Source organism: Neobacillus citreus (assembly GCF_018343545.2).
Classification (GTDB): domain Bacteria; phylum Bacillota; class Bacilli; order Bacillales; family Cytobacillaceae; genus Neobacillus; species Neobacillus citreus.
Genome location: NZ_JAGYPE020000013.1, coordinates 57,672 through 101,394, shown reverse-complemented (window position 1 = coordinate 101,394; position 43,723 = coordinate 57,672). Strand labels below are relative to the sequence as shown.

Genomic DNA, 43,723 nt, shown 5'->3' with positions numbered 1-43,723 from the left:
GGCCTTAGCTCAGCTGGGAGAGCGCCTGCTTTGCACGCAGGAGGTCAGCGGTTCGATCCCGCTAGGCTCCACCATTTAATTTAAATATGTAATTTGGCGGTGTAGCTCAGCTGGCTAGAGCGTACGGTTCATACCCGTAAGGTCGGGGGTTCGATCCCCTCCGCCGCTACCAAGATTATTAGGACCTTTAGCTCAGCTGGTTAGAGCAGACGGCTCATAACCGTCCGGTCGTAGGTTCGAGTCCTACAAGGTCCACCATTAGTATCTTATTTTATGGAGGAATACCCAAGTTTGGCTGAAGGGATCGGTCTTGAAAACCGACAGGCGGGTTAAACCGCGCGGGGGTTCGAATCCCTCTTCCTCCGCCATAAATACATTTTATACTTTTTATTATCGCGGGGTGGAGCAACGAGCGTTGCTTCGATGAATAATCTGCGAGTTGTATCAATCGAGCTGCTGCTTGAATAAGCTTTCTGAGATTGATACAGTCCTACGTTTGCTTTTAGCTTGACGTAAACTTAATACTTCTTATTATCGCGGGGTGGAGCAGTCCGGTAGCTCGTCGGGCTCATAACCCGAAGGTCGCAGGTTCAAATCCTGCCCCCGCAATTCGGTCTGGTAGTTCAGTTGGTTAGAATGCCTGCCTGTCACGCAGGAGGTCGCGGGTTCGAGTCCCGTCCAGACCGCCATTTATCTTTGGCTTAATAGAAAATGATTTAATAATGGCTCAGTAGCTCAGTCGGTAGAGCAAAGGACTGAAAATCCTTGTGTCGGCGGTTCGATTCCGTCCTGAGCCACCTTTATTTTTAAAAACATCACGGCGGTTGTGGCGAAGTGGTTAACGCATCGGATTGTGGTTCCGACATTCGTGGGTTCGATTCCCATCAGCCGCCCCAATATAATGCGGGTGTAGTTTAGTGGTAAAACCACAGCCTTCCAAGCTGTTGTTGTGGGTTCGATTCCCATCACCCGCTCCATTATGGGCCTATAGCTCAGCTGGTTAGAGCGCACGCCTGATAAGCGTGAGGTCGATGGTTCGAGTCCATTTAGGCCCACCATAGTATTATTCCGCAGTAGCTCAGTGGTAGAGCTATCGGCTGTTAACCGATCGGTCGTAGGTTCGAGTCCTACCTGCGGAGCCATATAGAGAAGTACCCAAGTGGCTCAAGGGGCTCCCCTGCTAAGGGAGTAGGTCGCGTAAGCGGCGCGAGGGTTCGAATCCCTTCTTCTCTGCCATTTGGCCCCTTGGTCAAGCGGTTAAGACACCGCCCTTTCACGGCGGTAACACGGGTTCGAATCCCGTAGGGGTCATACGAAAAAGCTGATGACATATAGTCATCAGCTTTTTTGTTGTTTTTGAACATGCAAATCATTATATTAATATAACCTCTTTGCTATCTCTACAATGCAATAAAGTATTGAAATCGCTTGCAAGACTTCGATTTTCCGCAAATAAAGTTATCTATTTTTTTCAAAAATTGAATAACTTTTCAAACTACTTTAACAAAAAAATCACAAAAAAACTTAATAGATTCCTGTCGAAACACGAGAGATTTTTTGCCGTATCCTGGTGACAGCTGTCAAAAAACATCTAATAGTGGAGCCATTCCCCGCTTGCTGTCAGAAAAGATAAAAAAGTTTTACAAGGAATATTTGTTATTTGCACTTATAATTGGTTTTTGAAATACATAATTTCAGGTGAGGATGAGAAGAGCCATGGCAGTGAATACATTTTTTCCGACTGATTACCAGCTTCACTTATTTCACGAGGGAAATCTTTTTCAAAGTCATCAGCTTTTTGGCGCTCATATCTTTAAGGATTCCGCAAAGACTTATACACGATTTTGCGTTTGGGCTCCGAATGCCCTCAAAGTAAGGCTTGTGGGGGATTTTAATCACTGGAATGGTGATGGATATGAATTACAAAAAGTAAATGGTGAGGGTGTATGGATTATTGTCATCAAGCAAAATCTAGATGGCTGCAACTATAAATATGAAATCACCACAAAATCAAAGAAACGATTATTAAAAGCAGATCCCTATGCTTTTTACTCAGAATTAAGACCAAATACAGCCTCTGTTGTTTATTCGCTTGAGGGCTATAAATGGCAGGACACTCAATGGATGAACCGCAAAGCACAATCGAACTTCCTGGCGGAACCAGCCGTCATTTATGAGGTTCATGCGGGCTCATGGAAGACCAAGGATAATGGTGACTTTTTAACCTATCGAGAACTGGCGGAAGAACTTGTCCCTTATGTATTGGAGCTTGGCTTTACGCATATTGAGCTGCTGCCGCTGGTTGAACATCCACTTGACGCTTCTTGGGGGTACCAAGGGACTGGGTATTTCTCCGTAACATCGCGGTACGGGACTCCAGATGATTTCCGCTATTTCGTCGAACAGTGCCATCAGCATGGCATAGGGGTCATCCTTGACTGGGTACCCGGGCATTTCTGCAAGGACGCTCATGGGTTATACAATTTTGACGGTACACATCTTTATTCCTATTCCCATCTAAATGATAGGGAAAACCACATCTGGGGCACAGCCAATTTTGACCTTGGAAAAGGAGAGGTGCAAAGTTTCCTCATTTCAAACGCCCTATTTTGGATGGAAAATTATCATATCGATGGCTTCAGAATGGATGCTGTTGCCAATATCATTTATTGGCCGAATGCCTCAAATAGACAAAGTGAAAACCCCTTCGGTATTGCTTTCTTAAAAAAACTTAATCAAGCAATAAACAACTATAATCCATATTTTTTAATGATAGGGGAAGACTCCACCGATTTTTCGAAGGTAACGACCCCAGTCCGTTATGGCGGTCTTGGATTTGATTACAAATGGAATATGGGTTGGATGAATGACATGCTTGAATACATGGAAACGCCGCCGTTTGCAAGGTCACAGGCCCATTCAAAGGTCACTTTTTCACTTTTATATGCGTTTTCAGAAAACTTTATGCTCCCGTTTTCACATGATGAGGTTGTCCACGGGAAAAAATCTTTATTGGATAAGATGCCCGGTGATTATTGGGAAAAATTTGCCCAGCTAAGGCTTTTACTGGGCTATATGTTTGCCCATCCCGGGAAGAAGCTGCTATTTATGGGATTTGAACTGGGGCAGTTCGCGGAATGGAAAGATAAAGAACAGCTAGATTGGCATCTTTTGGACTACGAGCTGCACCGAAAACTGAATGCCTATGTGAAAGTCTTAACGAAAGTTTACAAACGCACCAAAGCCCTCTATGAACTCGATCATCTGTGGGATGGATTTGAATGGATGGATGTTAATAATAACGAGCAGTCGATGTTTTCCTTTATTCGAAAAGGGAAGAAGGAAGAGGATGCGATAATCATCATTTGCAATTTTACGGGCATTAGCTATCAGGATTATCAGATAGGTGTGCCAAACTCTGGTGAATACCGGGAAATTCTTAATAATGACGACTTAGAATTTGGTGGTGCCGGCCATATTAATAAGCACACCATTCCGGCTTCAGAAGAGCCTTTCCACGGAAGACCGTATTCTATCAAGCTCACAATTGCCCCGTATGGGTTTCAGATGATAAGACAAGTGAAAAAACGGAAGGAGAGAAAAGGCAATGGAAAAGAAAAGGTGCGTAGCCATGCTGCTGGCAGGAGGGAAAGGGAGCAGGCTTAATGCTCTTACAAAGGACCTTGCAAAACCGGCTGTGCCATTCGGAGGGAAGTATCGGATCATCGATTTTACCTTAAGCAATTGTGCAAATTCCGGAATTGATACTGTCGGCGTCTTAACGCAATATCAGCCGCTCTTGTTAAATTCATATATTGGAATAGGCAGTGCATGGGATCTTGACAGTAAAAATGGCGGGGTTACCGTTTTACCCCCTTACAGTGAATCCTCAGAAGTGAAGTGGTACACCGGTACGGCAAGCGCCATCTATCAAAACCTTAATTACTTAAAGCAGTACCAGCCGGACTACGTTTTAATCCTTTCTGGTGACCATATTTATAAAATGAATTACGAATCCATGCTTGAATACCATATTGAAAAACGAGCAGATGTAACGATCTCCCTGATCGAGGTACCTTGGGCGGAAGCCAGCCGGTTTGGGATTATGAATACAAACGATGAACTGAGAATCCTGGAATTTGAGGAAAAGCCAAGTGAGCCTAAAAATAATCTTGCATCGATGGGCATATATATTTTTAGTTGGAATATATTGAAAGAATATTTGGAAATGGATGCACGCAATCCGGACTCCAGTCACGACTTTGGGAAAGATGTCATTCCAAGGCTTCTTGAAGAAAATAAAAAATTATATGCCTATCCGTTCAAAGGCTATTGGAAGGACGTTGGCACTGTAAGAAGTCTTTGGGAGGCCAATATGGATTTATTGGACGAAGATTGCGAATTAGATTTATTTGACCATGACTGGAGAATTTATTCTGTTAATCCTAATCGTCCTCCGCAATATATTTCCCCGGATGCCAGAGTAATGGAATCACTCATTAATGAAGGATGTACAATTGAAGGGGAAATTGAGAAATCAGTACTCTTCCAGGGCGTAACAGTAGGGAAGGATTCCACTGTTAAGGAGTCTGTGATCATGCCGGATGCAACAATTGGCAGCAATTGTTTTATTGAAAAAGCGATTGTGCCTTGTAACGTGAAAATACCGGACGGAACGGTCATTCGTTCCTTCGATGATGAAATCATCCTAGTCACAGAGGAAATGTTAAAAGCGTTGTACTCTGCCTATTAAAAATAGAATGAAAGCCCAGTCGGACTGGGTGCTACAGATATTAGGTGATAAGAAACTGGAGGGGACTTTGGCGTGAAAAGAAAGCTTTTAGGTATTATTGATGCAACTACCTATCATGAGGATTTGGATGACCTATTAACACATCGTTCTTTGGCGGCGCTGCCTTATGCAGGCCGTTATCGTATTATTGACTTTGTCCTTTCAAATATGGTGAATTCCGGCATTCGCAGTGTCGCGATTTTTCCAAAAATGCAGTACCGTTCCTTGATGGACCACTTAGGGTCAGGGAAGAATTGGGATCTAAATCGGAAAAGGGATGGCCTTTTCTTTTTTCCTTCTCCAGTCGTAGGCAGCAATCCTAAAGGGATAGGTTCCTTTGATCTTTTCGCGGCAAATATGGATTATTTTTATCGCAGCACTCAGGAATATGCGATTATCTCAAATTGTTACACCATTTTAAATATGAATTTTAAACCCATGCTAGAATGGCATATGCATGCAAACTGCGATATTACCGAAATCCATCATCAGGATGGAAGATCATTAGAAATGTATTTAATCAAAACCTCTCTGTTGATGAAGCTGATTGAAACTAGATTTGAGACTGGGTACAGTTGTATGAAGGATGTCGTCAGCGATATTCATAATGATTACACTGTTTGCCAATATGATTATGATGGATATGCCGTCAAGATAGATTCAATTGAGAATTATTACTCGACCAGCATGAATTTGCTAAAGCCTAACGTTTGGAAAAATCTTTTTAATAATGACCAGCCTATTTTGACAAAGGTTAAGGATGAGCCGCCTGCTAAGTATTTAAAAGAATCATCCGTAAAAAATTCAATGATTGCAAACGGCTGTTTAATTAGCGGCACTGTTGAAAACAGTATTGTCTCGCGCGGAGTAAAAATCGGAAAAGGTACAGTTATTAAGAACTGTGTCATCATGCAAAAATGCCAAATTGAGGACAATTGTTACTTGGATTCGGTTATTTTGGATAAAGATGTCCGGGTTGAATCAGGGACACATTTAACTGGCACAGCGGGGGCACCGTTTGTAATAAGAAAAGGTACAAAGCAAGGAGCGTTGATGAATTCGTGAAAGTATTATTTGCAGTGTCAGAGTGTGGACCATTCGCAAAGTCGGGAGGCCTTGCTGATGTAGCCGGATCTCTGCCAAAAGAATTAAAAAGTCTAGGTACGGATGTAAGGGTCATTCTTCCCAAATATGGAACCATTTCGGACGAATATAAAAAAAGAATGAAGAAGATAAAGGAATTTTCCGTTTCTGTCGGCTGGAGAAAGCAGTATTGCGGGATTGAGGAACTAGTCCATCAAGGTGTTACGTTTTATTTTGTTGATAACGAATATTATTTTAAACGTGAAGGATTTTACGGTTATTACGATGATGGAGAAAGATTTGCCTTTTTTAACCGTGCGGTGCTAGAGGTCATAGAAGAGTTGAACTTTTATCCCGACGTACTGCATTGCCATGATTGGCATACGGCCATGATTCCTTACCTGCTTCGAAAAGAATATTACAAGAAGACAGGTTATGGTCAGATAAAAACTGTATTTACCATTCATAATCTGCAATTTCAAGGAGTTTTTTCAAAAGAGGTCTTGAGAGACCTGTTCAATCTCGATGAACAATCCTTCCATTCTGGACATTTAGAGTTTTTCGGAAATGTCAATTTCATGAAGGGTGCGCTTGTTGCAGCGGACACCATCACAACCGTGAGTCCAACCTATCGAAATGAAATTCAAACAGTGAACTACGGAGAAAAGCTTGACGGCTTGTTGAAAGCAAGAGGTGAAGATCTTTTGGGAATTTTAAACGGAATTGATGATGACTTTTATAACCCTGAACATGACCCATTTCTTTTGCAAACCTATTCAAGCCAAGACATTAAGAAGAAATCCATTAATAAAAAGGAAATTCAAAAGCAATTTGGTCTAAAGCAAACTGCTGCTGCTCCGTTAATGGTGATGATTTCAAGGTTGACTAGACAAAAGGGGCTTGATCTCATCAAATGTGTCCTTCGGGAGATTTTACAGGAGGATATCCAAGTTATTATCCTTGGAACCGGGGATTATGAATATGAAGAATATTTACGGCAGGCAGCCCGGATTTATCCGGAAAAATTGAAGGTTCATACCGGCTTTGATGAGGGACTTGCGCATCGATTATACGCAGCGGCAGACCTATTCTTGATGCCGTCCCTGTTTGAACCGTGCGGCCTTTCCCAGTTGATAGCCATGAAATATGGAGCCATCCCAATTGTTCGGGAAACGGGCGGTTTAAATGATACGGTGAAGGCATGGAATGAGTTCACAAAGAAGGGAAATGGGTTTTCCTTCCGTAACTTCAATGCTCACGATATGCTTTATACGATTCAGCGGGCAATTAACTTCTATCATGATAAAAAAACATGGGGATCAATTGTAAAACAGGCAATGGAAATGGATTATAGCTGGGCTCAATCCGCTTTCCGCTATAACCAGCTGTATGCTGAACTCACCACAAGGAGTGAAACCCATGTTTTCTAATAAAGAACGGTTTAAGGCAGACTTTTTAAAAAGGCTTGAGATGCTCTGCGGGAAGAGCTTCTCAGAAAGCACTCCAAGGGATCATTACCAAACCCTCGGCAACATGATCAGAGAATTTGTTAGTAATGATTGGATTGCCACCAATGAACGTTACATGGCAGTTAGAGAGAAACAGGTATATTATTTATCGATTGAATATTTGCTAGGCAAGCTGCTACGGCAGAATCTGCTTAATCTGGGCGTGGAGGAAACCGTTGCGGAAGGCCTAAGTGACTTAGGTATTGAATTGGCGGACCTTGAAGAGCTGGAACCGGATGCAGGCTTAGGAAACGGCGGCTTAGGCAGACTAGCCGCCTGCTTTTTGGACTCACTTGCTTCCACTGATCTGCCGGGACATGGCCATGGAATCCGCTATAAACATGGGTTATTTGAACAGAAGATAGTCGACGGCTATCAGGTTGAACTGCCGGAGCAATGGCTAAGAAGCGGCAATGTTTGGGAAATACGCAAGGCCGATTTGGCGGTTAGTATCCCGTTTTGGGGGAAAGTTGAAACCCGGCAGGAAAATGGCAGGCTTGTTTTTCAACATATAAACACGGAAGTAGTTACTGCTGTTCCATACGATATGCCTGTTGTCGGCTTTCAGACAAAGACAGTTAATACCTTAAGGCTTTGGAGTTCAGAGCCCGCTCAGTTTCCAGTTCATAAAGATATTTTACAATATAAGCGGAGGACAGAAGCCATTTCCGAATTCCTTTATCCGGACGATACCCATGATGAAGGCAAGACGTTAAGGCTAAAGCAGCAATACTTTTTAGTGTCGGCAAGCCTCCAGTCAATTTTAAGGTCCTATAAAAAACAGCATGGCAGCCTTGAAGAGCTGAATCATCATGTTTGTATTCATATTAATGATACCCATCCTGTTCTAGCCATTCCAGAACTGATGAGGATTCTGATGGATGAGGAAGGCTTTTCTTGGGAACAAGCATGGGAGATTACTACTAATACAATCTCTTATACCAATCATACCACCTTATCAGAAGCCTTGGAGAAATGGCCGATTCATATCTTCCAGCCGCTCCTGCCAAGAATTTATATGATTGTTGAGGAAATAAATGAAAGATTCTGCAAGGAACGTTGGGAAGAGACCCCAGGCGATTGGGAGCGAATTGCGGGACTAGCGATAATAGCGGATGGCTATGTCAAAATGGCCCATTTAGCGATTGTTGGCAGCTTTAGTGTAAACGGTGTGGCAAGATTACATACCGAAATCTTAAAGGAACGTGAGATGCGGCCCTTCTTTCAGCTTTTCCCTGAGAAATTCAACAATAAGACGAACGGCATTGCCCACCGCCGCTGGCTGTTAAAAGCAAACCCCAAATTGTCCTCGCTCCTAAGCGAAACAATCGGGGATGGGTGGACTCACTCTGCACATGAGCTGATGCAGTTCCTTAAATATCAAGACAATCACTCGATTTTAGGGAAATTAGCGGCAATCAAGCAGGAGAATAAGCAAAATATGGCTGAGGTGATTTATAAGCACAACGGTATTTCCGTCAATCCTGATGCCATCTTTGATGTCCAGGTGAAGAGGCTGCACGCTTATAAAAGACAGCTTCTAAATGTCCTGCATATCATGCACCTATATAATCGAATTTTGGAAGATTCCAGTTTTTCCATGGTACCGAGGGTATTTATTTTTGGAGCAAAAGCATCTCCTGGATATTATTACGCGAAGAAGATTATTAAATTAATCAATACAGTAGCTGAGAAAGTTAACCATGACCCAAAAGTCGGCGATAAGATGAAGGTTGTGTTTTTGGAGAACTACCGCGTTTCATTGGCGGAGAAAATATTTCCTGCTGCAGATATAAGCGAGCAGATTTCAACGGCCAGCAAGGAAGCATCAGGTACGGGGAATATGAAGTTTATGATTAATGGGGCATTGACGTTAGGGACTTTGGACGGGGCAAATGTAGAAATTCATGAAAGGGTGGGGGACGATAATATTTTTATCTTCGGTCTAACGGCCGAGGAGGTCCTTCATTATTATCGGCACGGCGGATATGAATCCGTTGAATATTATCATCATGATAACCGGATTCAGCAGGCTGTCAATCAGCTGGTGAACGGATTTTTCCCGGGCGTCCATAACGAATTTGAACCAATCTTTGACTCGCTGCTTGAAGAAAACGATCAATATTTTGTCTTAAAGGATTTCGCTTCCTATGCAGATACCCAGCGGAGGGTAGGAGAAGCCTATGCGGATTCACTAAAATGGCAGAAAATGTGCCTGACTAACATCGCCCATGCAGGCTACTTCTCGAGCGACCGAACGATAAAAGAATACGCCAAAGATATATGGGGAATCCATCCAGTAAAATAATATTTAAAAAGCTTCTGCTCTCGGCAGAAGCTTTTTTGGCTAGTAAGAAAGTATAAATTCAACTACGCCACTGTCTTCGTCCTTACGGACTCGCCAATCGGCAAGTTTTCATTTAATCTTATTTAAGAAAAAAAGTAACCGGCGAAAATCCCAATAGCCAGTAAGAAGCCGAAGATGGTGTTCGTTTGGGCCGTAGCTTTCATCGCTGGTGCCATTTGAATTGGCACTGTACCCTTAATAAAGCCTTTAACTGATTTAATCGGTTTCGGTGTGCTTATTAATACGAGCGCCGTCCAAATTGGGGCAATATCCGCAATTATCAGCCCCAAAATCCAGACATACGAAAAAGCAAACATCCCGGCCAATAGGAAGATGGCCTTTTCTTTGCCTAGAAGAATGGCCAATGTTTTCCGGCCAAATTCTTTGTCGCCGTCAAGGTCGCGGATGTTATTGGACAAAAGAATTCCGCCGACCAAAATAAAACTTGGCACTGATACAAGAATACTTGTGCTGTCCACTGTCCCTGTTTGGATAAAGAATGAGATTAAAATAATCATCATCCCCATAAAGAAACCGGCAAACAATTCTCCGAAAGGTGTGTAGGCGATTGGCAGCGGCCCGCCTGTATATAAATACCCAATCAACATACATACCAAGCCCACTAAAGCTAACCACCAACTGCTGTTTGCACATATATAAACTCCCAATAATAAAGCAATTCCATAGAGTCCTAATGCCAGCTGCATCACAGTCTTTGGCTTAATTCCGTCCCGGACAATACTTCCGCCAATCCCGACAGAGTCCTCTGTATCGAGTCCTCGTTTAAAATCATAATATTCATTAAACATATTTGTAGCGGCTTGAATTAACAGGCTTGCAATCAGCATGGCGAAGAAAAGACCGAAATGAATTTTCCCGTGCCGAAGTGCCAATGCAGTGCCTAGCAATACAGGAACAAACGCTGCTGTTAAAGTATGGGGGCGGGTCATCTGCCACCAAACCTGGAAGCCGCGGTTTGAGTCAACAACAGGTTTAGAACCTTCCCGTAAATTTGGCTGCATATTTTTTTCTCCTCCCTTTTAAATGCATTATCTATCTGTACAAAACGAATTTATAAAGAATGGTTATTACCCAAACCTAAGTGTAGGAAATATCAAGTGGAGTGTCAATTAAATTTTACTTTCAAAACTAGAAGATAATCCCTTCTCGAGTAATATCCATATTTAGTGGGAAAATGAGTGTATCGAAGCCTTTTGCAACCGATTTTCGGAAATTTGACATATAATAAGGAAATGAAGCAGGAGAAGTAGTGACAACCATTATTGACTTCTTTACAATGGGAGTAGTATCTTTAAAAAGGCTTAAAATGAATGGAGACAGCCCTATTTGGCTGTTTTGGAGGGATTTGCTTGATTACCATTCAGGAAATCGAAACGAAGGAAAGAAGTCTTTTGGCGATGAAGCGCGCAAAAGAACTTGGCCGTCCCATTTTAATGAGTGAAGTTGAAAAAATGAATCATATCGACCCCCTTTTATTCTTTTCTAGTGGGAATGAACACTATTCAGGTGAACGGTTTTTTTGGAAGGATCCAAAGGACGAATTTATTTTCGCGGGACTGGGAATTTCTAAGCAATTTCAAATAGATCAGTCAGATGACCGTTTTGGCCTTATTGAAAGAGAATGGAAGGAATTTTTAAAGGACAGCCTTATTTCTAATCCATTTTCCGAAATTGGAATAGGCCCGCTGATATTTGGAGGATTTTCTTTTGATCCATACAAAGAGAAGACAGTGCTTTGGTCTAAATTTGATGATTCTTTATTTTATCTGCCAAAATATCTTTTGAGTGTTATTAAGGGACAAGTCTTTTTGACAACTAATTTTATCTTTACACCGAACGATGATGAATTGTTATATAAACATATAATCGATGAACGGAATAAACTTTTTCAGTCTCTTCAGAAACACCACCACACAGCTCTGCCTGCCCTTCTGGAAACAAAGGAAATTTCACCTGAGAAGTGGAAAAATACAGTTGATGCAATGGTAAAGGAATTAAACAGAGGCCCGCTTAAAAAAGTAGTTCTTGCCAGGGAACTTCGGTTAAATTTTAATGACATTGTTGCTTCAGAGGCAGTCCTGCAACATTTAAATGAACAACAGCATGAAAGCTTTATCTTTGCTCTTGAATCGAATGGCGATTGTTTTCTTGGAGCATCTCCAGAGAGACTGGTGAAAAAGAATGGCACCGAACTTTTTTCTACCTGCCTTGCTGGTTCCAGCTCCAGGGGACATAACCCGGAGGAGGATCGATTACTGGGAGAAAAATTGCTTTCTGACCAGAAAAACTTGCTTGAGCATCAATATGTTGTGGAAATGATAAAAGAAGCACTAGAGGAATCATGTGAAGAAATCATCCTTCCTGATAAACCTCAGCTAATGAAAATCAGGGACATACAGCATTTGTATACGCCGGTCATCGGAAAATGCAGTGGTGACAGTTCACTATTGCATATGGTCGAAAGATTGCATCCAACCCCTGCTCTTGGCGGACTTCCGAAGAAAGAAGCGGTTGAAAAAATCCGTCAAGTTGAGGAGCTTGACCGCGGCTTTTATGCTGCACCTGTAGGTTGGCTGGATTACGAAGGAAATGGGGAATTTGCAGTAGCCATTCGCTCAGGTCTCTTACAAGGCAAGGAAGCATCCTTATTTGCCGGATGCGGCGTTGTAGCTGATTCTGATTCCGAAAGTGAATATTTAGAGACAAGCTTGAAGTTTAGGCCAATGCTTCGGGCACTTGGGGGAAAATAGTATGAATCATCAAGAATCGTTAACTGCTTATATCGCGGCATTTGTCGGGGAGCTGGTTCTTTCCGGGATTACCGATGTGGTGGTCAGTCCCGGGTCAAGATCCACCCCAATGGCATTGGTTATGGCAGAACATCCGGATTTAAACGTCCATATCCATGTGGATGAGCGCTCTGCCGCCTTTTTTGCATTGGGAATCGCCAAGGCGACAAATCGAACCGTTGCTATTCTTTGCACATCAGGTACCGCTGCTGCCAATTACTTTCCCGCTATTGTCGAAGCGCGTTATTCACGAGTCCCAGTGCTGGTTTTGACAGCAGACCGGCCTCATGAGTTGCGAGAGGTAGGGGCACCGCAGGCGATTGACCAAATTCATTTGTACGGGAAACACGTCAAGTGGTTTGCAGAAATGGCACTGCCTGAGAAAAATGATGAGATGATCCGCTACGCGCGGACAGTCTGCTCCCGTGCTGCCTCATATGCAGCCAGCGCTCCAGCTGGTCCGGTTCATTTGAACTTTCCTTTTAGAGAACCACTTATTCCTAAAATGGATGAGGAACTCTTTGCAGTGAGTGAGCGACCGGAAGGATATGTGCAGGTACATAATGGTGAACTAAACATAAACGAAATGGAGTATCAAGAAATCGCCGAGCGGTTGGCTGGCAAAGCGAAGGGGATCATTGTTTGCGGAAATGTTGCCGATGAACGTTTCGCAATTGCTGTAACAAAGCTCGCTAATCAATTAAAGTATCCAATCTTAGCAGACCCGCTATCACAGCTTAGAAGTGGGCAGCATGCAAATGATCAAATTATTGATACTTACGACACATTCTTACGAAATGAAGATGCGAAATCTTACCTTAAACCGGACGTGATTATCCGAATTGGTTCGATGCCGGTGTCTAAAGCGTTAACCATTTTTATCAAAGGAAATCCGAATGCAGATCAATTTGTGGTCGATGGCGGAGGCGGCTGGCGGGATCCTGCTATCTTGTCGACCGATATGATTTTTTGTAATGAAGCAATTTTTTGTGAAAAACTTTCAGCGTATTCCAAACCTCGGGTGGAGACGGGATATTTAGACGCTTGGAAAAAAGTAAATGACCTTACAAAAGTAAATATGTCTCCAATCCGGGATATTCCAGAATTAAGTGAAGGAAAGCTATTTTATCAGCTTGCTGAGATGCTGCCGGATGGTGCCGCATTATTTGTTGGAAACAGTATGCCAATTCGTGATTTGGACAGCTTTTTCTTAACAAATGGCAAGTCAATTAAGATTATGGCTAACAGGGGTGCGAACGGCATAGACGGGACCGTATCCACAGCCTTGGGTGCGGCGATGTACTCAAAGCCGTTATATTTGGTCCTTGGAGACTTAACCTTTTTCCATGATTTAAATGGACTTTGGGCAGCTATGAAGCATCAAATTAATATAAACATTATCCTTATAAACAATAATGGCGGCGGGATATTCTCCTTCCTTCCGCAATCGGAACATCCGAAGCATTTCGAGCTTCTTTTCGGTACACCATTAAACATTGAATTTGAACATGCCGTCAAAATGTTTAACGGACAATTTACGAGAATTAAGGATTGGGATCATTTCCAAATTGAAATGGAAAAAACAAGAGATGCGGCAGGCATAAATGTCTATGAAATTGTCACAAACAGAGACAAAAATCGAGACGAGCACCGCGAATTTTGGCATGTGGTTTCCCAGGAAATATCAAATTTTGTCAAAGGGGAGCAAAAATGAGGATAGTTACCGGCGGAATCCGCTATCATGTCGAGATATGCGGGAAGGGATTCCCCCTCGTTATGCTTCATGGATTTACGGGGGATTCATCAACGTGGACTACTTTTTGCGAACGACTGGGAAAACACTCGCGGTTGATTATTCCTGATATCATCGGGCATGGAAAAACAGAATCTCCTGAGGCTGCGGGCCGATACCGGATGGAGGAGGCAGCTCAAGATTTAATTTCCATTCTTGATGAACTCCAGATTGAGCAAATTGATTTATTAGGTTATTCAATGGGGGGCAGGCTTGCCCTTTCATTTGCCTGTCTATATCCCAAAAGGGTTCGAAAATTGATTTTGGAAAGCGCTTCGCCTGGTCTTGAATCAGAGGACGAAAGAAAACAGCGCCGTATGAAAGATGCCGAATTAGCCCATTTTATTAAGGATAAAGAAATAAAGGAGTTTGTTGAATACTGGGAGAATGTCCCCTTATTTTCAACCATGAAGAGGCTGCCGGAGAAAGTACAAGGAAAAGTAAGGGAACAGCGTTTAAACAATTCTCCTATTGGTCTTGCCAATAGCTTGCTAGGTATGGGGACGGGTTCTCAGCCCTCTTGGTGGGGGCAATTAAATAAGCTAGCCTGTGAAGTTTTGCTGCTCACCGGTGAGGAAGATTTGAAGTTCTGCAGGATTGCTGAAAAAATGCACAAGGAGCTGAAAAATAGTTCTTTGGTAACGATCGCACAATGCGGTCATACAATTCATGTGGAAGAACCCGAAAAGTTTGGTACAATAGTAAGTGACTTTTTGTCAAATACAAACAAAGGAGGAATTTATAGTGGCAGTTGAATGGATTCCAGTTCGTAAATACGATGAAATTATTTATGAAACGTATAACGGAATAGCCAAAATCACGATTAACCGTCCCCATGTACATAATGCTTTCACACCAAAAACAGTGATGGAATTAATCGATGCTTTTGCCTATGCCCGTGATGATTCCGAAGTCGGCGTCATTGTTTTAACAGGTGCAGGAGACAAGGCATTCTGTTCCGGCGGCGACCAAAGCGTCCGCGGACATGGCGGCTATGTTGGTGAGGACCAAATTCCCCGCCTAAACGTACTTGATCTGCAGCGTCTGATTCGTGTTATTCCAAAACCGGTTGTGGCAATGGTTAAAGGCTATGCAATCGGCGGAGGTCATGTTCTGCATGTAGTCTGTGATTTAACGATTGCAGCTGACAATGCTGTTTTTGGACAAACAGGTCCTAAGGTAGGCAGCTTTGATGCCGGCTACGGTTCAGGTTATCTTGCCCGTATTATCGGTCATAAAAAGGCACGTGAAATCTGGTATTTATGCCGCCAATACAATGCTCAAGAGGCGCTCGATATGGGCTTAGTCAATACCGTTGTTCCGCTTGAACAGGTAGAAGAAGAAACAATCAAATGGTGCGAGGAAATGCTTGAAAAGAGCCCAACCGCACTTCGTTTCATCAAAGCTGCCATGAATGCAGATACCGATGGATTGGCTGGACTTCAGCAATTTGCTGGTGACGCAACGCTGTTGTATTATACAACCGACGAAGCGAAAGAAGGACGCGATGCCTTTAAGGAAAAGCGCAAGCCAGACTTCGGCCAATTCCCTCGTTTCCCTTGATGAAAAAACGTTACAACAGCTTGATGGTCTCCATCAGGCTGTTTTTTATAAAGGATGATAAATATGAATAACGAAACAATGACAAATTTTTTGATGAAAAGAGCCTTTCTAACACCGGATCGGACTGCCGTTTATTTTCAGGATAAAGCTTTAACATTTAAAGAGCTTTATAATTATTCACTTAATGTAGCAGGGCAACTTCAAGGGCTTGGCGTTCGAAAGGATGATTTTGTAGGTGTTCTGTTGAAAAATCATCTAGATACTGTCATTATATTTTTTGCTCTTCAACTTTTGGGAGTCAGATCAGTCATTTTAAATAATCGCTTAACACCATCGGAGCTTGTTTGGCAACTAGAGGACTCAACATCCTCTTTATTGATACTAGAGGATTCATTTACTGATATTAAAATGGTCATTAATCAACAGCTTGCATCTCTTGCCACAATTACAAAGAGTGATTTGTTTGCAAAAAAAGAAAATGAATACGCTGATATTCAAGAAGAAATCAACCTATCAGATATCTGCACGATCATGTATACCTCAGGAACCACCGGTCATCCAAAGGGTGTCTTACAAACCTATGGCAACCACTGGTGGAGCGCAACTGGCTCGGCGTTAAATTTAGGCTTCGTAGAAAGTGACTGCTGGCTTTGTTCATTGCCGCTGTTCCATATCAGCGGATTCTCTATTTTAATGCGGAGCGTCATTTATGGAATGCCGATTGTCCTTCATGAAAAATTTGATGTGCAGAAGACGATTGAAGATATTAGTGATAAAAAGGTTACGATTATGTCAGTTGTGGGAACGATGCTTACAAGTATTGTTGATGCTTTGACAGTTAGCGGACTGCCGGAACATTTTCGCTGTTTTCTGTTAGGCGGCGGCCCAGCCCCGCTGCCATTGCTAGAGGCGTGTGTTAAAAAGAATTTGCCTGTGTTCCAAAGTTATGGAATGACGGAAACTTCATCGCAAATTGTTACCCTTTCTCCGGAATATAGCCTAAGCAAGCTTGGTTCGGCAGGAAAACCGTTATTTCCATCCCAGCTTAGAATTGAACTGGATGACCACACGGCGGCATCGCCCCAACATGCAGGAGAAATTGTAGTGAAGGGACCAAATGTAACCGCAGGATACTTGAACAGGCCGGACGCAACCAAAGAGAAGATCCGTGAAGGATGGCTCCATACAGGTGATATCGGGTACGTTGATGAAGAAGGTTTTTTATATGTATTGGACCGGCGCTCCGATTTAATTATTTCAGGCGGTGAGAATATTTATCCTGCAGAAATTGAATCCGTTTTGCTCTCACACCCGGATGTAGCAGATGTCGGGGTTATTGGAGTGGATGATGCTAAATGGGGACAAGTGCCGATTGCTTTTATAGTGAAAAGGGAAAGTGCGGCATTGCCACAGAAGGAACTCCAACAATTTTGCCAAACACGGCTTGCCAAATATAAAGTGCCGAAACAATTCTATTTCACAGAACAGCTGCCGAGAAATGCAGCAAAGAAACTTCTTAGAAGAAATCTACATGAAATGATAAACGAAAAATAAAAGAACCAGCCATCGACTGGTTCTTTATCTTTTATAGTTCGCTCGCTTCAAATGTTTGACAATCAGTTTCTTTGCTTGTATCAGCCTTTTTCCCAGTGTGGCTGACAACGTAAATTTGGTCTGCACTGCACTTGTTTCCCTTTGCCCAAAATGTACAGTTATTGACCTCGCATAAAACATCCTGTGCCATGTGTATCACTCCTTAACTAATTTGGTAATACAGGTATAGCATTTGATGATTGTGTGATATGCATGTCAGTAAGTAATTGGGTGAAAACGTAAATCATTGGCCGAAAATCCAAATTGTTTCAATTAATTATTTAATGCTGTTTCCAATGTTTTTAAGTTTTTATTCATTAATGAAAAATAGGTTTCCTTATTTTTGATGTCGTCCTTTGTCAAAATCGCCAAGTTATGAATTGGCAGCGCACGTGCGCCAATTTCTTTTTGAACGACCTTGCCAAGCTTAGATTTGACATTTTGTTCAAACAGCATATAGTGAAGGCCTTCATGGTCAGCCATGGAAATGATTTTCTCTAATTCTTTTTGGCTTGGTTCGTTGGTTGTGGATAGTCCAGAAATGCTGATCTGTTCTATTCCATAGCGAGTTTCCCAATAGCTGAAGGCCGCATGGGTGACAATGATTTTTTTATGCTTTGCCTGCGAAATCGTATTGGCGAAATTTGCGTCTAACTCGTCAAGCTCGTCAGCAAGCTTTTGGTAGTTTTCATCAAAGTAAGCCTTTCGCTGTGGGAGTTTTTTCGCCAATTGGTCGCGGATTACTGCTGCCATTTCCTTTGAATAAACAGGGTCAAGCCAAACATGAGGATTAACCCCGGCATGATCTTCATGATCTTCCTCTTCAGATGAATGGTGGTCTTTCGGCAGTTTCAGCCCTTCCGCAGCAGGTACCAAGGTAACATTTTCATCTTTTAAGGTACCTTTGGCTTTTTCCACAAATCCCTCAAGGCCAAGGCCGATATAGAAAAATAAGTCTGAATCAGCCAAATTCATCATATCCTTTTGCGAAGGCTCAAAGGTATGTTCATCAGCGCCTGGTGGGTAGATTGTAGCCACCTTTACATATTTTCCGCCAATCCGTTCCGTAAAATATTGCAGTGGAAAAACGGTCGTATATATCGTCAATAGATTTTTCTTTTTTGGAGTTTGTTCGGTATTATGTCCACATGCTGATAAAACCAAGCTTAACGGCAGTAGAAAAGAAAGAAAAAGAATTAGTTTTTTCATAAAAGCTCCTTTTTAAATCGTATTTATTCCGATTTAACAACTAAAAAATTTTAAATATTATGAATCTAATACGTAACAATTCCGATTTACTTATGTATCTTACAAAAAATTTGCCGTTTCTGCAAGTGAAAAAATTGTATATTCGAATGAATTTTATGTATCCTTAAAAAAGAGATACCTAAAGGGGAGTGAATAAATGGATAGTTCATCATTATTAAATGATATTCTTGACTTCAATAAAAAATTTGTGGAAGAGCGCGAGTATGAAAAGTATGAGACAACTAAATATCCGAATAAAAAAGCAGTAATCCTGACTTGTATGGACACAAGACTGCTGGAACTTTTGCCAAAGGCCTTGAATTTAGGGAATGGGGACGTAAAACTGATTAAAAATGCCGGGGGGATTGTGTCTCATCCGTTTGGAAGTATTATGCGTAGCATTTTAATTGCCCTTTATCAGCTTCAGGCAAAAGAGGTTTTTGTGATTGCACATCATGATTGCGGGATGAGTGGATTGAAAGCAGAACCAGTCGTGGCAGAGATGAAGGAACGGGGTGTCAGTCAGGAAACACTTGATACACTAGCCTATTCCGGAGTTGATTTTAATCAATGGCTGCATGGCTTTGATAGTGTAACTGACAGTGTAAAGCATAGTGTCGAGATGATTAAAAAGCATCCGCTTATGCCGGGGGGTGTGCCTGTTCACGGACTCGTTATTGATCCAAGGACAGGAAAGCTCGACTTAGTGGTCGACGGTAATCAGGATTAATGTTTTTTGTGGTCCTGCCATTTTTCAGGAACAGGATCGACTCCGCCTGGATGAAAGGGATGGCATTTCAAGATTCTTTTAATAGCCAAATATCCGCCTTTAATAGCCCCGAAACGCTGAACAGCCTCAAGACCATAATGAGAACAGGTTGGATAAAAGCGGCAGGAAGGCGGTTTTAAAGGCGAGATAGCTATTTGATAAAACCGGATAAGAGCGATGAATAATTTCTTTAGCATATAGAGCTGCTCCTTTAATATAATTTCCTTCAAGATATCACAAATCCAATAAAACGTCTAAATTGGTAATTAATACGTTGCAGAAAAAATACGGAATTTATAGTATGATAGAGAATAGATTTATAGAGGAGATGATTAGGATGCCTTCAGTAGAGAGCTTTGATTTAGATCATAATGCCGTGAAAGCTCCTTATGTCAGACACTGTGGTGTCCATAAGGTAGGTTCTGACGGTGTTGTTAATAAATATGATATCCGCTTCTGCCAGCCAAATAAACAGGCGATGAAGCCGGATGCTATTCATAGTCTTGAGCACATGCTTGCCTACACTATCCGCAAGCATGCAGAGAAGTATGACCACTTTGATATAATTGATATTTCTCCAATGGGCTGCCAAACGGGTTTTTATCTAGTCGTCAGCGGAGAGCCGACAGTGGAGGAAGTCATTGACCTTCTTGAGGATACCATGAAGGATGCTTTGGAACTTACCGAGGTTCCTGCGGGAAATGAAAGGCAGTGCGGTCAGGCAAAGCTGCATACTTTAGAAGGGGCAAAGCGCCTAATGCGCTATTGGCTTGAGCAGGACAAGGAAGAGCTAAAGCAGATATTTGCATAAAAGAAAAAATTCCTATTCAGCAAGAATAGGAATTTTTTTATGCGTTCTTTGGCTCATCATCTTTTTCATTTGCATCGTTTAAATGTTGATTGTTTTCCAACGGGTCAACCGTATGCTTGTAGGTGTATGCTTTTGATGTTGTAATGACTGCTAAGAAAAGAACGACAAAAACAATAATGATTGAAACGATCATCACAATAGACAAAGATTTCTCCCCCTTTTTCCCCTCTATTGTAACATGTTTTTTATTTTTTAGTTGTAAATAAAAAGGAAACTGATGAATTCAGCTTCCTTTTTGCCATTATGTAGAAATCAATGAATATTTCGAGGATAGTAAGTATGAGTCCGCTGTCTGCCGTATTGTTCCTGAGCAAACTTCCCCTTTAAGCTTTCAATGAGGTAAAGCCCCATCAAATCGTATAGTTCCTGCTTATCCATGTCATGAATTAAAGCAATCAAGTCCTCGTGAGACATTTCTTCTAAAAAAGCAAAGGCAAGCATATCAATGTCCTCTTCATCGCCGGTCAGTTTGTTCCGGTACATTTCATACAATTCATCGACAAGTTTCATTTCCAGCACCTCCTATGTGCATTCAAAAATTTTCTTCTTACTTAATCCATTCCCATTCAAAGCTAAAAAAATCCATATTTCCAATTGTTTAAATTAACAGAAAACTCTGTCATTTTTTATTAGGATTATTATAACGTATTCATTTATAAAAAATAAATCGAATTTTGTAATCGAATAAATTTTTTATTTTTGTGGATTACTAAAGATTAAAAGGGGATGAAATTATGAGTGAACAAAAGAAAACCTATTATATAGATATTGGAACAGGTGAGATTTCACAAAGTGCCACTTCGTCAACTTGGAGCTATCAAATTCAAGCTAATGATGAAGAAATTACTCAGCTGCGTGAGTTATTCGATCAAAATTATTCGACAGAGTGGAAAAACTTTTTTCGAGCACATACACCATATGTTCAGTATCATTATGACCGTGAGAATGATGATTATGACAACACCACGCAGCAAATTTACGGAATGATTCATAAGCTTGGTGACGAGGAAGCAAAAAAGCATATTGAAAGCATGAACATCTTACCCAACTCATAAACAATGAAAGGAAAATCCTAGCCTTTAGGATTTTCCTTTTTTCATTTATACTTAAATCAAAAAATAAAGCGGGGAAGAGGTATGATTCAGTTTCTGGATGATCATGGAAATACCGTGGAAATGGCCTTTAAGAAAGATGCCTTTCCAGATGAAGTAAAACATGTTCTTGTCATAAGTCAGTTTGGTGATGAGTGGATTTTAACGAACCATAAAAAAAGAGGACTCGAATTTCCAGGCGGCAAAAGGGAACCAGGCGAAACTTTGGAGGAAGCAGCTAAACGTGAAGCATATGAAGAAGCCGGAATATTTTTTTCAGATCTAATGTATCTGGCTGAGTATAAGGTGTATGAGGAAAATGGTTCATTTGTTAAAGCTGTTTTCTGGGGGAAAGTCAAAAGGATGGAGGAGACTGGCAGCTATCACGAGACATACGGACCTGTCAGGATCATAGGAGACCTCCTTAAGAAGCGGTATGGTAAGGAATACAGCTTTATCATGAAGGATCGAGTTGTAGAGGAATGCCTGAAATTCATTGAGGCATATAAAAACGAAAAAGAATAGAAGAATGCTCTGATGCAATCCCCTATTCTTTGATAAGTTTTTTTTCAAGAAAATCAACAAGCTGATACATAATCGTGGCGAACACGGCAATAACCAATAGCGATAAAAATACAAGGGTAAAATTAAAGACCTGGAAACCGTAAATAATCATATAGCCAAGCCCTTTAGAGGAAACGAGGAATTCCCCTACAATCACGCCAACCCATGAAAGTCCGACATTGACCTTTAAGGTAGAAATGATAGTTGGAAAGCAGGCGGGAATAATGGCCTCCTTAAAGCATTGAAATCTGGTCGCTCCAAAGGTTTGCAGCACCTTTAAATAATTGGGGTCTACTTCTTTAAAGGCTGTGTATACAACGATGGTTGTGATAATGACAGAAATAATTGCACCCATCGCGATGATGGACGGGTACCCCGGGCTCAAAGCAACAATCAGAACGGGCCCAAGCGCCACTTTTGGCATCGCATTTAGGATAACTAGATAGGGGTCAAGGATTTTGGAAACCATCGGTGACCACCACAGGATTGCGGCCAGCAGCACACCTAGAAAGGTTCCCAAGATAAAACCAAATACCGTTTCAGTTAAGGTCACACCCAAATTCGTTAACAGTGAACCATCCTGTAATTTATTCATAAACAGAATCCAAATTTTCGATGGAGAGCTGAAAATGAGCGGGTCAATCCACTGTTTTGCGCTAAAAAGCTCCCAGCTTGAGAAAAAGACCAGGAAAATGATGGCTTGGTAAAACCGTATCCACCTTTTCTCAACCTTTAATGAGCGAATATAATTTTTATGGAGGAGTTCCACCTTATCCGTTTCCTTGTTCAAGAGACTCCAACTCCTTCCATATCGTTTGAAATAAACTTGGATATGCTTCATGATTTCTGGAATTAAATGGGGATAATGTTTTCAGTTCCTCAGGCATTTCAAACGTTTTGTGAATTCTTCCGGGGCGAGATGACAGTAAGTAAACACGGTCACTCATGGCAATGGCTTCCCCGATATCATGTGTGACCAAAATAGCTGTCTTTCCAAACTCATCCAATGTTTGCGAAACAAGATCCTCAAGCTTAAGCTTCGTTTGATAATCGAGTGCGGAAAAAGGCTCATCAAGCATCAAAAGCTTTGGCTCAGTTGCCAGCGTCCTTACAAGGGCAACTCGCTGCCTCATGCCGCCGGACAGTTGTTTTGGCAGTTGCTTTTCAACATCGCCCAAGCCCATTTGCTGGAGCAGGCTTAAGGCAGCTGACTTGTTTTTTTCAGTCAGCTGTTTTGATAATTTAAGGCCTAAAAGGATATTTTCTTCGATTGTTTTCCAAGGAAATAGATAGTCCTGTTGAAGCATGTAGCCAATATCGTTATTTGCGGTGGATACCGGCTTATTTTCCAGCAAAACAGTCCCCTGAGTTGGTTTAATCAAGCTTGAAATAATGGAGAGCAAAGTCGTCTTTCCACAGCCGCTAGGGCCGAGGATGGAGACAAATTCTCCCTCCTCAACCGTAAGCGAAATATCGGAGAGGGCCGTGGTTCTAGAGTCTTTGGTAAAATACGTGTGTTGTATATTTTGAACCTTTAAGAAGCTCATGTGCCGGCCTCCCTTTCGGAGTTATTTTTTCATGACTTGTTCGGCAATCTCTGTATTGACGAGCGTGTCATGTTTTACTTCTTTTGGAAGCTCCCCGGCTTCCTTCATGATGTTTTGCAGATTATTCCATTCTTCTTCATCAAGAATTGGATTAGTGGCAAAGGATCCCTGGCTCTTATAACGATCGACAACAGTTTTCATAATTTCAGGGTTTGTATCAGGGAAGAATGGTTCTACGGCTTTAGCAATTTCCTCAGCACTGTGGGACTGGACCCATTGCTGAGCTTTATAGACTGCTCTTGTGAATTTTTCGATAACGTCCTTGTTATCTTTTATATAGCTCTGTTTAGCCATGAAGGTTGTATACGGAACATGCCCAGATTCCTTTCCAAAGGAGGCAACAATATAACCTTTACCCTCTTTTTCAAAAATGCTGGCAGTTGGTTCAAATAATTGAACAAATTCTCCACTTCCTGAGGCAAAAGCGTTGGCGATGTTTGCGAAGTCAATATTTTGGATTAGGTTTAAATCCTTATGCGGGTCAATTCCATGCTTCTTTAACACGAATTCACCAACCATTTGCGGCATGCCGCCTTTACGCTGGCCAAGGAAGGTCGTACCTTTTAATTGATCCCATGAGAAATTGTCAATTTTCTCTCTTGAAACAAGGAAGGTGCCGTCAGTTTGGGTGAGCTGGGCAAAATTGATGACCGGATCGTTTGCCCCTTGAGCATATACGTAAATGGAAGTTTCCGAGCCGACCAGAGCCACATCGGCGCCGCCCGAGATGAGGGCAGTCATTGTCTTATCACCGCCTGGTGTTGTCGTTAATGTGACATCAAGACCTTCATCCTTAAAGAATCCCTTTGATAAAGCAACATATTGAGGGGCATAGAAGATTGACCTGGTTACTTCAGCAATACGGACCTTTTCCAGTTTCTTCGGTTCTTTCGCGGTATCTTTATTACAAGCAATTAGGGAAAACATAAGTATACTGATGAGGAGAAAGGAGAAACTGATTTTTGACCATTTTTTCATAAAATTAACCTCCTTATCTGGGCTGATTGCCTAGAATATCGTATGAAAAAGAAAAAAATGTGTGAATGCCCAGTTCGGGAATTTTTTTAAAAAGGATTAGATACAAATGATTGAATTTAACGGAAAAATTATTGAGATGAAGCGGTTTCCATCCCCAAATCCAAACGTTGATTTGAAGGAGATTACATACCTTTCCAATGGATTAAGCGTGAAGGGGTTGCTGGCAGAACCCATAAATGAACAAGTACATGACGGATTTCTTTATTTGCGGGGAGGAATCAAAAGCGTCGGCAAAGTTCGGCCGGCACGGATTGCCCAGTTTGCTCAGGAGGGTTTTATTGTTTTTGCCCCCTATTATCGCGGCAATCAGGGCGGTGAAGGGAATGAGGATTTTGCAGGAGAGGACCGTGCGGACGCCTATGCGGCCTACGACCTGCTAAAATCACTTCCTAATGTAAAAAGGATACATATCTTTGGTTTTTCCCGCGGCGGAGTAATGGCGCTTTTGACGGGAATTGAATTCCCAGATGCATCTTCCTTAGTCACCTGGGGCGGTGTTAGTGACATGAGCTTGACCTACTATGAGCGGAAGGATTTACGAAGGATGATGAAACGGGTCATCGGCGGGACACCGGAGAAATTCCCGGACCGATATCAAGAAAGAACACCTTTATTCGAGCTTGAAAGGCTGGCTGCCCCCGTCCTGATTATTCACGGAGTAAACGACCAAAATGTATCTGTCGAACACGCCTATCGTCTTGAAAGAAGGCTGCGAAGTCTGGACAAGCCAGTCGAACGCTGGTATTTTGATCATTTCACACATTATTTTCCGCCGGCAATTAACCGAAAAGTAGTGGAAGATTTGACGAAGTGGATGAAAATGCAAAACAAATAATGGTAATATAAAGATATAAATAGCAGAGGAGCGGATATGTTATGGGTATGCCTCTTGAATTAAATACATTAATCGTCACAAAAGGGAATGAAAAAAGGATTGGAGAAAATCTGTTTGTACTTGTGAAAGAAGGATACAGATTATACCCGATTGAAATCCCTGTGGATGTCAGAAAAACACTGGACACAAACTCAAATGGTACAGCTTTAATAAAAAAAGTTGAATGGGAAAACAGCCGCACAACACTAACATATCAACTAATATCCTTAAACTCAACGAACTAGCAGGTGTTATCACCTGCTTTTTTTCTTTTGGAAAAGTGTAAGATTTGCCAAACAATAGCGTCTTATATAGAGAATAACAAATAGAGAGGGGGGGTAAGGTTGGAAGGGATTCAGCAAATAGAGAAATGGTTTATTCATTATGAGAAGGACGTTACCAATTTTCTTGTTTACTATACCGGAACGACAGATGTTGAGGATTTGGTACAGGAAACTTTTCTCCGTGCACTTCAAGCCTTTTCCCGGTTTAAAAATGAAGCAAGTCCCAAAACCTGGCTTATTTCCATTGCAAGAAATACAGCCATTGATTTATATCGAAAAAAATCAGTATGGCAAAAGCTGAAGGAACGATTAAATCGAGAATCACCTGATCAAAAAGAACTTCAAACAGAAGAGAAAATCTTAAAAAAGCAGGAGTATGCCCGCTTATATGAAGCGATTAACGAATTAAAGCCAAATTATCGGGATGTAATTTTGCTTAAGGGCATTGCCGAGCTTTCTTCACAGGAAACTGGACACATTCTTGGCTGGTCGGAAAATAAAGTGAATGTTACCTTTTTTCGGGCCATGAAAAAACTAAATGAGCAATTAAAGGAGGGTGAATATTTTGAGCAATTTATCGGATAAAGAGCTGCTGGAAATGATGGCGGATTTTCCGAAACATGAGCTTTCTACAAAACAGAGAACGGACATGTTAAAAAGGATTAGTGAAGCAGGCACAATCAAGCCAAGAAAGCCGTTTAACATCCAAAGACTGGGGGCTATGGCAGCATTGTTCATACTTGCTCTTATTGCCCCGATTTTCTATTTTACGAATACAGCCGAGGAAAAGAATCCCGGCAGCGGCAGTTCCGTTATAACCAAAGCCCAAGAGGGTGATTATTTTGCATTAAAGAATGAAGAGGGGAAACCTATTTATGCAGGTAGTAATTTTGGTATCACAAACAAGGTGAGCCTGCTTGCACCTCAGGACTGGATTGCAAAAGATAAAGGCACCGTTGCTAAGATGATGATTTTTTTATGGGGAAACTATGATTATTCGAAATCTCTCAAGGTCGATGCGGTCCACGTTAAAACAGGAGTCAAAGAGCACCTTGCTGAAACTCCTTTATCTGGAGGAATCTACGGTACGGATGCTCACACTGTAACAACCTTCAAACCATTGCCTTTTTCAGGAGTTTGGAATCTTCAATTCACAGTTGGTGATAAGAAGGTTGGTGCATTTTCCATTTATGTAAAGGAGCCGTATATCACAATTGGCAAATCAACATTAATGATTTCTGCGGAGGATCTTTATGCCGGCTTTTATGAACACGAGTTTATTGAAGTCGAGGGAAGCAATCTTCCCGATGAAATAGAATTGGAGATATTTCAATTAGAAACCGCTGAGGAATCGAAATTTACTTTTAAGAAGGTTGCAGACTATACGACAACGGATGGAAAGCATATTACGGAGTATGGCGGCGGGTTTACCATCAAAAAAAGCGGTAAATATCGTTTTACTGTTCTCCAGCAATCGGAGGCAGTCGAAGTAAGGAAACCAGTTGACGGGAAATAGAAAAAAGAGGCTGATTTTGGAGATCAGCCTCTTTTTTCTACTGTTTAAACGATTGGTCCGCCTTTTTCTTCAATCTCGACGGCAACGTTAGCGAATTTCTTAAAGTTCTCACGGAATTGCTCTGCCAATTCTTTTGCCTTTTTTTCATAAGCATTAGGATCTGCCCATGTTTTCATTGGCTGAAGCACTTCATCAGGGACCCCAGCAATATGGAGCGGGATATTTAGGCCAAAGAATGTATCCTCAACGGTTTCTACGTGATTTAGTTCTCCTTCAAGAGCTGCCTGCACCATTGCTCTTGTATATGAGAGTTTCATACGATTGCCGACGCCGTATTCTCCGCCAGTCCAGCCTGTATTAACCAAAAACACATTAACGTTATGCTCAAGTATTTTTTCTCCTAGCATTTCGGCATAGCGTGTAGCCGGCAGCGGCAGGAATGGTGCACCAAAACAGGTTGAGAAGGTTGCCTGCGGTGAAGTAATGCCACGCTCTGTTCCAGCAAGCTTTGATGTAAATCCGCTTAAGAAATGGTACATTGCTTGTTCCCTTGTTAATTTAGCGATTGGCGGAAGAACACCAAATGCATCTGCAGTTAAAAACACAATGGTATTCGGGTGCCCGGCAATGCTAGGCTGGACAATATTATCAATGGCCTCCATTGGATATGCGGCCCGAGTGTTTTCTGTTAATGTTTCATCATCATAATCCGGAATTCTCGATTCCTGGTTAATCACAACATTTTCAAGAACGGTCCCGAAACGGATGGCATCAAAGATTTGCGGTTCTTTTTCACGAGATAGATTAATACATTTTGCATAGCAGCCGCCTTCAATATTAAAGACGCCATTTGATGACCAGCCGTGCTCATCATCGCCGATTAGACGGCGATTAGGGTCAGCGGAAAGAGTTGTTTTTCCAGTTCCGGATAAACCGAAGAATAATGCTACATCCCCTTCAATGCCGACATTCGCTGAACAGTGCATAGAGAAAATATTGTTTTCAGGCAGTAAATAGTTCATGACAGAGAAAATTGATTTTTTCATTTCTCCCGCATATTCAGTTCCTCCAATTAGAACTACGCGGCGTTCAAATGATATAATAATGAAGGTTTCAGAATTCGTACCGTCGACTGCCGGGTCTGCTTTGAAATTAGGGGCAGAAATTACTGTAAATTCAGCTTCATGAGTCAGAAGTTCATCTTCCGAAGGCCGAATGAACAACTGGTGGGCAAAAAGATTATGCCAAGCAAATTCATTTATGACTTGAATCGGCAGTTGTGATTTCTTATCAGCACCAGCAAAGCCTTTAAATACATAAACTTCTTCTTGCTGTTTTAAGTATTCTAATACCTTATTATAAAGATGATCAAAAGTTTCTTGTGAGATTGGCTGATTTAAAGAACCCCAGGCAATTTTATCTTTGGTTGACTCCTCCAAAACAGTGAATTTGTCTTCGGGAGACCGCCCAGTATATTTTCCTGTTGAAACACGAACCGCTCCGGTGGAAGTGAGTGTCCCTTCTTTTCTGCTGAGGATTTTTTCAACTAGCTGCGGTACAGATAATTGGACTTGGACATTACTTTCATTAAGTAATTCCTTTAATTCATTTGGGATATGAACAGAATTCATTTAATGAACCTTCCTTTTTATGGTTTTTTTAATTTGATATATTAATATTGAATAGTATAACACAATTAAAATAATAGTCTATACTAATTGACGAAATTATGCTGTATTTTATACATTATTCTAAAGGTGATTAAAAAGTCATGAAAAAAACAGTTTAAGCATATTTTGTATCATACTCCATTGTATATTTTGGTTAATGTTGCTAAAAAATACATTGACATACTTTAAGAATCTGGGGTATGATTTAATCTTGAACGGATACTCTCTTATCCCGAGCTGGTGGAGGGACAGGCCCTATGAAACCCAGCAACCTGCAACTAGGAAAATGTCTATTTTTAGTCGTTTTTCGGGCAAAGGTGCTCAACCTGATGCAAGGCTTGTCCTTGAACGATAAGAGTGAAAGGCACGCAAAATGTTTGCATTCAACCTTTCCTCATGGAAAGGTTTTTTTGTCTATTTGGCAAACACACGTGCTGTTTGAATCGCTTTACTAATCTTCTAAAGAATTTCGGTTGGGTTTTTTCGGTAGTATTTCATAAAAACCTGATGTTTATTTCATACTATTAGGGATGAGTTCCGTATCAAAATGGAGGTTATTTGGAAAGGGTGTTAACCTTTGAAAAAAGCAGCCTCATTATTTCATTATTATAGGAGGAATTCAGATGTCACTAAAACGCCATTTGTTCACTTCTGAATCAGTAACTGAAGGTCATCCTGATAAGATTTGCGACCAGATTTCTGATTCTATTTTAGACGCTATTCTAGCAAAGGATGCAAATGCCCGCGTAGCTGCTGAAACATCAGTAACGACCGGCTTAGTTCTAGTTGCCGGCGAAATCACTACCTCTACATATGTAGATATCCCAAAAATTGTTCGTGAGACGATCAAAGAAATTGGCTACGTTCGTGCGAAATATGGCTTTGATTCGGAAACATGTGCGGTGTTAACCTCTATTGATGAACAGTCTCCTGACATTGCCATGGGTGTCAATCAAGCACTTGAAGCTCGTGAAGGTCAAATGTCAGATAAAGAAATTGAAGCAATTGGTGCAGGTGACCAAGGCTTAATGTTCGGCTTCGCCTGTAACGAAACGAAAGAGCTGATGCCTCTTCCAATATCTTTAGCCCATAAGCTTGCCCGCAGGTTAACGGAGGTTCGTAAAGAGGATATCCTTCCATACCTTCGTCCGGACGGAAAAACACAAGTAACGGTCGAATACGATGAGAACAACAAACCGGTTCGGATTGATACAATTGTTATTTCCACCCAGCACCATCCGGAAATTGGACTAGAGCAAATCCAGCGCAATGTTAAGGAACATGTCATTAATCCGGTTGTACCAAAAGAATTAATCGATGAAAATACAAAATATTTTATAAACCCAACCGGCCGCTTTGTAATCGGCGGACCGCAGGGGGATGCAGGACTGACTGGCCGCAAAATTATCGTGGATACTTACGGAGGCTATGCCCGTCACGGCGGCGGCGCTTTTTCCGGTAAGGACCCGACAAAGGTTGACCGTTCTGCCGCTTATGCTGCACGTTATGTTGCAAAAAATATTGTCGCAGCAGGTTTAGCTGAAAAATGTGAAGTCCAGCTTGCCTATGCGATTGGTGTAGCAAGACCGGTATCGATTTCTATCGATACTTTTGGCACAGGCAAAGTCAGCGAAGAGGTATTGGTTGACTTAGTAAGTAAAAACTTCGACCTGCGCCCTGCAGGAATCATTAAAATGCTGGATTTACGCCGCCCCATCTATAAGCAAACAGCAGCTTACGGACATTTTGGCCGTACGGATGTTGATCTTCCTTGGGAACGCACTGATAAGGCAGATGCATTACGTGAGCAGGCGGAAGGAAAATAATATGGAGAGGGAGTTGCATTAAGGTGTAACTCCCATTTTTCATTAAACGTCTATTTTCTTGTTCAGTGTTTTAAAAATTGGAATAAAATGTTTAAGTAGGACTATTGAAGTAAAAAATGAGGATACATGATTTTCCTTTTGTTCACAGTGCCATTTTTGAAAAAAAAGTGGTAGTATTAGAGAGTATGTTTTTACAAAAGGATATTTTGAAATAGAGTAGGTGAGGTACATAATGTGCGGTTTTATCGGTTGTGTACATGACAAAACGCAAAATTATCGTGACGAAGAAAAGCAGCTTTTTAAAAATATGAACGATATTATAACCCATCGTGGACCAGATGATGATGGTTATTATTATGATGATCATATTCAATTTGGTTTCCGCCGGTTAAGTATCATTGATATTGAATCCGGGCACCAGCCGCTAACGTATGAAAACGAAAGATACTGGATTATTTTTAACGGTGAAATTTATAACTATGTCGAGCTTCGTGAAGAGTTGCTCAAAGAAGGACTAACTTTTTCCACAAGCTCTGATACAGAGGTTATCATTGCCCTCTACAGCCATCTAAAAGAAAAAGCAGTTGAACGCTTGCGCGGGATGTTTGCTTTTGTTATCTGGGATAAGCAGGAACAAACACTTTATGGGGCACGAGATCCGTTTGGAATTAAACCATTCTTTTATATGGAGGATGGTGACAGAACCTTCTTTGCTTCTGAGAAAAAGAGCATTTTGCTGGCTCTTAAAAATGATGTGCTGGATTATGATTCCTTGCAGCATTATTTAACCTATCAGTTTGTTCCAGAACCTGATACCCTATCTGAAGGAATTAAAAAGCTTGAACCAGGCCATTATTTCACAAAAAAAATCGGCTCGAAGATGGAAATGAACCGCTACTGGAAGGCACATTTTCACCCAGTACTAAAATCGGAAGATGATTTCGTAAAGGAAATCCGTGATATTCTGTTTGATTCGGTTGAAAAGCATATGCGCAGTGATGTTCCGGTTGGTTCCTTCTTATCAGGTGGGATTGACTCTTCCATCATTGCCTCGATTGCAAAGCAATTCCATCCGGCTATTAAAACGTTTTCCGTCGGATTTGAGCACAATGGCTTCAGTGAAATTGATGTCGCCAAGGAAACAGCTGAAAAGCTTGGCGTAGAAAACATCAGTTATATCATTACGCCTGAGGAATATATGAAAGAAGTTCCGAAAATTATTTGGCATATGGATGACCCGCTTGCCGACCCAGCCTGTGTTCCATTATATTTTGTCGCCCGTGAAGCGAGAAAGCATGTTACGGTTGTTCTTTCAGGCGAAGGCGCTGATGAATTGTTTGGCGGCTATAATATTTACCGCGAGCCTGGCGATTTGAAGATTTTTAATAAAATTCCTAGAGTCGGAAAGGTCCTTCTAAAAGGAATTGCCGATATGCTTCCGGAAGGGATGAAAGGAAAGAGCTTTATTGAACGCGGGGTGACACCGATGGAGCAGCGCTACATTGGTAATGCCAAGATGTTCGACGAAGCGGAAAAACGTGAGCTTTTGAGTGTCTATCGTGAAGGCTTGAACTATACCGATATCACCAAGCCTCTTTATGAGGAATCAAGAGGTTATGATCCGGTTGACAGGATGCAATATATCGATATCCATACTTGGATGCGCGGCGATATTTTACTAAAGGCTGATAAAATGACGATGGCTCATTCATTGGAACTGCGCGTGCCGTTCTTAGATAAGGCAGTATTTGAAGTGGCCTCGAAAATCCCAACTAGCTTGAAAACAGCTAACGGCACTACTAAGTACGTTTTGCGGAAGGCCGCCGAAGGGGTCGTTCCTGATCATGTTCTAAACCGGAAGAAGCTTGGCTTCCCTGTTCCTATCCGCCACTGGCTAAAGGCTGAGATGAATGATTGGGCAAAAAATATCATTCGTGAAAGCCAGACAGACCATTTAATCAATAAGACGTACCTGTTAAAGCTTCTTGATGACCATTGTCAGGATAAAGCTGACAACAGCCGAAAGATTTGGACTGTTCTTATGTTTATGGTTTGGCATCAGGTGTATGTTGAAGGAGTATACTCCTTTCAAAGCGAGTATAAAAAAGATATAGTATTAGCGAGCAGATAAATGGAAAAGTAAAGGCACCCATCGTTAAGATTGGGTGCCTTTTTGGCTAATAGGAAAGTATAAATTTTTTCAAATTTATACTTTCCTAACGCATAAATTCAACTACGCCTCTGTCTTCGTCCTATCGGACTTGCCAATCGGCGAGTTATCATTTACAGGGATTTATAAAATTGCCCTTTTTCTGCATATTCTCTTGTGATTCTTTCCATTTCCTTAATATCTTCAGGAGTGATTTCTCTAATAACTTTAGCTGGTCTTCCAAATGCTAATGTATTAGGAGGGATTTTTTTGCCTTGCGGAACAAGACTGCCAGCACCAATAAAGGCACCTTCGCCAATTTCCGCCTGGTCCAAAATAATCGATCCCATTCCAATAAGTGCTCCTTTTCGGATGATGCAGCTATGTAATATGACCTGATGGCCAACGGTCACTTCATCCTCTAAAATAAGTGGGTTATTTGGGCTTTGATGCAGGACGGAATTGTCCTGGATGTTTACTTTGTTACCGATTCTTGTCGGCGCTACATCGCCTCTAATAACGGAATTAAACCAGACGCTGGATTCATCGCCGATTTCAACATCTCCTGTAATGGTTACATAATCTGCAATATAGGCAGTGTCGGAAATAACAGGGTATTTATCTTTAAAAGGGTAAATCATCATGCTCGCTCCTTTTTGAATGATAATTCTATTTTAACGAATCAAGCCAAGGAATGACAAAAAATATCGCAATTAAAAAATTCATTTAGATTCTTATTAGTCTTTCCTATATGGTAAAATACAAAAAATGATAACGTTTTAGGGGGATCAGTTATGTGGAAGTGGGAAGCAGAAGGGGAAGCGAAGGCTGTTATTGTCATGGTTCACGGCGCCATGGAGCACCATCGCCGATACGGATGGCTGATTGAGATGTGGCGCACGTCCGGCTTTCATGTCATTATGGCCGACCTTCCCGGGCAGGGAATGACAACGCGATCGCGCCGCGGACATATCGATTCCTTTGATGAATACATATTTGAAGTAAAAGATTGGGTTCAAGCAGCCTATCGATATGAATTGCCTGTTTTTTTGCTGGGCCATAGTATGGGCGGGTTGATTACTATTCGACTCCTTCAAGAAGAAAGAGTAAACATTGCTGGCGTGATTTTGTCCTCTCCATGTTTAGGCTTAATCAAGCCGCCATCCAAATTGTTAAACTTTCTTTCCTATGCCTTAAATGTGGTTTTTCCGTCCTTTAGAATGAATTCAGGGCTGACAGTACAAATGGCAACGAGGAATGAGGATGTCAGGGAAGCTGATTCGAATGATACTCTTTACGTGACAAAGGTTTCGGTAAGATGGTATCGTGAACTTGCGGATGCCATCAAACAAGCTTTCCTTAACCTTGGAAAAACACGTGATGTCCCTATGCTGGTAATGCAGGGCGGGGATGACAAAATCGTAAACAAGGCTCATGTTAAGGATTGGTTTAATCGTGTTCCACTGTCTGAAAAGAGATTTAAGGAATGGCCAAAATGCTACCACGAAATTTTTAATGAACCCGAACGGGAAGAAGTATTTGAATATGCTAAGGATTTTGTTTACAGCCAGTTAAAAGCCATCGGTTATATCGTTTAGAATGGGGGGACTTTTTCCATGAAGCCAATCACCCTTATGTCGAGGGTTTATCGCAAAATCATTCCGACTGTCCATCAAGAATTGGCGTATTGGAAAAATCGCGCCGAAAAAATTCCTAATCCGGAACTCAGGAAGCAGGCACTTGCCAGCATCGAGCATAAGACATTTCATTGTGAAGGCGGTGCCATAATGGCTTTGACCGCAAATGAGCACTATAAAAAAGCGGTCAAGTTTATCGTCGCCTACCAAACAATTAGCGATTACTTGGACAATCTTTGTGACCGGAGCACATCACTTGATCCAAATGATTTTGCGGCTCTTCATGAATCGATGTCGGATGCCCTTGTATTACATGCGGATCGGAAAAACTATTACCGTCTTCGCGAGGACCAGGATGACGGCGGTTATTTAAATGATTTGTCAGAGACATGCCGCAGTGTTTTAAGGGAATTGAAACATTATGAATTTATAAAAGAATATCTGCTTGAACTTTGCGAATACTATTGTGATTTGCAAATTCACAAGCATGTAAAAAAGGAAGAACGGGTGCCCAGGCTTGAAAATTGGTTTCAACGCCATCAAAACCACTTGCCGAAAATGGAATGGTACGAGTTCTCAGCCTGCTCGGGTTCGACATTAGGAATATTTTGTCTAGTGTCTTACGCGATGCGGGATGATTTTACAGCCAGCGATGCTGAAAATATCCGTAATGGCTATTTCCCTTACATACAAGGCCTGCATATTCTTTTGGATTATTTTATTGACCAAGAGGAGGATATGGCAGGAGGCGACCTAAATTTCTGCTTTTATTACGAAAACCAGGAAACCCTGTTTAATCGCTTAAAGCATTTTGTCGTGGAAGCGGACAGGCATACCGAGTTTCTTCCTCACAAAGGATTTCATCAGCTTATTAATCGCGGCTTGCTTGGCATCTATTTATCCGATTCCAAGGTCCGTAAGCAGAGGGATGTCAGGAAGCTTGCCAAAAAAGTCATCAAAGCAGGCGGCTGGATCAGCTATTTCTTTTATTTTAATGGACTAATGTACCGTTCTTTGCAAAAAGCGATGCCATCATTTGTGACTCGGCTGCTTTTGAAAATGTAATAACAAAAAACCAGGCCCCCGCCTGGTTTTTCCTATTTTTTTTCAATCGCCACAATAAATGGCGGATTGTTTTTTTGATTGATGAATTGATATTGCAGGACATGTGCTAAATTTTGGTCCAGGCTGTGGCAGTATTCCAAAAGGGCATCGCGCTCAATCGCGCCTCCTTCATGACCATGGTATATAACAAGAACGATAATTCCTTCAGGAGCCATCAGTTCAAGCAATTGTTCAATCGCGGTGACTGTTGTCTCAGGCCGAGTGACAATCGTTTTGTCGCTGCCTGGCAAGTAGCCGAGGTTAAAAATAGCACCAGTAATCTTACTGTGATACGCTGCTGGTATAAGCTCGGCAGATTTTTCATGACCGGCGTGAAAAAGAGTGGCCCGTTCTAACAGCCCTTGCTGTTTTAATCGTTGTTGAGCAGCCTGCACTGCTTGTACCTGAACATCAAAACCAAAAACATGGCCGCTTTCTCCAACCAGGTCAGCGAGAAATACAGTATCATGCCCATTCCCTAATGTGGCATCCACCACTATATCACCTTGGCTAACTGCTTTTTGAAGTAGTTTTCTGGCATACGGAAGAATTCTTTCCATTTTCATCGGTCAACAAACTCCTCTTGAAAAAACTTACCTTGCCAGCTTTCCCTTCTTTTTAATTCTGCATCAATACTGTTTAAGACTTCCCACTTATTAACGCTCCACATCGGTCCAACCATTAAATCAATCGGTCCGTCACCGGTAATTCGGTGAACAATCATTTCCGGCGGTAAAATTTCCAATTGGTCGCATACTAAGTTTACATAGTCTTCCTTTGATAAAAACTCAAGCATTCCTTTTTCGTATTGCTTTACCATTGGCGTTCCTTTTAACAGATGCAGAAGGTGGATTTTAATGCCCTGCACATCCAACTTTGCGACCTCTCGCGCAGTTTCCATCATCATGTCATAGGTTTCAAGCGGGAGTCCGTTAATAATATGGGTGCAAATTCTAATACCATGCTTTCTTAATTTGGCCACACCATTGACATAACACTGAAAATCATGGGCCCGATTGATGAGCTCACCGGTTCGTTCATGAACAGTCTGCAAGCCAAGCTCAACCCACAAATAAGTTCTTTCATTTAGTTCGGCCAAGTATTCCACAACATCATCTGGAAGACAGTCAGGCCGTGTTGCAATTGACAAACCTACTACTCCTTCCTGCTTAAGAACCGTTTCGTATTTTTCACGAAGAACCTCGACAGGAGCATGGGTGTTGGTGAATGCTTGGAAGTAGGCCATATATTTGCCGTCCTTCCATTTCGTGTGCATTTTTGTCTTTATATCGTTGAATTGTTTCTCCAAGCTTTCGATCCGGTTTCCGGCAAAATCGCCTGATCCTGCGGCGCTGCAAAACGTACAGCCGCCGTGAGCAACAGTACCGTCACGATTTGGGCAGTCAAAGCCACCGTCTAAGGCTACTTTAAACACCTTGTGACCAAATTGCTGGCGCAGGTGGTAATTCCATGTATGGTAACGCTTATCATCAGTTGCATATGGAAAAGGTTTTGTCTGAAACATTCAGGAAAAACTCCTTTTTAATTAATTGCATAAATTCAATTTTATCATGAAGGAATTCCTTATCCAACAGTATTTATCACTGCCAGGATTTATCAATTCAATCGTGTAATAGGAAAAAGAATGAGGAACAAAATAAGAAATGAAGCTGTGCGCTTCAATTGAATGATTTTAGGTCGGGCCATATCAAGAAGGGGGTTCTTACATGGCTACTCGCGAATCAATGGAAAACTTAACGCAGCAGGTGGAGGATTGTCTTCGCTGCGCCGAGGAGCAGTATAAGCAAAGCAGTCTTCAGGAGCATTACAATGATAATGATTATACGACGGCGCTGCAAAATCTTGAGCAGACGTATCAGGATATCTGTACGATGGCTCATAGCGCTAATGGGCAACAGCGGGAACAGCTGCACAGAATGAGACTGCAGGTTCAGCAGCTGCAAAATAGTTTGATTTTACAAGGGACCCGAGGAGGAGAACAGTTTTGAAAAAACGTTCAAAACAGCAAAACCCTGAACAAAAAACGCGAAACGGAATTAACAATCAGGACATTGAGTTTGGACAAGATGCAGACATCATTAAACAAGCTAAAAAGAAGTATGAACAAACTGGCGGTCAGCCTGTAAAATCGAAATTCCACCAGGAAAATAATTAATCTTCATAAATTTGTCAAAATCTCTCAACGTATTGTTGAGAGGTTTTTTTTCTGGAAAAATAAAAAAACATTATTGTAAAATCAATTTTACCCTAGAAACATCATGAGAATAGAGAGAATTTATGTTCACATTTTAGAAATAACTCTATATTTCAGTGTGATTTCCGTCACGGATGAAGCCAGCTCACAAATGGTTTAAATAGGGTAGGAAAACAATCTTCCATGTAATACCTCTCATTCCCAGTTAGGCAAATCTTTTAGTCTAGCCTCTTATTTCAGTTGTTTTGTGAATCAATTCACATTTTATCCATTATTAAGGAGTTCAAGTTAATGAAAAAAATTATGCTAATCATTGGGATACTTTTCATTATTGTAAGCCCCTCCACTTGCTATGCCGAAGAGGAGCAAAATATTTTTAGTTTAGAGGAATTAACCATTCAGGTCATGCCGGAGTTTGCGTTCCATCCAAATGACAAGGAGAAAGACCATCCACCGTTGTTAATTGGCTATCATGGAACAATAGTTAACGATTCTGACCAGGCTCAAATTGGACAAATTGAAATTCCTCTTCCTATGAATGAAAAAGGCTTCCGAATCGGATATGTTGCAGATTACTCAGCAGATTTAAAGCAGGTGTATGAAATGGAATACAGGATTAACCGTGAAAGAGGAACCATTTCCTGGACCACAAGCCAGGAAATTGGTCCGCATGAACGCTATAAGTTTGTGATTGAATTTTATACCAATAGTTTAAATGTAAATAATGATAAGAAATTTTTATCCTATCGCTTTAAAAGCTTTGTTGATATTGGGCTGGTGAATGTGAATTTTACAAAACCATCTAAAGCAAAAAAGATGAAACTGACCCCAGCGCCAAAGGAACAGAGTCATGCTGATGGAGAAGAAAAATTTGCTTATCACTTTCAGGATGTGAAGGCTGGAGATGAAAAAAGCTTTAACCTACAATATGAACGCAGCGAAACGAAATCGGTCATGGAATTATCGAAAACCGACGGAAGGATGGAAGAAAAGACTTCTAATAATCTTGCGCTAGGGGCATTCGGCGGTATCAGCCTGTTGTCGGCAGCAGCATTGACCGTTCTCATTCGAAAAAGAAATAAGGTTTCCTAATTAAGTGATTAAGGTACTACGTACTTTAATTTATAAAAAAAGAGAGAAAAAAGGGAGTATGGGAGGTGAATAAAATGTTTAAAAAGCTTTTAAAAATCGACAAACGGTTTTTAATCGTATTGGCTCTCCTTGTGGGTGTTTTCTTGTCCTTTTCTACGGTGAAAACAATGGCGTACTTGGATTCCCCGGGTTTTTGCCAAAACTGTCATACCATGAAATCGCAGTATGCCTCATTCATGGACTCTACGCACGCTGAATTACAGTGTAACGATTGTCATTTGCCTCATGAAAGTGAAACTGGAAAGTTATTTTTTAAAGCGCGCGCGGGGATGACGCATATTTACTTCAACACGCTGGGAACAGAGGATATTCCGGATGTCATTCATGCGACAGATCGTACAAAAAATATCATGAATGAAAACTGCATTTCCTGCCATCAGAGTACACTGACCAATGTCTCGCATGATGCGAAAGACAGCTGTATTTCATGCCACAAAACCGTACCGCATGGCAAAGGCTTTAAAGATGACCATTTTAATAAGCCGCCAAAATCAGGAGAGCTATTAGAAAATAAGGGAGGATTTTAAGAAATGAACAGGTTGAGATATGGGGCATATCTTCTCGTCCTGGCGTTTGTACTGATTGTCACCGGATGCAGCAAAGATTCCGGCGAAAAAACGGCAAATGCCGCTGGACAGAAAACAACAGGCCTTTCAGAAAATGAAATAAGTAATGAAGCGTTCAAGGACTTATTTCCGCTACAATACAACAGTTATATGAAAAATAAGAAAATGGAAGATACCAAATACAATGGCTCTGTCAAACGGAGCAAATATGATCCGGATAAAGAACCATTACTTCCAATCCTTTTCAACGGTTACGGATTCGCGACCGAATACAATGAAGACAGAGGCCACGTCTATGCGTTAGAGGATATTCGCAATGTTAAACGTATTACCGATAAATCAGTAGGTTCTTGTTATACCTGTAAATCAACCGCTGTGCCGGGGATGATTAAAGAAATGGGCGACAGCTACTGGGGCGCTAATTTTAACCAGGTTATCTGGCCTAAAGGGGAAGCGATGGGGCACTCGCCAATCGGCTGCTCCGACTGTCATGACCCAAAAACGATGGATTTACGCGTCACCCGTCCGAGCTTCTATAAAGCTTTAAATGCACAAGGAATTGATACGTCGAAGCCAACGAAAAATGAAATGCGCAGCTATGTGTGCGGCCAGTGTCACGTAGAGTACCATTTTGCAGCCAGCAACAGTGAAGTTATTTTCCCTTGGAACAACGGCTTTAAGCCGGAAGATATGTATGAATACTATAACACGATTGCTAAACAAAATGGCTTTGAAAAAGACTGGGTTAGCAGCATTTCCGGTACGCCGATGCTAAAAGCCCAGCACCCTGAATTTGAAACTAATGCATCGGGTCCACATGGCAAAGCCAGTGTATCCTGTGCCGACTGCCATATGCCATATGAACGTGTCGATGGAAAAAGAAAGATTTCGTCCCACTGGTGGACATCACCGCTTAAAACCATGCAGACTTCCTGCGGCCAATGCCATGGTGACCGTGATCTGGATAAGCTAAAAGACCGCGTCTATGAAATTCAGGAAGCTAACGTTAGTGCTCTACACGAAGCACAGGATATTTCTACAACTGCCCATTATTATATAAATAAGATGATTACATCAGGTGTGGGCCAAGAAAAAATTAAGGAAGCGCAAGAATATGTTCGTAAAGGTCAATGGTACTGGGATATCATCGCCGCAGAAAACTCGTCAGGCTTCCACAATCCGCAAGGCTCAATGGATTCATTGCGCATTTCTGTTGAAGCGTCCAATAAAGCGATTCGCGTTGCCACCGAAGAGCTTATCAAAAAGGGTGTCAATTTGGATGAGGTAAATGCAGAAATTGAAAAAGTGAAAAAGGCTGTCGCTGATGAGAAGGTAAATGAGAAGAAGAAGGATCAAGCTGTAAACAGCTACTTCCCGGCGCAGGCACCTGTAGTACCGGCAACGCCAAAAAAATAGACCCTTTCCGTTATCAGGTTTTCTATTCGTCCGGCCAAGAAGGAATAGGAACCTATTGGAAAGAGCCTGAATGAGGAGATTAATCTATTGAAAACACTGTTTCTTTTATAGGGACAGTGTTTTCCTATATGTATATAGTGACAAACTTGTGACACTGTGTCAATTTTTTAATAATCGCTTTCCATGCGAAAAATGGTAATCAAAAAGGATTGCGCTTCTACTAAAAAAGGGCTAAAATACCAAGGATATCGAAATATTTTTTATCAAAGGAGCGTTTTTCATGCCACGTGCCTTATGGCTTTTAATCATTGGGATGGCAGTGAATGTAATAGGCTCTTCTTTTTTATGGCCTTTAAATACGATTTATATTCACGATTATCTAGGTAAGTCCCTTTCGGTTGCCGGAATCGTCCTAATGTTAAATGCAGGAGCCACCGTAATCGGAAATCTGTTTGGCGGAAATTTATATGATAAACTAGGCGGTTATAAATCGATTCTGCTGGGAATTGGAATTTCACTTATAGCCTTGGTGGGATTAACCATCTGGCATAGCTGGCCGTCCTACGTTGTCTTTTTAACTATTGTTGGTTTTGGAACAGGTATTATTTTTCCTTCGATGTATGCCATGGCAGGATCGGTTTGGCGAGAAGGCGGCCGGAAATCCTTTAATGCCCTCTATGTTGCACAAAACCTCGGGGTCGCTGTTGGTACTGCTTTAGGCGGCATTGTTGCCGACTATTCCTTCCAGCTAATCTTCCTAGCTAATACCATCATGTATGTGATCTTTTTATTTATCGCTGTTTTCGGATATAAAGGAATTGTGATTGACTCAGCTAAGCGTGAAACAAACACCAAAACTGCTCCAACCATAAAAAGCAAAGCTAACCTGCAAGCTTTACTTATTATTAGTACGGGATATTTACTATGCTGGGTTGCGTATGTCCAGTGGACCACAACAATTGCTTCCTATACGCAGGAAATCAACATCTCCCTCACACAATATAGCTTGTTATGGACGATAAATGGGGCATTAATCGTATTGGGGCAGCCTGTTTTAAATGGTGTTTTAAAACATCTTAGTGCATCCCTTAAGGTGCAAATTCTAATTGGAATTGCCATCTTTATCATTTCATTTATCGTTGCTGGAAATGCGGGGGCTTTTACCGGCTTCCTAGCCGCAATGATTATTTTAACAATTGGGGAAATGTTCGTTTGGCCGGCGGTGCCAACCTTAGCCTTCGCCCTTGCTCCTAAGGGCCGCGAAGGATTTTATCAAGGAATTGTTAACAGTACAGCAACCGGCGGAAGAATGATTGGACCGCTCCTTGGAGGCGTCATTGTTGATTTGTACAGCATGTCTGCTTTATTCACAATCTTAATCGGATTATTTTTCATTGCAATTATCACAACCGTAGTATATGACCGTCATTTGAAATCACAAGAGCAGGTGACTGCAAAAGCGTTATAAATACTTTCTGCAACCAAAACCACAGTTGACTGACTGTGGTTTTGATGTTTAAAATCAAGTATCCCTGTCAACCATGAAAATAGGCTCAAGTTTACTTGCATACTGTTAGAAAATTTAATACAATTACGTTATATTTATATTTTAATAACAGTGAGTAGGAGTAGTAGTGATTTAAGTCCCGTATTTAGAGAGTTGACGGCTGGTGCAAGTCAACCGGGAGGGTCATGAACTCGCCTAGGAGTTGCAGGCATGAATGAAAAGTAATGTTTGCCGTTTTCCGCGTTAAGGATTAATGAAGCGAGTGCATTGCACTAATGTGGGTGGTACCGCGGGAAGATACATACAGTCCTCTCGTCCCTGTTGGGGATGAGAGGTTTTTTATTTTTTAAGGAGGATTACAGATATGAGTTTCGATCATCAACAAATCGAAAAGAAGTGGCAAAAGAAATGGGAAGAAGAAAAAACATTTAAAACAAGCGAAGATCCGGGCAAACGGAAATTCTACGCTTTAGATATGTTCCCATATCCGTCAGGGGCCGGACTGCATGTGGGGCATCCGGAAGGTTATACTGCAACGGATATCCTTTCACGGATGAAACGGATGCAGGGCTATAATGTCCTTCACCCAATGGGCTGGGATGCATTCGGGCTGCCTGCTGAACAATACGCTCTAGATACAGGCAATGACCCTGCTGAATTTACTGCGAAAAACATTGACACATTTCGCAGACAAATTAAATCTCTTGGTTTTTCCTATGACTGGGATCGCGAAGTCAATACGACTGACCCTGAGTACTACAAATGGACACAATGGATTTTCTTGAAGCTATGGGAAAAAGGTCTCGCCTATGTTGATGAAGTACCGGTCAACTGGTGTCCAGCGCTTGGAACTGTTTTAGCCAACGAAGAAGTCATTGATGGAAAAAGTGAACGCGGAGGCCATCCGGTTGAACGCCGTCCAATGAGACAGTGGATTTTAAAAATTACTGCTTATGCCGACCGTCTACTTGAAGATCTAGAAGAACTGGACTGGCCGGAAAGCTTGAAGGAAATGCAGCGGAACTGGATTGGCCGTTCCGAGGGTGCGGAAGTGACTTTCCAAATCGATGGACACAATGAAACCTTCACGGTATTTACGACCCGCCCTGATACACTATTTGGTGCCACTTA

Annotated in this window: 42 protein-coding genes, 12 tRNA genes, 1 riboswitch and 1 other annotated feature (1 of these 56 running past the window's edge); of the genes, 41 read left to right on the top strand and 13 right to left on the bottom strand. The window is 41.6% G+C overall.

The features are described from left to right. The first annotated feature begins 95 nt into the window (after positions 1–95). The 17 genes from KHB02_RS10090 (at position 96) to KHB02_RS10010 (ending at position 9,691) form a co-directional block, all read left to right on the top strand. Positions 96–172, top strand: a tRNA-Met gene (locus KHB02_RS10090). 9 nt (positions 173–181) lie between these two features. Next, positions 182–258 (top strand) — tRNA-Ile (locus tag KHB02_RS10085). A 17-nt stretch (positions 259–275) separates the two neighbouring features. Then, positions 276–368, top strand: a tRNA-Ser gene (locus KHB02_RS10080). 167 nt (positions 369–535) lie between these two features. Next, positions 536–609, top strand: a tRNA-Met gene (locus tag KHB02_RS10075). A 3-nt stretch (positions 610–612) separates the two neighbouring features. Next, positions 613–689 (top strand) — tRNA-Asp (locus tag KHB02_RS10070). 35 nt (positions 690–724) lie between these two features. Continuing rightward, positions 725–797, top strand: a tRNA-Phe gene (locus KHB02_RS10065). 23 nt (positions 798–820) lie between these two features. After that, positions 821–896, top strand: a tRNA-His gene (locus tag KHB02_RS10060). Between the two features lie 7 nt (positions 897–903). Then, positions 904–977 (top strand) — tRNA-Gly (locus KHB02_RS10055). A gap of 4 nt (positions 978–981) precedes the next feature. Continuing rightward, positions 982–1,058, top strand: a tRNA-Ile gene (locus KHB02_RS10050). Positions 1,059–1,067: 9 nt separating this feature from the next. Beyond that, a tRNA-Asn gene (locus tag KHB02_RS10045) sits at positions 1,068–1,142 on the top strand. 3 nt (positions 1,143–1,145) lie between these two features. After that, positions 1,146–1,236: transfer RNA gene (locus tag KHB02_RS10040), tRNA-Ser, on the top strand. A 3-nt stretch (positions 1,237–1,239) separates the two neighbouring features. After that, positions 1,240–1,311: transfer RNA gene (locus KHB02_RS10035), tRNA-Glu, on the top strand. 405 nt (positions 1,312–1,716) lie between these two features. Then, positions 1,717–3,666 (top strand): 1,4-alpha-glucan branching protein GlgB, encoded by a 1,950-nt coding sequence (gene glgB, locus KHB02_RS10030; RefSeq protein WP_213144514.1) that lies wholly within the window; start codon positions 1,717–1,719, stop codon positions 3,664–3,666. Continuing rightward, positions 3,608–4,753, top strand: a complete 1,146-nt coding sequence (locus tag KHB02_RS10025) for a glucose-1-phosphate adenylyltransferase (protein WP_213144515.1) — start codon at positions 3,608–3,610, stop codon at positions 4,751–4,753. Before glgB ends, KHB02_RS10025 begins: the two co-directional genes overlap by 59 nt. A 72-nt stretch (positions 4,754–4,825) precedes the next feature. Continuing rightward, a complete protein-coding gene (locus KHB02_RS10020; protein ID WP_213144516.1) occupies positions 4,826–5,857 on the top strand; it encodes a GlgC family sugar phosphate nucleotidyltransferase in 1,032 nt (343 codons plus the stop codon). Beyond that, positions 5,854–7,305: a glycogen synthase GlgA gene (glgA, locus tag KHB02_RS10015; protein WP_213144517.1), complete on the top strand. Its 1,452-nt coding sequence runs from the start codon at positions 5,854–5,856 to the stop codon at positions 7,303–7,305. The genes KHB02_RS10020 and glgA overlap by 4 nt, the downstream gene beginning before the upstream one ends. Further along, positions 7,295–9,691, top strand: coding sequence for a glycogen/starch/alpha-glucan phosphorylase (locus tag KHB02_RS10010; protein ID WP_213144518.1), 2,397 nt, complete (start codon positions 7,295–7,297; stop codon positions 9,689–9,691). Before glgA ends, KHB02_RS10010 begins: the two co-directional genes overlap by 11 nt. A 122-nt stretch (positions 9,692–9,813) precedes the next feature. Here KHB02_RS10010 and KHB02_RS10005 read toward each other — a convergent pair whose 3' ends face one another. Further along, positions 9,814–10,752, bottom strand: a complete 939-nt coding sequence (locus KHB02_RS10005; protein WP_213144519.1) for a 1,4-dihydroxy-2-naphthoate polyprenyltransferase — start codon at positions 10,750–10,752, stop codon at positions 9,814–9,816. A gap of 348 nt (positions 10,753–11,100) precedes the next feature. Between KHB02_RS10005 and KHB02_RS10000 the strand changes: the two genes are divergently transcribed. The 5 genes from KHB02_RS10000 (at position 11,101) to KHB02_RS09980 (ending at position 17,449) form a co-directional block, all read left to right on the top strand. Beyond that, positions 11,101–12,501, top strand: a complete 1,401-nt coding sequence (locus KHB02_RS10000) for an isochorismate synthase (protein WP_241113797.1) — start codon at positions 11,101–11,103, stop codon at positions 12,499–12,501. A gap of 1 nt (position 12,502) precedes the next feature. After that, a complete protein-coding gene (gene menD / locus KHB02_RS09995; protein WP_213144521.1) occupies positions 12,503–14,254 on the top strand; it encodes a 2-succinyl-5-enolpyruvyl-6-hydroxy-3-cyclohexene-1-carboxylic-acid synthase in 1,752 nt (583 codons plus the stop codon). Continuing rightward, a complete protein-coding gene (menH, locus tag KHB02_RS09990; protein WP_213144522.1) occupies positions 14,251–15,087 on the top strand; it encodes a 2-succinyl-6-hydroxy-2,4-cyclohexadiene-1-carboxylate synthase in 837 nt (278 codons plus the stop codon). The genes menD and menH overlap by 4 nt, the downstream gene beginning before the upstream one ends. Beyond that, positions 15,077–15,895 (top strand): 1,4-dihydroxy-2-naphthoyl-CoA synthase, encoded by an 819-nt coding sequence (menB, locus tag KHB02_RS09985; RefSeq protein ID WP_213144523.1) that lies wholly within the window; start codon positions 15,077–15,079, stop codon positions 15,893–15,895. Before menH ends, menB begins: the two co-directional genes overlap by 11 nt. A gap of 63 nt (positions 15,896–15,958) precedes the next feature. Beyond that, on the top strand, positions 15,959–17,449 hold the full coding sequence (locus KHB02_RS09980; protein ID WP_213144524.1) for an o-succinylbenzoate--CoA ligase: 1,491 nt from the start codon (positions 15,959–15,961) through the stop codon (positions 17,447–17,449). 31 nt (positions 17,450–17,480) lie between these two features. Here the strand turns inward: KHB02_RS09980 and KHB02_RS09975 are convergent, their stop codons facing one another. Beyond that, a complete protein-coding gene (locus KHB02_RS09975; RefSeq protein ID WP_213144525.1) occupies positions 17,481–17,639 on the bottom strand; it encodes a DUF1540 domain-containing protein in 159 nt (52 codons plus the stop codon). Positions 17,640–17,761: 122 nt separating this feature from the next. Beyond that, positions 17,762–18,697 (bottom strand): metal ABC transporter solute-binding protein, Zn/Mn family, encoded by a 936-nt coding sequence (locus tag KHB02_RS09970; RefSeq protein ID WP_213144526.1) that lies wholly within the window; start codon positions 18,695–18,697, stop codon positions 17,762–17,764. Positions 18,698–18,893: 196 nt separating this feature from the next. On the opposite strand from KHB02_RS09970, the gene KHB02_RS09965 reads away from it, so the two are divergent. Then, positions 18,894–19,466, top strand: coding sequence for a beta-class carbonic anhydrase (locus KHB02_RS09965; protein WP_213144527.1), 573 nt, complete (start codon positions 18,894–18,896; stop codon positions 19,464–19,466). On the opposite strand, the gene yidD is transcribed toward KHB02_RS09965, so the two are convergent. After that, complete coding sequence (gene yidD / locus KHB02_RS09960) at positions 19,463–19,702, bottom strand: membrane protein insertion efficiency factor YidD (protein ID WP_213119822.1); 240 nt, start codon at positions 19,700–19,702, stop codon at positions 19,463–19,465. The genes KHB02_RS09965 and yidD overlap by 4 nt on opposite strands. A 140-nt stretch (positions 19,703–19,842) precedes the next feature. Between yidD and KHB02_RS09955 the strand changes: the two genes are divergently transcribed. Beyond that, the gene (locus KHB02_RS09955; RefSeq protein WP_213144528.1) at positions 19,843–20,316 is read left to right on the top strand and encodes an S-ribosylhomocysteine lyase; all 474 of its coding nucleotides are present in this window, start codon (positions 19,843–19,845) and stop codon (positions 20,314–20,316) included. A gap of 37 nt (positions 20,317–20,353) precedes the next feature. On the opposite strand, the gene ytzI is transcribed toward KHB02_RS09955, so the two are convergent. Both ytzI and KHB02_RS09945 read right to left on the bottom strand, forming a co-directional pair. Beyond that, positions 20,354–20,512 carry a YtzI protein gene (gene ytzI, locus KHB02_RS09950; protein ID WP_338088277.1) on the bottom strand — a complete coding sequence of 53 codons (159 nt, stop codon included), beginning with the start codon at positions 20,510–20,512 and terminating at the stop codon, positions 20,354–20,356. Positions 20,513–20,628: 116 nt separating this feature from the next. Next, positions 20,629–20,886, bottom strand: coding sequence for a DUF6154 family protein (locus KHB02_RS09945; RefSeq protein ID WP_213144530.1), 258 nt, complete (start codon positions 20,884–20,886; stop codon positions 20,629–20,631). A 224-nt stretch (positions 20,887–21,110) separates the two neighbouring features. On the opposite strand from KHB02_RS09945, the gene KHB02_RS09940 reads away from it, so the two are divergent. Beyond that, entirely contained in the window at positions 21,111–21,431 is a 321-nt protein-coding gene (locus tag KHB02_RS09940) for a hydrolase (protein WP_213144531.1), read from the top strand. A gap of 81 nt (positions 21,432–21,512) precedes the next feature. Continuing rightward, on the top strand, positions 21,513–21,992 hold the full coding sequence (gene ytkD, locus KHB02_RS09935) for an RNA deprotection pyrophosphohydrolase (RefSeq protein WP_213144532.1): 480 nt from the start codon (positions 21,513–21,515) through the stop codon (positions 21,990–21,992). Between the two features lie 22 nt (positions 21,993–22,014). Here ytkD and KHB02_RS09930 read toward each other — a convergent pair whose 3' ends face one another. Genes KHB02_RS09930 through KHB02_RS09920 form a run of 3 tightly spaced genes read right to left on the bottom strand, consistent with a single transcriptional unit; the run spans position 22,015 to position 24,616 of the window. Next, complete coding sequence (locus KHB02_RS09930; protein WP_241113796.1) at positions 22,015–22,821, bottom strand: ABC transporter permease; 807 nt, start codon at positions 22,819–22,821, stop codon at positions 22,015–22,017. After that, entirely contained in the window at positions 22,802–23,578 is a 777-nt protein-coding gene (locus tag KHB02_RS09925; protein WP_213144534.1) for an ABC transporter ATP-binding protein, read from the bottom strand. Before KHB02_RS09925 ends, KHB02_RS09930 begins: the two co-directional genes overlap by 20 nt. Before the next feature lie 21 nt (positions 23,579–23,599). Continuing rightward, positions 23,600–24,616: an ABC transporter substrate-binding protein gene (locus tag KHB02_RS09920; RefSeq protein WP_213144535.1), complete on the bottom strand. Its 1,017-nt coding sequence runs from the start codon at positions 24,614–24,616 to the stop codon at positions 23,600–23,602. A 106-nt stretch (positions 24,617–24,722) separates the two neighbouring features. Between KHB02_RS09920 and KHB02_RS09915 the strand changes: the two genes are divergently transcribed. The 4 genes from KHB02_RS09915 to KHB02_RS09900 all read left to right on the top strand — a co-directional run bounded on the left by KHB02_RS09915 (position 24,723) and on the right by KHB02_RS09900 (position 27,350). Then, on the top strand, positions 24,723–25,511 hold the full coding sequence (locus tag KHB02_RS09915) for an alpha/beta hydrolase family protein (RefSeq protein WP_213144536.1): 789 nt from the start codon (positions 24,723–24,725) through the stop codon (positions 25,509–25,511). Between the two features lie 41 nt (positions 25,512–25,552). Then, positions 25,553–25,795: a DUF2584 domain-containing protein gene (locus KHB02_RS09910; RefSeq protein WP_213144537.1), complete on the top strand. Its 243-nt coding sequence runs from the start codon at positions 25,553–25,555 to the stop codon at positions 25,793–25,795. A gap of 99 nt (positions 25,796–25,894) precedes the next feature. Beyond that, positions 25,895–26,419 carry an RNA polymerase sigma factor gene (locus KHB02_RS09905; RefSeq protein ID WP_213144538.1) on the top strand — a complete coding sequence of 175 codons (525 nt, stop codon included), beginning with the start codon at positions 25,895–25,897 and terminating at the stop codon, positions 26,417–26,419. Continuing rightward, positions 26,400–27,350, top strand: coding sequence for a hypothetical protein (locus tag KHB02_RS09900; RefSeq protein WP_213144539.1), 951 nt, complete (start codon positions 26,400–26,402; stop codon positions 27,348–27,350). The genes KHB02_RS09905 and KHB02_RS09900 overlap by 20 nt, the downstream gene beginning before the upstream one ends. A gap of 44 nt (positions 27,351–27,394) precedes the next feature. Here the strand turns inward: KHB02_RS09900 and pckA are convergent, their stop codons facing one another. Beyond that, on the bottom strand, positions 27,395–28,981 hold the full coding sequence (pckA, locus tag KHB02_RS09895) for a phosphoenolpyruvate carboxykinase (ATP) (RefSeq protein WP_213144540.1): 1,587 nt from the start codon (positions 28,979–28,981) through the stop codon (positions 27,395–27,397). 263 nt (positions 28,982–29,244) lie between these two features. After that, a riboswitch (SAM riboswitch) is annotated at positions 29,245–29,378 on the top strand. A gap of 265 nt (positions 29,379–29,643) precedes the next feature. On the opposite strand from pckA, the gene metK reads away from it, so the two are divergent. Next, positions 29,644–30,846 (top strand): methionine adenosyltransferase, encoded by a 1,203-nt coding sequence (gene metK / locus KHB02_RS09890; protein ID WP_213144541.1) that lies wholly within the window; start codon positions 29,644–29,646, stop codon positions 30,844–30,846. 232 nt (positions 30,847–31,078) lie between these two features. Continuing rightward, a complete protein-coding gene (gene asnB, locus KHB02_RS09885) occupies positions 31,079–32,977 on the top strand; it encodes an asparagine synthase (glutamine-hydrolyzing) (protein ID WP_213144542.1) in 1,899 nt (632 codons plus the stop codon). Positions 32,978–33,129: 152 nt separating this feature from the next. Here the strand turns inward: asnB and KHB02_RS09880 are convergent, their stop codons facing one another. Next, positions 33,130–33,636, bottom strand: coding sequence for a gamma carbonic anhydrase (locus tag KHB02_RS09880; RefSeq protein WP_213145268.1), 507 nt, complete (start codon positions 33,634–33,636; stop codon positions 33,130–33,132). A 153-nt stretch (positions 33,637–33,789) separates the two neighbouring features. On the opposite strand from KHB02_RS09880, the gene KHB02_RS09875 reads away from it, so the two are divergent. Further along, entirely contained in the window at positions 33,790–34,593 is an 804-nt protein-coding gene (locus KHB02_RS09875) for an alpha/beta hydrolase (RefSeq protein ID WP_213144543.1), read from the top strand. Positions 34,594–34,611: 18 nt separating this feature from the next. Continuing rightward, a complete protein-coding gene (locus tag KHB02_RS09870) occupies positions 34,612–35,697 on the top strand; it encodes a tetraprenyl-beta-curcumene synthase family protein (RefSeq protein ID WP_213144544.1) in 1,086 nt (361 codons plus the stop codon). A gap of 32 nt (positions 35,698–35,729) precedes the next feature. Here KHB02_RS09870 and mnmM read toward each other — a convergent pair whose 3' ends face one another. Further along, positions 35,730–36,302, bottom strand: a complete 573-nt coding sequence (gene mnmM / locus KHB02_RS09865) for a tRNA 5-(aminomethyl)-2-thiouridylate-methyltransferase MnmM (protein WP_213144545.1) — start codon at positions 36,300–36,302, stop codon at positions 35,730–35,732. Beyond that, on the bottom strand, positions 36,299–37,261 hold the full coding sequence (mnmL, locus tag KHB02_RS09860) for a tRNA modification radical SAM protein MnmL/YtqA (RefSeq protein ID WP_213144546.1): 963 nt from the start codon (positions 37,259–37,261) through the stop codon (positions 36,299–36,301). The genes mnmM and mnmL overlap by 4 nt, the downstream gene beginning before the upstream one ends. A 202-nt stretch (positions 37,262–37,463) precedes the next feature. On the opposite strand from mnmL, the gene KHB02_RS09855 reads away from it, so the two are divergent. The 7 genes from KHB02_RS09855 to leuS form a co-directional block, all read left to right on the top strand. Further along, entirely contained in the window at positions 37,464–37,745 is a 282-nt protein-coding gene (locus tag KHB02_RS09855; RefSeq protein ID WP_213144547.1) for a YtzC family protein, read from the top strand. Then, entirely contained in the window at positions 37,742–37,912 is a 171-nt protein-coding gene (locus KHB02_RS09850; RefSeq protein ID WP_213144548.1) for a glycogen biosynthesis protein GlgD, read from the top strand. Before KHB02_RS09855 ends, KHB02_RS09850 begins: the two co-directional genes overlap by 4 nt. 330 nt (positions 37,913–38,242) lie before the next feature. Continuing rightward, complete coding sequence (locus KHB02_RS09845) at positions 38,243–39,043, top strand: hypothetical protein (RefSeq protein WP_213144549.1); 801 nt, start codon at positions 38,243–38,245, stop codon at positions 39,041–39,043. 74 nt (positions 39,044–39,117) lie between these two features. Beyond that, the gene (locus KHB02_RS09840; protein WP_213144550.1) at positions 39,118–39,630 is read left to right on the top strand and encodes a cytochrome c3 family protein; all 513 of its coding nucleotides are present in this window, start codon (positions 39,118–39,120) and stop codon (positions 39,628–39,630) included. 3 nt (positions 39,631–39,633) lie between these two features. Next, positions 39,634–41,085, top strand: a complete 1,452-nt coding sequence (locus KHB02_RS09835) for an ammonia-forming cytochrome c nitrite reductase subunit c552 (RefSeq protein WP_213144551.1) — start codon at positions 39,634–39,636, stop codon at positions 41,083–41,085. Between the two features lie 280 nt (positions 41,086–41,365). Next, positions 41,366–42,553: an MDR family MFS transporter gene (locus KHB02_RS09830; protein ID WP_213144552.1), complete on the top strand. Its 1,188-nt coding sequence runs from the start codon at positions 41,366–41,368 to the stop codon at positions 42,551–42,553. Positions 42,554–42,694: 141 nt separating this feature from the next. After that, positions 42,695–42,915, top strand: a binding site (T-box leader). Positions 42,916–42,956: 41 nt separating this feature from the next. After that, positions 42,957–43,723 carry the 5' end (the start) of a leucine--tRNA ligase gene (gene leuS / locus KHB02_RS09825; RefSeq protein ID WP_213144553.1) on the top strand. 1,651 nt of this gene lie beyond the right edge of the window, so only the first 767 of its 2,418 coding nucleotides appear in the window; its start codon is at positions 42,957–42,959; its stop codon lies off the right edge, out of view.

What these genes read in the sequence shown, in the direction of transcription:
- glgB (WP_213144514.1), top strand. Translation starts at nt 1,717, where the DNA reads ATGGCAGTGAATACATTTTTTCCGACTGATTACCAGCTTCACTTATTT.
- KHB02_RS10025 (WP_213144515.1), top strand. Translation starts at nt 3,608, where the DNA reads ATGGAAAAGAAAAGGTGCGTAGCCATGCTGCTGGCAGGAGGGAAAGGG.
- KHB02_RS10010 (WP_213144518.1), top strand. Translation starts at nt 7,295, where the DNA reads ATGTTTTCTAATAAAGAACGGTTTAAGGCAGACTTTTTAAAAAGGCTT.
- KHB02_RS10005 (WP_213144519.1), bottom strand. Translation starts at nt 10,752, where the DNA reads ATGCAGCCAAATTTACGGGAAGGTTCTAAACCTGTTGTTGACTCAAAC.
- menD (WP_213144521.1), top strand. Translation starts at nt 12,503, where the DNA reads ATGAATCATCAAGAATCGTTAACTGCTTATATCGCGGCATTTGTCGGG.
- menH (WP_213144522.1), top strand. Translation starts at nt 14,251, where the DNA reads ATGAGGATAGTTACCGGCGGAATCCGCTATCATGTCGAGATATGCGGG.
- KHB02_RS09980 (WP_213144524.1), top strand. Translation starts at nt 15,959, where the DNA reads ATGAATAACGAAACAATGACAAATTTTTTGATGAAAAGAGCCTTTCTA.
- KHB02_RS09975 (WP_213144525.1), bottom strand. Translation starts at nt 17,639, where the DNA reads ATGGCACAGGATGTTTTATGCGAGGTCAATAACTGTACATTTTGGGCA.
- KHB02_RS09970 (WP_213144526.1), bottom strand. Translation starts at nt 18,697, where the DNA reads ATGAAAAAACTAATTCTTTTTCTTTCTTTTCTACTGCCGTTAAGCTTG.
- KHB02_RS09965 (WP_213144527.1), top strand. Translation starts at nt 18,894, where the DNA reads ATGGATAGTTCATCATTATTAAATGATATTCTTGACTTCAATAAAAAA.
- yidD (WP_213119822.1), bottom strand. Translation starts at nt 19,702, where the DNA reads ATGCTAAAGAAATTATTCATCGCTCTTATCCGGTTTTATCAAATAGCT.
- KHB02_RS09955 (WP_213144528.1), top strand. Translation starts at nt 19,843, where the DNA reads ATGCCTTCAGTAGAGAGCTTTGATTTAGATCATAATGCCGTGAAAGCT.
- KHB02_RS09945 (WP_213144530.1), bottom strand. Translation starts at nt 20,886, where the DNA reads ATGAAACTTGTCGATGAATTGTATGAAATGTACCGGAACAAACTGACC.
- KHB02_RS09940 (WP_213144531.1), top strand. Translation starts at nt 21,111, where the DNA reads ATGAGTGAACAAAAGAAAACCTATTATATAGATATTGGAACAGGTGAG.
- ytkD (WP_213144532.1), top strand. Translation starts at nt 21,513, where the DNA reads ATGATTCAGTTTCTGGATGATCATGGAAATACCGTGGAAATGGCCTTT.
- KHB02_RS09925 (WP_213144534.1), bottom strand. Translation starts at nt 23,578, where the DNA reads ATGAGCTTCTTAAAGGTTCAAAATATACAACACACGTATTTTACCAAA.
- KHB02_RS09920 (WP_213144535.1), bottom strand. Translation starts at nt 24,616, where the DNA reads ATGAAAAAATGGTCAAAAATCAGTTTCTCCTTTCTCCTCATCAGTATA.
- KHB02_RS09915 (WP_213144536.1), top strand. Translation starts at nt 24,723, where the DNA reads ATGATTGAATTTAACGGAAAAATTATTGAGATGAAGCGGTTTCCATCC.
- KHB02_RS09910 (WP_213144537.1), top strand. Translation starts at nt 25,553, where the DNA reads ATGGGTATGCCTCTTGAATTAAATACATTAATCGTCACAAAAGGGAAT.
- pckA (WP_213144540.1), bottom strand. Translation starts at nt 28,981, where the DNA reads ATGAATTCTGTTCATATCCCAAATGAATTAAAGGAATTACTTAATGAA.
- metK (WP_213144541.1), top strand. Translation starts at nt 29,644, where the DNA reads ATGTCACTAAAACGCCATTTGTTCACTTCTGAATCAGTAACTGAAGGT.
- asnB (WP_213144542.1), top strand. Translation starts at nt 31,079, where the DNA reads ATGTGCGGTTTTATCGGTTGTGTACATGACAAAACGCAAAATTATCGT.
- KHB02_RS09880 (WP_213145268.1), bottom strand. Translation starts at nt 33,636, where the DNA reads ATGATTTACCCTTTTAAAGATAAATACCCTGTTATTTCCGACACTGCC.
- KHB02_RS09875 (WP_213144543.1), top strand. Translation starts at nt 33,790, where the DNA reads ATGTGGAAGTGGGAAGCAGAAGGGGAAGCGAAGGCTGTTATTGTCATG.
- KHB02_RS09870 (WP_213144544.1), top strand. Translation starts at nt 34,612, where the DNA reads ATGAAGCCAATCACCCTTATGTCGAGGGTTTATCGCAAAATCATTCCG.
- mnmM (WP_213144545.1), bottom strand. Translation starts at nt 36,302, where the DNA reads ATGAAAATGGAAAGAATTCTTCCGTATGCCAGAAAACTACTTCAAAAA.
- mnmL (WP_213144546.1), bottom strand. Translation starts at nt 37,261, where the DNA reads ATGTTTCAGACAAAACCTTTTCCATATGCAACTGATGATAAGCGTTAC.
- KHB02_RS09855 (WP_213144547.1), top strand. Translation starts at nt 37,464, where the DNA reads ATGGCTACTCGCGAATCAATGGAAAACTTAACGCAGCAGGTGGAGGAT.
- KHB02_RS09845 (WP_213144549.1), top strand. Translation starts at nt 38,243, where the DNA reads ATGAAAAAAATTATGCTAATCATTGGGATACTTTTCATTATTGTAAGC.
- KHB02_RS09840 (WP_213144550.1), top strand. Translation starts at nt 39,118, where the DNA reads ATGTTTAAAAAGCTTTTAAAAATCGACAAACGGTTTTTAATCGTATTG.
- KHB02_RS09835 (WP_213144551.1), top strand. Translation starts at nt 39,634, where the DNA reads ATGAACAGGTTGAGATATGGGGCATATCTTCTCGTCCTGGCGTTTGTA.
- KHB02_RS09830 (WP_213144552.1), top strand. Translation starts at nt 41,366, where the DNA reads ATGCCACGTGCCTTATGGCTTTTAATCATTGGGATGGCAGTGAATGTA.